General features: G+C 73.9%; 45 protein-coding genes and 4 pseudogenes (1 of these 49 running past the window's edge). 18 read left to right on the top strand and 31 right to left on the bottom strand.

All coding sequences use genetic code 11. The features are described from left to right. Window positions 1–544: 544 nt before the first annotated feature. A pseudogene (locus tag ACF061_RS13275) lies at window positions 545–1,087 on the top strand (DUF4157 domain-containing protein); the annotation flags it as partial. Between the two features lie 253 nt (window positions 1,088–1,340). Here the strand turns inward: ACF061_RS13275 and ACF061_RS13270 are convergent. After that, window positions 1,341–1,727 (bottom strand): DUF4440 domain-containing protein, encoded by a 387-nt coding sequence (locus tag ACF061_RS13270; protein WP_392266953.1) that lies wholly within the window; start codon window positions 1,725–1,727, stop codon window positions 1,341–1,343. 549 nt (window positions 1,728–2,276) lie between these two features. On the opposite strand from ACF061_RS13270, the gene ACF061_RS13265 reads away from it, so the two are divergent. After that, window positions 2,277–3,869 carry a cellulose binding domain-containing protein gene (locus ACF061_RS13265; RefSeq protein ID WP_392266952.1) on the top strand — a complete coding sequence of 531 codons (1,593 nt, stop codon included), beginning with the start codon at window positions 2,277–2,279 and terminating at the stop codon, window positions 3,867–3,869. Between the two features lie 171 nt (window positions 3,870–4,040). Here ACF061_RS13265 and paaE read toward each other — a convergent pair whose 3' ends face one another. From paaE to paaA, 5 genes are read right to left on the bottom strand one after another with little or no spacing between them, the layout of a single operon-like run. Then, on the bottom strand, window positions 4,041–5,162 hold the full coding sequence (paaE, locus tag ACF061_RS13260) for a 1,2-phenylacetyl-CoA epoxidase subunit PaaE (RefSeq protein ID WP_392266951.1): 1,122 nt from the start codon (window positions 5,160–5,162) through the stop codon (window positions 4,041–4,043). After that, the gene (gene paaD / locus ACF061_RS13255; protein ID WP_392266950.1) at window positions 5,162–5,674 is read right to left on the bottom strand and encodes a 1,2-phenylacetyl-CoA epoxidase subunit PaaD; all 513 of its coding nucleotides are present in this window, start codon (window positions 5,672–5,674) and stop codon (window positions 5,162–5,164) included. Before paaD ends, paaE begins: the two co-directional genes overlap by 1 nt. After that, window positions 5,668–6,534, bottom strand: coding sequence for a 1,2-phenylacetyl-CoA epoxidase subunit PaaC (paaC, locus tag ACF061_RS13250; protein ID WP_392266949.1), 867 nt, complete (start codon window positions 6,532–6,534; stop codon window positions 5,668–5,670). Before paaC ends, paaD begins: the two co-directional genes overlap by 7 nt. A 12-nt stretch (window positions 6,535–6,546) precedes the next feature. Continuing rightward, the gene (gene paaB / locus ACF061_RS13245; protein WP_392266948.1) at window positions 6,547–6,849 is read right to left on the bottom strand and encodes a 1,2-phenylacetyl-CoA epoxidase subunit PaaB; all 303 of its coding nucleotides are present in this window, start codon (window positions 6,847–6,849) and stop codon (window positions 6,547–6,549) included. Further along, window positions 6,846–7,844 (bottom strand): 1,2-phenylacetyl-CoA epoxidase subunit PaaA, encoded by a 999-nt coding sequence (gene paaA / locus ACF061_RS13240; protein WP_392266947.1) that lies wholly within the window; start codon window positions 7,842–7,844, stop codon window positions 6,846–6,848. The genes paaB and paaA overlap by 4 nt, the downstream gene beginning before the upstream one ends. Before the next feature lie 186 nt (window positions 7,845–8,030). Here paaA and paaI point away from each other — a divergent pair, with 186 nt between their 5' ends. Further along, complete coding sequence (gene paaI / locus ACF061_RS13235; RefSeq protein WP_392266946.1) at window positions 8,031–8,516, top strand: hydroxyphenylacetyl-CoA thioesterase PaaI; 486 nt, start codon at window positions 8,031–8,033, stop codon at window positions 8,514–8,516. Beyond that, window positions 8,513–9,859: a phenylacetate--CoA ligase PaaK gene (gene paaK, locus ACF061_RS13230; protein WP_392266945.1), complete on the top strand. Its 1,347-nt coding sequence runs from the start codon at window positions 8,513–8,515 to the stop codon at window positions 9,857–9,859. Before paaI ends, paaK begins: the two co-directional genes overlap by 4 nt. Before the next feature lie 404 nt (window positions 9,860–10,263). Here paaK and ACF061_RS13225 read toward each other — a convergent pair whose 3' ends face one another. From ACF061_RS13225 to ACF061_RS13215, 3 genes are all read right to left on the bottom strand, one after another. Next, window positions 10,264–11,346, bottom strand: a complete 1,083-nt coding sequence (locus ACF061_RS13225) for a YeiH family protein (protein ID WP_392267046.1) — start codon at window positions 11,344–11,346, stop codon at window positions 10,264–10,266. 272 nt (window positions 11,347–11,618) lie between these two features. After that, window positions 11,619–12,182, bottom strand: coding sequence for a cysteine dioxygenase (locus ACF061_RS13220; RefSeq protein WP_392266944.1), 564 nt, complete (start codon window positions 12,180–12,182; stop codon window positions 11,619–11,621). Between the two features lie 112 nt (window positions 12,183–12,294). Further along, window positions 12,295–13,200, bottom strand: coding sequence for a LysR family transcriptional regulator (locus ACF061_RS13215; protein WP_392266943.1), 906 nt, complete (start codon window positions 13,198–13,200; stop codon window positions 12,295–12,297). Window positions 13,201–13,607: 407 nt separating this feature from the next. Between ACF061_RS13215 and ACF061_RS13210 the strand changes: the two genes are divergently transcribed. After that, window positions 13,608–16,370 (top strand): tetratricopeptide repeat protein, encoded by a 2,763-nt coding sequence (locus ACF061_RS13210; RefSeq protein WP_392266942.1) that lies wholly within the window; start codon window positions 13,608–13,610, stop codon window positions 16,368–16,370. A 94-nt stretch (window positions 16,371–16,464) separates the two neighbouring features. Here ACF061_RS13210 and ACF061_RS13205 read toward each other — a convergent pair whose 3' ends face one another. Both ACF061_RS13205 and ACF061_RS13200 read right to left on the bottom strand, forming a co-directional pair. Further along, a complete protein-coding gene (locus ACF061_RS13205; protein WP_392266941.1) occupies window positions 16,465–16,842 on the bottom strand; it encodes a toxin Doc in 378 nt (125 codons plus the stop codon). Next, entirely contained in the window at window positions 16,842–17,081 is a 240-nt protein-coding gene (locus ACF061_RS13200; protein ID WP_392266940.1) for a hypothetical protein, read from the bottom strand. Before ACF061_RS13200 ends, ACF061_RS13205 begins: the two co-directional genes overlap by 1 nt. Before the next feature lie 223 nt (window positions 17,082–17,304). On the opposite strand from ACF061_RS13200, the gene ACF061_RS13195 reads away from it, so the two are divergent. Further along, entirely contained in the window at window positions 17,305–17,823 is a 519-nt protein-coding gene (locus ACF061_RS13195; protein WP_392266939.1) for a GNAT family N-acetyltransferase, read from the top strand. Window positions 17,824–17,944: 121 nt separating this feature from the next. Here ACF061_RS13195 and ACF061_RS13190 read toward each other — a convergent pair whose 3' ends face one another. Both ACF061_RS13190 and ACF061_RS13185 read right to left on the bottom strand, forming a co-directional pair. Then, a complete protein-coding gene (locus tag ACF061_RS13190; protein WP_392266938.1) occupies window positions 17,945–18,544 on the bottom strand; it encodes a cysteine hydrolase in 600 nt (199 codons plus the stop codon). 97 nt (window positions 18,545–18,641) lie between these two features. Continuing rightward, on the bottom strand, window positions 18,642–19,886 hold the full coding sequence (locus ACF061_RS13185) for an MFS transporter (RefSeq protein WP_392266937.1): 1,245 nt from the start codon (window positions 19,884–19,886) through the stop codon (window positions 18,642–18,644). Window positions 19,887–20,025: 139 nt separating this feature from the next. On the opposite strand from ACF061_RS13185, the gene ACF061_RS13180 reads away from it, so the two are divergent. Beyond that, window positions 20,026–20,961 (top strand): LysR family transcriptional regulator, encoded by a 936-nt coding sequence (locus tag ACF061_RS13180; protein WP_392266936.1) that lies wholly within the window; start codon window positions 20,026–20,028, stop codon window positions 20,959–20,961. 322 nt (window positions 20,962–21,283) lie between these two features. Here the strand turns inward: ACF061_RS13180 and ACF061_RS13175 are convergent, their stop codons facing one another. After that, window positions 21,284–22,489, bottom strand: a complete 1,206-nt coding sequence (locus ACF061_RS13175) for a cytochrome P450 (RefSeq protein ID WP_392266935.1) — start codon at window positions 22,487–22,489, stop codon at window positions 21,284–21,286. Beyond that, entirely contained in the window at window positions 22,489–23,487 is a 999-nt protein-coding gene (locus ACF061_RS13170) for a DUF1259 domain-containing protein (RefSeq protein WP_392266934.1), read from the bottom strand. Before ACF061_RS13170 ends, ACF061_RS13175 begins: the two co-directional genes overlap by 1 nt. A 281-nt stretch (window positions 23,488–23,768) precedes the next feature. Between ACF061_RS13170 and ACF061_RS13165 the strand changes: the two are divergent. After that, window positions 23,769–24,275: pseudogene (locus ACF061_RS13165) on the top strand (DUF1152 domain-containing protein); the annotation flags it as partial. A 45-nt stretch (window positions 24,276–24,320) separates the two neighbouring features. Here the strand turns inward: ACF061_RS13165 and ACF061_RS13160 are convergent. From ACF061_RS13160 to ACF061_RS13125, 8 genes and pseudogenes are all read right to left on the bottom strand, one after another. Continuing rightward, window positions 24,321–24,440, bottom strand: a pseudogene (locus ACF061_RS13160) (cellulose-binding protein); the annotation flags it as partial. Between the two features lie 22 nt (window positions 24,441–24,462). After that, the gene (locus ACF061_RS13155) at window positions 24,463–24,675 is read right to left on the bottom strand and encodes a hypothetical protein (protein WP_392267045.1); all 213 of its coding nucleotides are present in this window, start codon (window positions 24,673–24,675) and stop codon (window positions 24,463–24,465) included. 672 nt (window positions 24,676–25,347) lie between these two features. Beyond that, window positions 25,348–25,662, bottom strand: a pseudogene (locus ACF061_RS13150) (nuclear transport factor 2 family protein); the annotation flags it as partial. A gap of 77 nt (window positions 25,663–25,739) precedes the next feature. Continuing rightward, the gene (locus tag ACF061_RS13145) at window positions 25,740–26,582 is read right to left on the bottom strand and encodes a hypothetical protein (RefSeq protein ID WP_392266933.1); all 843 of its coding nucleotides are present in this window, start codon (window positions 26,580–26,582) and stop codon (window positions 25,740–25,742) included. Beyond that, window positions 26,579–28,231 carry a polyprenyl synthetase family protein gene (locus tag ACF061_RS13140; RefSeq protein WP_392266932.1) on the bottom strand — a complete coding sequence of 551 codons (1,653 nt, stop codon included), beginning with the start codon at window positions 28,229–28,231 and terminating at the stop codon, window positions 26,579–26,581. Before ACF061_RS13140 ends, ACF061_RS13145 begins: the two co-directional genes overlap by 4 nt. Next, entirely contained in the window at window positions 28,224–29,309 is a 1,086-nt protein-coding gene (locus ACF061_RS13135; RefSeq protein ID WP_392266931.1) for a hypothetical protein, read from the bottom strand. Before ACF061_RS13135 ends, ACF061_RS13140 begins: the two co-directional genes overlap by 8 nt. A gap of 265 nt (window positions 29,310–29,574) precedes the next feature. Further along, window positions 29,575–30,330, bottom strand: coding sequence for an SDR family NAD(P)-dependent oxidoreductase (locus ACF061_RS13130; protein WP_392266930.1), 756 nt, complete (start codon window positions 30,328–30,330; stop codon window positions 29,575–29,577). 404 nt (window positions 30,331–30,734) lie between these two features. Beyond that, on the bottom strand, window positions 30,735–31,352 hold the full coding sequence (locus ACF061_RS13125) for a TetR family transcriptional regulator (RefSeq protein WP_392266929.1): 618 nt from the start codon (window positions 31,350–31,352) through the stop codon (window positions 30,735–30,737). Between the two features lie 283 nt (window positions 31,353–31,635). Here ACF061_RS13125 and ACF061_RS13120 point away from each other — a divergent pair, with 283 nt between their 5' ends. Further along, complete coding sequence (locus ACF061_RS13120; RefSeq protein WP_392266928.1) at window positions 31,636–32,640, top strand: hypothetical protein; 1,005 nt, start codon at window positions 31,636–31,638, stop codon at window positions 32,638–32,640. Window positions 32,641–32,716: 76 nt separating this feature from the next. Continuing rightward, the gene (locus ACF061_RS13115; protein ID WP_392266927.1) at window positions 32,717–33,292 is read left to right on the top strand and encodes a hypothetical protein; all 576 of its coding nucleotides are present in this window, start codon (window positions 32,717–32,719) and stop codon (window positions 33,290–33,292) included. Between the two features lie 129 nt (window positions 33,293–33,421). On the opposite strand, the gene ACF061_RS13110 is transcribed toward ACF061_RS13115, so the two are convergent. After that, on the bottom strand, window positions 33,422–34,597 hold the full coding sequence (locus tag ACF061_RS13110; RefSeq protein WP_392266926.1) for a hypothetical protein: 1,176 nt from the start codon (window positions 34,595–34,597) through the stop codon (window positions 33,422–33,424). 427 nt (window positions 34,598–35,024) lie between these two features. On the opposite strand from ACF061_RS13110, the gene ACF061_RS13105 reads away from it, so the two are divergent. Beyond that, the gene (locus ACF061_RS13105) at window positions 35,025–36,173 is read left to right on the top strand and encodes a CapA family protein (protein WP_392266925.1); all 1,149 of its coding nucleotides are present in this window, start codon (window positions 35,025–35,027) and stop codon (window positions 36,171–36,173) included. Between the two features lie 265 nt (window positions 36,174–36,438). On the opposite strand, the gene ACF061_RS13100 is transcribed toward ACF061_RS13105, so the two are convergent. Then, window positions 36,439–38,895 carry an ABC transporter permease gene (locus tag ACF061_RS13100; protein ID WP_392266924.1) on the bottom strand — a complete coding sequence of 819 codons (2,457 nt, stop codon included), beginning with the start codon at window positions 38,893–38,895 and terminating at the stop codon, window positions 36,439–36,441. Beyond that, window positions 38,889–39,626: an ABC transporter ATP-binding protein gene (locus tag ACF061_RS13095; RefSeq protein WP_392266923.1), complete on the bottom strand. Its 738-nt coding sequence runs from the start codon at window positions 39,624–39,626 to the stop codon at window positions 38,889–38,891. The genes ACF061_RS13100 and ACF061_RS13095 overlap by 7 nt, the downstream gene beginning before the upstream one ends. A gap of 285 nt (window positions 39,627–39,911) precedes the next feature. Between ACF061_RS13095 and ACF061_RS13090 the strand changes: the two genes are divergently transcribed. The 6 genes from ACF061_RS13090 (at window position 39,912) to ACF061_RS13065 (ending at window position 49,882) form a co-directional block, all read left to right on the top strand. Beyond that, entirely contained in the window at window positions 39,912–41,210 is a 1,299-nt protein-coding gene (locus ACF061_RS13090) for a sensor histidine kinase (protein ID WP_392266922.1), read from the top strand. Next, window positions 41,210–41,842, top strand: a complete 633-nt coding sequence (locus ACF061_RS13085; protein WP_392267044.1) for a response regulator — start codon at window positions 41,210–41,212, stop codon at window positions 41,840–41,842. Before ACF061_RS13090 ends, ACF061_RS13085 begins: the two co-directional genes overlap by 1 nt. 373 nt (window positions 41,843–42,215) lie before the next feature. Next, window positions 42,216–43,571, top strand: a complete 1,356-nt coding sequence (locus ACF061_RS13080; protein WP_392266921.1) for a beta-1,3-glucanase family protein — start codon at window positions 42,216–42,218, stop codon at window positions 43,569–43,571. Window positions 43,572–43,787: 216 nt separating this feature from the next. Then, window positions 43,788–44,840 carry a DUF2804 domain-containing protein gene (locus ACF061_RS13075; RefSeq protein WP_392266920.1) on the top strand — a complete coding sequence of 351 codons (1,053 nt, stop codon included), beginning with the start codon at window positions 43,788–43,790 and terminating at the stop codon, window positions 44,838–44,840. Window positions 44,841–45,576: 736 nt separating this feature from the next. Next, window positions 45,577–48,285, top strand: a complete 2,709-nt coding sequence (locus ACF061_RS13070) for a M4 family metallopeptidase (RefSeq protein ID WP_392266919.1) — start codon at window positions 45,577–45,579, stop codon at window positions 48,283–48,285. A gap of 367 nt (window positions 48,286–48,652) precedes the next feature. Then, entirely contained in the window at window positions 48,653–49,882 is a 1,230-nt protein-coding gene (locus tag ACF061_RS13065; RefSeq protein ID WP_392266918.1) for an SUKH-4 family immunity protein, read from the top strand. Window positions 49,883–50,078: 196 nt separating this feature from the next. Here the strand turns inward: ACF061_RS13065 and ACF061_RS13060 are convergent, their stop codons facing one another. Both ACF061_RS13060 and ACF061_RS13055 read right to left on the bottom strand, forming a co-directional pair. Further along, on the bottom strand, window positions 50,079–50,723 hold the full coding sequence (locus ACF061_RS13060; protein ID WP_392266917.1) for a dihydrofolate reductase family protein: 645 nt from the start codon (window positions 50,721–50,723) through the stop codon (window positions 50,079–50,081). 137 nt (window positions 50,724–50,860) lie between these two features. Beyond that, window positions 50,861–51,745 (bottom strand): class I SAM-dependent methyltransferase, encoded by an 885-nt coding sequence (locus tag ACF061_RS13055; RefSeq protein WP_392266916.1) that lies wholly within the window; start codon window positions 51,743–51,745, stop codon window positions 50,861–50,863. Window positions 51,746–52,005: 260 nt separating this feature from the next. Between ACF061_RS13055 and htpG the strand changes: the two genes are divergently transcribed. Beyond that, window positions 52,006–53,904, top strand: coding sequence for a molecular chaperone HtpG (gene htpG, locus ACF061_RS13050; protein ID WP_392266915.1), 1,899 nt, complete (start codon window positions 52,006–52,008; stop codon window positions 53,902–53,904). A gap of 343 nt (window positions 53,905–54,247) precedes the next feature. Here the strand turns inward: htpG and ACF061_RS13045 are convergent, their stop codons facing one another. From ACF061_RS13045 to ACF061_RS13035, 3 genes are all read right to left on the bottom strand, one after another. Further along, window positions 54,248–55,183: a serine hydrolase gene (locus ACF061_RS13045; protein ID WP_392266914.1), complete on the bottom strand. Its 936-nt coding sequence runs from the start codon at window positions 55,181–55,183 to the stop codon at window positions 54,248–54,250. Next, a complete protein-coding gene (locus ACF061_RS13040) occupies window positions 55,180–56,229 on the bottom strand; it encodes a LysR family transcriptional regulator (protein ID WP_392266913.1) in 1,050 nt (349 codons plus the stop codon). Before ACF061_RS13040 ends, ACF061_RS13045 begins: the two co-directional genes overlap by 4 nt. 262 nt (window positions 56,230–56,491) lie before the next feature. Next, window positions 56,492–57,671, bottom strand: the 3' portion of a protein-coding gene (locus ACF061_RS13035) for a serine/threonine-protein kinase (RefSeq protein ID WP_392266912.1). The gene runs 515 nt beyond the window's last position; 1,180 of the gene's 1,695 nt are visible here — the last part of the coding sequence; its start codon lies off the right edge, out of view — the gene reads right to left on this strand; the stop codon is at window positions 56,492–56,494.

The following is a 57,671-nucleotide window of genomic DNA, read 5'->3' as shown; positions in this document are numbered from 1 at the left end:
GCGATGCTCTGTGGGTCGTCATTTTTAGGGGGCCTTCACATGAAGTGCAAAGCACCTTGTCACTACCTCGCCTAGTAGGTCGGCCCGCCCCTTGCGGAGTCGGCCGGGAACGTGCTGACCGGGTTTTCGCGGAGGATGCGCGCCGCTGTCCCTCCGTCAGGAGCACGCTCGCCGGGGGCGGGAGGGGCCGGGCGTCGAGAGCGCGGAAGGGGAGCCGTTCCGCCGTGTGATGTGCTCGCCTCAAGCCGGACATGTCTCCTATTTCATGGAGGCGACTTCTACTATCCGCGGGGCGTGTCAGCGGGTTTCGCTGTGAGTGATGTCACCGCCGTGTCCACGCGATGGGTGGCCATGGCGCCGCTCCTGGTCGCGCCCTGAGCGGTGTGCCCGTTCGGACAGGGCGTTCTGCCCCGGGACACCTGGCGTCGGCGCGGACCCGACCGGTATCCAGGAAGGACTCACATCCCCTGAGCCGGAAGAGCCTTCCTTGCGCGAGCACGAGAAATCCGGAAGCGACGGCGGCCGCGGTCGGGCACACACTCCCGTGCCCAAAGCGCGGACCCGGCCCCACGGCCTCTCCGCCCTGCAAGGTGCCGCCGGGAACGCCGCCGTGGTGCAACTGCTCCGCCAGGCCGGGCACACCTGGGCGCAGGACCGCCATGAGCACGGCCCGGGCTGCGGCCACCAGGCGGCCCCGCCCGAGGTGCAGCGTTCCGCCGTCCACGACGTCCTGCGTACCGGCGGCCGGCCCCTCGACGACGCCACCCGCAGTGACATGGAGGCCCGGCTCGGCGCGGACTTCTCCGACGTCCGCGTCCACACCGACTCCGCGGCCCGGGCCTCCGCCGCCGAGGTGGGCGCCCGTGCCTACACCTCCGGCAACCACGTCGTCATCGGCATAGGAGGCGGCGACAAGCACACCCTCGCCCATGAGCTCACCCACGTCATCCAGCAACGCCAAGGGCCCGTCGACGGCACCGACAACGGCTCCGGACTCAAGCTCTCCGACCCCTCCGACCGCTTCGAACGCGAAGCGGAGGCCAACGCGAGACGAGTGATGACCGGAGCGGCGCCGCAGGCGCAGCGGAGCGAGACCGAGCGCACCCCTTAGAGGTCCGTCTCCGTCGGTGAGGCGGCGGTGGCGGACCAGGGTGCCGGCCATGCCGACGGTGATCGCCGCGGGTACCGCCCGGTCGTCAGTTCTCCGCCGGCCGCTGCCCTGTGGGCGCGCTGGAGGCGTGCGCGCGGCCTGCTGGAAGATCTCCCCCGGTCATCGGGTACGGGACCCTCCGTCGACCCCGTGCGAGTGGCAACGGACCATCACCGTCCGGGACCCGCGGTCACACGCTGTCGGGCGGGACGGGTGTGGCCTGGTGGTAGTACATCCGCCACGTCGTGGACGCACCCTGCTTGCGCCAGAGCGAACTCCGCCGTGCCCGGTTCCCCTCCAGCGTGGTCTCGTAGGTGAGGTGCACCAGCCCGGGTGCCAGCAGGACACCGGTGAACCTCGAGGGCTCATAGCGCGGACCGCTGTCCGTCGCACCGTCCATCTCGGGCATCGCGGCGAGCATCTCGTCATACGTCCACCGCCGCCCCGAGGCACCGACCTCCACGAACTCCGGGTCCAGTAGCCGCCGGGCGAGCGAGCGTGACGCACGCACGCCGGGGTCCATCAGACGCAGCTCGCCCGCGATCGCTTCACGTACCTCATCCGTCTCTGTGCTCATGCAGGCATCATCGCCGAGGCGACCAAGCCCCTCGCAACCTGTTTGCCACCCGCGGAGCACGGCTTGGCCTTCGGGCCGGACGGCTCGCCGCCCGTCGCGACGACCTCCCGGGGCGCGGCGCTCCACCAGGGGGCGGCCCCCCGCGTCCGGCGCACCCTGGGCGGAGGCCACGCCCAGGGTGAACGCATGCCGCCGTGCGGTGGGCGGAGCGGACCCGGCGGAAGACGGGGGACATCTCCGACCCGGGCGGGACCGACTTTCCCTGGCCGACACCGGCACCTACCGGGCACCCGACCAGCAGGCCGTACACCCCGCCTCGCGGGCCGGCCGCCTCGGGCGGCACCTGCCGCAGCGAACAGGGCCCTCCTCGGGCGATCGGCGCGGCCGGGCCGGCGGTGGGGCGCGTCGGGGCCGCGGCCGGTTCGCGCCGCCGGGCACTTGACGGCCGGTCGGCTGCTCGGTACGTACGTACTGACAGAGCATTGGTATGGACCAACTCGGGCAGCCCCGCGCGCCGCGCCCGGCGCGCCCACCCCGCTGGAGGCAGCGATGCGAAGACCGCCCGCCCTGCTCGCCGTGTTCGTCGGAGCGCTGCTCCTGCTCCTCGCGCCACCCGCGGCCGTCGCTTCCCCGGCCGCGGTCACGGCGGCGGCCCCGACCGCGGCCTTCTCGCGGACCGCTACCTGGGAGGGCGGCTACCAGGGCGCGTACACCGTCTCCAACACGGGCAGCTCCACACTGTCCGGCTGGACCGTCGAGTTCGACCTGCCCTCCGGCACCTCCGTCGGGTCGTACTGGGACGCGCTGCTCACCCGGAGCGGCAGCCACTACACCTTCAAGAACCGTGAGTACAACGGGTCGTTGGCGCCCGGCGCGACCGCGACCTTCGGATGGGTGTCCAACGGCGCCGCGGAGCCGGCGAACTGCGTGCTCGACGGCGCGCCCTGCGCGGGCGGAAGCGGCGGCGGCGACACCACGCCACCAGGTGTGCCGTCCGGCGTCACCGTCGGCTCCGCGACCGGCTCGTCCCTGACCGTGCGCTGGAGCGCCGCCACCGACGACTCCGGTACGGTCGCCGGCTACGAGGTCTCCCGTGACGGCGGCGACCCGGCCGCCGTCGCCGGGACCTCGTACACCGCCACCGGACTGCAGCCGAAGACGAGCTACTCGTTCCGGGTCAGGGCCAGGGACGCCGCGGGCAACACCTCCGACTGGAGCGCGGCGGTCGCCGGCACCACCTCCTCCTCCGGCGACCCGCGGCCGAGCGGCGGCCTGTACACCGCGCCGTACGTCGACATGGGCGCGTGGCCCACGCCGAGCATGCCCGCGATGTCCTCGGCGAGCGGGGTCCGGAACTACACGATGGCGTTCATCACCGCGTCGGGCTGCAAGGCGATGTGGTTCAACGCCTACGACCCGAGGAGCGGCTGGGCCAAGGACCAGATCGACGCGATCCGCGCCGGCGGGGGAGACGTCAAGGTGTCCTTCGGCGGCGCCACCGGGATCGAACTGGCCCAGGCCTGCGGTTCGGTGGACGCGCTGTTCACGGAGTACGACGCGGTCGTCACCGCCTACGACCTGAAGTACGCCGACTTCGACATCGAGGGCTCGGCGACCGCCGACCCGGCATCCGTCGGCCGCCGCTCCCAGGCCCTGGCGCGCCTCCAGCAGGCCCACCCGGGACTGCGGGTCTCGCTCACCCTCCCGGTGCTCCCGGAGGGACTGACCACCGACGGGCTGAACGTGGTCAGGTCCGCCCGGGACGCGGGGGTGGACCTCGACGTCGTGAACGTCATGGCGATGGACTACTACCGCACCGTCGACTACGGCGACGCGGCGGTGCAGGCCGCGCAGAGCACCTTCGCCCAGCTGAAGTCGCTCTACCCGGGCAGGACGGACGCCCAGCTGTGGGCCATGGTGGGAGTGACGCCGATGCTGGGCCAGAACGACGACGGCCACGTCTACGACCAGGCCGACGCCCGTCAGTTGGTCGCCTTCGCACAGGGCAAGCACCTCGGGGAGCTCTCCTTCTGGGAGGCCACCCGGGACCGCAACGCCTGCACGGGCGCCCTGTACTCGTGCACCAACGTCCCGCAGTCCCCCTACGAGTTCGCGAAGGTCTTCGCGCCGTACACCGGCTGACGCACGGCCGGTAGGCGTCCGCGGGCGGGTCCGAGGGCCCGTCCGCGGACGCCGGCCCGTGCGGAGCGCCGAAACCTGCCTCGGCGATGCCGCCCCCGGCCGTCGACCCGTCGGTGGCCGGCGCGCGCGGCCGGGCCGCGACGGCCGCGTGGGACGCCGGTCGTGGGCGTCTCAGCTGTCGAAGTCCACGGTCAGGGCGTCCGACACCGGGAAGGACTGACAGGTGAGCACATAGCCGGCGTCGACCTCGGAGGGCTCGAGCGCGTAGTTGCGGCGCATGTCGGCCTCGCCGTCGGTGACCAGGGCACGGCAGGTGCCGCACACCCCGCCCTTGCAGGCGAAGGGCATGTCGGGCCGCACCCGTGCCGCCCCGTCCAGGATCGTCGTCCCCCTGGGCAGGGGGGAGGTGGTGGAGCGGCCGTCGAGTGTGATGGTGACCTGGCTGACCGGGCCGTCGGCCGGGGCCTCCTCGTGCCGGACCGTGCGGATCGGCTCGTCGTCGGCGAAGAACAGCTCCTGGTGCACGCGGTCGGCCGGGACGCCGAGGTCCCCGAGGAGCCGCCGGGCGTCCCGGACCATGTCGTGCGGGCCGCACAGCCACCAGTGGTCCGTGCCCGGCACGTCCACGAGCCCGTCGATGAGCGCGGCGAGGCGCTCGGCGTCCAGGCGCCCCGACAGGAGTTCGGCCTCGCGCGGCTCGCGGGACAGCACGTGCCCGAGCTGGAAACGGGTGGGGTGGAGGTCCTTCAGGTCCGCGAGTTCGTCGGCGAACATCACCGTGTCGGTGCGGCGGTTGCCGTAGAAGAGCGTGACCCGGGACCTGGGGTCCGCGGCCAGGACGGATTCGGCGATGGACAGCATCGGGGTGATGCCGGAGCCGGCGGCGATCAGCACGTGGTGGCCCGGTTCGCTCAGGTCGGGTGTGAAGGCGCCGGTGGGGGCCATCACCTCGATCGTGTCGCCGGGGCGTACGTCGTCCACCAGCCAGGAGGAGAAGACCCCGCCCGGCACCACCCGCACCCCGATGCGGGGCCGGTCGCCCGCGGGAGAGCAGATGGAGTACGAGCGGCGCTCGTCACGCCCGTCGATCTCACGGCGCAGGGTGAGCGACTGGCCAGGCCGGTGGGCGAACTCCTCCGCCAGCTCGTCGGGGATGTCGAAGCTGACGGCTGCCGCGTCCGCGCACAGCCGCTGCACGGCGGCGACCCGCAGCGGATGGAAGACCGGACGGCGTCGCCGGGGTGCGGGGGCGGCGGGCACCGGGGTGTTCGCCGACGTGGTGGTCGGGGCCATCAGATCTCCTTGACGTACTCGAACGGCTCCAGGCAGGCGCGGCAGCGCCACAGGGCCTTGCAGGAGGTGGCGGAGAACCGGGACGTCTCCTGGGTGTCCGACGACCCGCAGCGCGGGCACGCCACCGCGCGCCGGGTGACCGACAGCTCCAGCGGCACGGGTCCGGCGGTGCGCCGGGGAGCGCTGCCGGGGGGCGCGATCCCGGCCTCGGCGAGTTTGCGCCGGCCCTCGGCGGTGATCCAGTCCGTCGTCCACGGCGGGTCGAGCACGGTGCGGATCTCCACCCGCGCGAATCCGGCCGCCCGCAGCCGCGCGGCGACGTCGGCGCGCATCTCCGCCATCGCGGGGCAACCCGAGTAGGTGGGGGTCAGACCGGCGACGACCGTGCCGTCCGGCGTCAGCTCGACCTCGCGCAGCACGCCGAGGTCGGCCAGGGTGAGCATGGGCAGCTCCGGGTCCGGGACCTGCTCGGCCACGTGCCGGGCCCGCCGCTCGTCCAGGACGGTCACCATGTCGCCTCCGGGTGGGCGCGGGCCACGCTCTGCAACTCGGCCAGCAGGGGGGCCAGGTGCTCGGTGTGGGCGCCCTCGCGGCCCTGTCCCGGCAGGGCCGGGGCCTCGGGCAGCCGCAGACCGGCGGTGTCGAGAACGCGCCGGAGCACCGTCAGCACCTCCTCCCGTACGTCCGCCGGGTCGATGCCGAAGCCGGGCGGGGCGGTGAGGAGTTCGGACGTGTACGGGGCGACGGCGTCCAGCGCGGCCCGCATCCGCCGGTGCGACTCCGCGGTGCCGTCGCCCAGGCGCACCGTCCAGTCCGCCGCGAACTGGCGGTGGTAGGCGAGTTCGTTGACGCCCTTGGCCGCGATCGCCCGCAGCACCGGGTCGGGTGCGGCGGTCGCCAGCCGTTCGAAGACGGCCAGGCGCCAGCAGGACAGGAACAGCAGCCGGGTGACGGAGAACGCGAAGTCCCCGTTGGGCAGTTCGGCGAGCCGGACGCTGCGGAACTCCTCCGGGTCCCGGAAGTACGCGTAGGCGTCCTCGCCCCGGCCGGTGCCGTCCACCTGTCCGGCGCGTGAGTACAGCAGCCGGGCCTGGCCGAGCAGATCGAGCCCGATGTTGGCCAGGGCCACCTCCTCCTCCAGCTCGGGCGCCCGGGTGCACCACTGGGCCAGGCGCTGCGCGCCGACCAGGGCGTCGTCGCCGAGGGCCAGGCAGTGCGCGGCCAGTTCGCCGGAGTCGACGCCGGCCGGCACGCTGGTGTCCACGCCGTGCAGCGGGTCCTCGAAGCCGGTGCCGAAGGCCCAGCGGGCGGCCGCGTCCCCGTGCTCCTCGGCCAGGGACAGGTAGACGTGGTCGTCGCTGACGTCACTCATGTCGTCCTGCTCCTAGATGTGGGGGACGTCGTCGGGGATGTCGTAGAACGTCGGGTGGCGGTAGACCTTGTCGGCGCTGGGCGCGAAGAAGGGGTCCTTCTCGTCGCGGGTGGTGGCCGCGATGTGCTCGGAGCGCACCACCCAGATGCTCACGCCCTCGTTGCGCCGGGTGTACAGGTCGCGGGCGTGGCTGAGTGCCATGGCGTCGTCCGCCGCGTGCAGCGAGCCGACGTGGACGTGGTTCAGGCCGCGCTTGCCGCGGACGAACACCTCGTACAGCGGCCAGTCGCCCTTCGTGCCCTCGGTCTCGCTCATGCCGCCGTTCCTTCCTCGGTGTTCCTGGCGTCCCGGGCGGCCTGCCTGGCCGCGTGGGCGGTCGCCGCCTCGCGCACCCAGGCGCCGTCCTCGTGCGCGGCCCGCCGCCGTGCGACGCGCTGCTCGTTGCAGGGCCCGTCGCCGCCGATCACGCGCTTGAGCTCGGACCAGTCGGGTGTGCCGAAGTCGTGCCGGCCGAGCTCCTCGTTCCAGCGCAGCTCGGGGTCGGGCAGGGTGACGCCCAGCCTGTCGGCCTGCGGGACGGTCATGTCGACGAAGCGCCGGCGCAGTTCGTCGTTGCTGTGCCGCTTGATCTTCCAGGCCATCGAGGCCGCGGAGTTGGGGGAGTCGCCGTCGGGCGGGCCGAACATCATCAGCGACGGCCACCACCAGCGGTTCACCGCGTCCTGCACCATCGCGCGCTGGGCGTCGGTGCCGCGCATCATGGTCATCAGCAGCTCGTAGCCCTGCCGCTGGTGGAACGACTCCTCCTTGCAGATGCGCACCATGGAGCGGGCGTAGGGGCCGTAGGAGCTGCGGCACAGCGGCACCTGGTTGCAGATCGCCGCCCCGTCGACGAACCAGCCGATCACACCGACGTCGGCGAAGGTCGGCGTCGGGTAGTTGAAGATCGACGAGTACTTCTGCCGGCCCTCGATGAGGCGCTCGGTGAGCTCGGAGCGGTCGGCGCCCAGGGTCTCCGCCGCCGAGTACAGGTACAGGCCGTGCCCGGCCTCGTCCTGGACCTTGGCGAAGAGGATGGCCTTGCGGCGCAGCGAGGGGGCCCTGGTGATCCACTCCCCCTCGGGCTGCATGCCGATGATCTCCGAGTGGGCGTGCTGCGCGATCTGCCGGATCAGCGTCTTGCGGTAGCCCTCGGGCATCCAGTCCCGGGGCTCGATCCGCTGGTCCTTCGCGATCGTCGTGTCGAACTGCTCCTGGAGCCGCCGCTGGGCGTTCTCGCCGCTCGACTCTGCGCCGTCTGACGTGGTCATCGATACCAGCTTCCCCTACCGACCATTCGTTCGGGTATCAGTCTGTCGAAGTTCCGGGGTTCCGGCAAGCCCTTCGCCGGGCCCCGCTCGCGCCGTCCGCCTCTTGACAGCCGGTGGTGTTGCTTGATTTCTTGGCCGTGCCGACGCTAACCGAATGGTCGGTCGGTACACGAGGCGGTGGAGAACGTGACGCAGGCCACTGGAACGGACCCCGGTCCGGTCGAGACGATGTTCGCCGCGGACCAGGCTTCCCGGAGTCTGGGCATCGAGCTGGTGCGGCACGGCGAGGGGACCGCCGTGGCGCGGATGACCGTCGCGCCGACGATGGTCAACGGACACGGGACGGCCCACGGCGGCTATCTGTTCCTGCTCGCCGACACCGCCTTCGCGTGCGCCTGCAACAGCCATGGCCCGGTGACCGTGGCGGCCGCGGCCGACATCGTCTTCGTCGCCCCCGCCCACGAGGGCGACGTCCTGGAGGCGACGGCCTGCGAGCGCACCCGGTACGGCCGCAGCGGCATCTACGACGTGAGCGTCCGGCGCGTCGGGCCCGGCCCGGGCGGCGGACGGCCGGTCGCGCAGGACGGCGGGCGACGGGCGGGCGAGGTGATCGCGGAGTTCCGCGGCCGCAGCCGCAGCGTGCGGGGCGCGAACACGGAGGAGTCGCGATGAGCGGTGCGGGACCGGCCCCGGCGCACCGGGGACCCCGGCTGGGGCGGCCGCTCCCGGAGGAGCTGCTGGACGACGGCGAGCGCATCACCCGCGAGCAGCTGCGCGAGCTCCAGCTCGGCCGGCTCCGGGCGACGCTGCGGCACGCCTACGACAACGTCGAGCTGTACCGGAGGAAGTTCGACGAGGCCGGGGTCCGGCCCGAGGACTGCCGCCGGCTGGAGGACCTGGCACGCTTCCCCTTCACCACCAAGGCCGACCTGCGCGACTCCTACCCCTTCGGCATGTTCGCCGTCCCGATGTCGCGGGTGCGGCGCCTGCACGCCTCCAGCGGCACCACCGGCCGGCCCACCGTGGTCGGCTACACCGAGAACGACCTGTCGACATGGGCCGACCTCGTCGCCCGGTCGATCCGCGCCGCGGGCGGCCGTCCGGGCCACAAGGTCCACGTCTCCTACGGCTACGGCCTGTTCACCGGCGGCCTCGGCGCGCACTACGGCGCCGAACGGGCCGGGTGCACCGTGATCCCCGCCTCCGGCGGCATGACCGCCCGCCAGGTGCAGATCATCCGCGACTTCCAGCCCGAGATCATCATGGTCACGCCCTCCTACATGCTCACCCTGCTCGACGAGTTCGAGCGCCAGGGCGTGGACCCGCGGACCACCTCCCTGAAGGTCGGCATCTTCGGCGCGGAGCCCTGGACGGAGGCGATGCGCCGCGAGATCGAGGAGCGCATGGACATCCACGCCGTCGACATCTACGGCCTGTCCGAGGTCATGGGACCCGGGGTGGCGCAGGAGTGTGTGGAGACCAAGGACGGGCTGCACCTCTGGGAGGACCACTTCTACCCCGAGGTCGTCGACCCGCTCGCCGACGCCGTGCTGCCCGACGGGGACAGCGGCGAGCTGGTCCTCACCACGCTGACCAAGGAAGCCCTGCCGGTCGTCCGCTACCGGACGCGCGACCTCACCCGGCTGCTGCCCGGCACCGCGCGGCCCGCCTTCCGCCGCATCGAGAAGATCACGGGCCGCAGCGACGACATGATCATCCTGCGGGGGGTGAACGTCTTCCCGAGTCAGATCGAGGAAGTGGTGCTGCGGGTACCCGGAGTCGCCCCGCACTTCCAGATCCTGCTGACCCGGCGCGGTCGCCTGGACCACATGTCGGTGAGCATCGAGGCGCGCCCCGGCGCCGGACCGGACCAGCGCGAGGCCGCCGCCAGGGCCGTCGTCAAGGGTGTGAAGGACTCCGTGGGCGTCACCGTCGAGGTGTGCGTGGTCGAACCGGACACCCTGGAACGCTCGGTGGGCAAGATCCGCCGGGTCAGGGACCTGCGCCGGGCGTGACCGCGGCCCCTCGCCACCACGGCCGGTGAGCGGAGCACCGGCGCGCGACACCGCGGCCCCCGGCGCGTGCTGGCGGCCTCCTCGGCCTCCCGCTGCCGGCCGAGCGGGAGATCAGCCCCGACGTGGAGAACGTCCTGCGCCGGCCGGCCAGGCCCTTCGGCGACTGGGTCGCGCGCAATCCGCCGGCCTTCCGGTAGCGGCCTGCCGGGCCTTCGGGTGGAACGACCCCGCTCCGGGGCGGGCACGCCGAGGGCGCGAAGCGCCCCCGGAGCGGCCCGGTGACGGACCGGACCGGGCTCCGGCAGGTGTGCCGGGCCGGCGGCTCCGGTCCCCGGCCCGGCCGCGTCCGCCTGACGGCGGCCCGGGCCCGGCGCGCACGGGTACGCGCCGGGCCCGGGCCCGCCTCATGTCGTCAGCAGCACACCGCCGTACGAGACGCCGGCGATGACGACCCAGGAGCACAGGCCGAGGAGCAGGACCCGGCCTCCGTCGCGTACCAGGGACGGCAGATGGACGGCGCTGCCGAGACCCACCAGGGCGGCGGCGAGCAGCAGTTCCTGTCCTCGGTGAGCGGTGGTGAGGACGGACGGCGGGAGCAGGCCGGTGGAGCGCAGCGCGGACATGGCGAGGAAGCCCGCGACGAAGAGCGGGAGGACCGGGGCCCGCCCGCCGCCGCGCGTCCCGTCCGGCGGGGTGCGGTCGGCGCCCGGGGGGTGTGCGGCGTTCCCGGTCCGGTTCCGGCGGCGCAGGGACAGTCCGACCGCCGCGACGAGCGGCGCGAGCATCGCCACCCGCATCAGCTTGACGAGGACCGCCTCCCGCAGGGCGGTGGGCCCGGCGGTCTGGGCGGTCGCCACCACCTGCCCGACATCGTGCACGCCGGCTCCGACCCAGCGGCCGAACTGGACGGCGTCCAGACCCAGCGGCTCCCGCAGCAGCGGCAGTACGACGATCGCGAGGGTGCCGCACAGCGTCACCATCGCCACGGCCGTCGCCACGTCCTCCTCCTCGCTGTCCGAGACGTCGCTCATGGCGCCGATGGCGGAGGCGCCGCAGATCGAGTAGCCGGTCGCGATGAGCAGCGGCTGGTCGCCGGGCAGGCCCATACGGCGCCCGAGCCAGACCGTGCCGCCGAACGTCGCGGCGACGGTGCACAGCACCATGGCGACGGTCTCCCAGCCCAGGCCGGCCACGTCGTCGAGGCCGACAGCCAGTCCGAGGAGTACGACACCGGCACGCATGAAGCGCTTGCCGGCGAGGGTGAGTCCGGGACGTGCCACGCCCCGCACGACGGCGCGCGGACCGGGAAGGTGCGCGGCGGCGACACCGATCACGATGGCGGCGGTGAGCATCGGCACGGCGGGAAGCACCCGGTGCACCGCCCACGCCGACGCGACCCCGGCGGCGGCCACCGCCAGACCGGGGACCGCGGCGCGGACGCCGCCCGGACGCCGCCCCGGTCCGCGGGGGGCCGCCGCGGCGCCCACCGCCCGGTCCGGGCGGTCCACCTGGGCCGGGCGGTCCGGCCGGACCCGGGGGTTCTGGCGGACCTGGGGGCCCGGGCGGTCCTCCTGGTCCCAGTGGCCCGACCGGTCTGGGCGGTTCAGGCGGTCCTGGTGGTCCGGGTGGTCCGACCGGCCCTGGGGGTCCGGCCGGCCCGGGTGGTCGCGGTGGTCCTCGCGCCGGGCGTCCGGCGGGTTTTGGGGCGCCGTGTCGCGGCCGATCACCGCACCGCGGTCGGTCGCGGCGCCGCGGCCGGTCACCGTTCGCCGGCCGGCGGCTGGTAGGTGCGGCGGACACTGCTGCCCAGGCGGGTGATGTCGGCTCCGTAGACGTGCAGCGAGATCGCCTTCTCCGCGCCCGCGTTCCAGACCCGGTGGATGTCCCCGGGCGGGGCGAAACCGCAGACGTCGCCCCGCTCGTTGACGACGTCCCGGGTGGCGACGAGACGGCAGCCGGCGCCGTCGGGGACCAGTTCGTACCGTCGCTCGTGCTCGCGTCCCTCGTGGACGCCCGTGACGCACCAGGAGACGTGGTCGTGGATGGTGGTGCGCTGGCCCGGCAGCCACACCAGGGCGACGATCGAGAAGCCGCCGTCCTCCTCGGCGTGCAGGACGTGCTGGCGGTAGTGGTCGGCGTCGCCCTCGCGCTGACGGTCGGTCAGCAGGTCGTCGGCGCCGAGGTGCGGTGCGAGGCGCTCACCGACCAGGCGGGCGGTGCGGTCGTGCGGCAGGCCGTGCCCGACGGCTTCCCTCACCTCGTGGACGAGACGGTCGAGGCGGGTCGTCGCCGCAGTACGCGTCAGGGCCTTGGAAGTGGTCATGACGGCAGCGTCCGGCGCGCGGGCCCGCGCGTCCAACGACGGTTTCTTCGGTCCTGCCCAAGCGGCGCTTATGCGTACGTGTGACGGCCGTGCCGCGCCGGCCGGCGGCGGATCAGCAGCCCACGCGCCGCTCGGCGACCGTCCTGATCGTGTCCACCACCAGGGAGGTCGCCGGGACACGCAGGTGCTCGCGCAGCACGTACGCCGAGATCCGGCGGCGTACGGCCGGTTGAAGGGCCCGCCCGGCGACCCGGTCGAGCCTCAGGAAGGACAGCACCAGGCCGGGCATCATGGCGACGCCCAGCCCCTCGGCGACCAGCGACTGCACCACCAGGCCGTCGTCGGTCGTGTAGGCGATGTCGGGGGCGAAGCCCAGTTCGGCGCACTCGTGCAGGAAGTTGGTGCGGCAGCGGGCGCAACCGGCGATCCAGCGCTCCTCGGCGAAGTCGGCGAGCCGCACCGCCCGCCGCCGGGCCTGCGGATGACCGATCGGCATCAGCACCGTGAGCTGGTCCTCCAGCAGCGGGATCTCCACCACCTCGCCCGGCACCGTCTCCCGCAGCCCCGGGTAGGTGAAGGCCAGCGTGATGTCGCACTCGCCGCGCGCCAGGCGCCCCAGGGAGTCCGGGGGCTCGTCCTCGAGCAGGTCGACCCGTATCCCGGGGTGGTCGGCGGCGAGCCGGGCCAGGGCCTCGGGCACGAGGGTGGCGTTGGCGCTGGGGAAGGCGCACACCCGCACACGGCCGCTGCGCAGCCGGGTGATCGCGGTGACCTGTTCCTCGGCCACGGCCAGGCTGCCGAGGATGGCCTCCGCGTGCCGGGCCAGCGTCTCGCCGGCCTCGGTCAGCCGCATCCGGCGCCCCACCCGGACGAAGAGGGGACTGCCCACGGAGCGCTCCAGCGCCTTCATCTGCTGGGTCACCGCCGGCTGCGTATAGCCGAGGGCCGAGGCGGCCCCGGAGTAGGTCCCGGAGTTCACCACCGCGTGGAAGGTCCTGATGTGCCGTGAATCGAACACGCGTCGAATCATAAGCAGAACTTGGACTACGGGCCGCGGGGGTGCGCCGCCACCTCGAACACGCGGGGAACGTCCTCCACGCCCGGCCGGGCGTCGGCGGAAACGCCCGCCGTGGCCGCCCGACCGGGCTTCCCACCTGCGGTGTTTCCCGGTTTTCTCTTTACCCGGAACCTGTTCTTGCTTCAACTGTTGCGTGATATACACATCTGTCACGACACCTTCACCTTCCTCACTCCTGGGAGATGCCTCATGTCCGGACCCGGGCAGCCCGTGCGGACCGGCGTGCGCGCCACCGTCCCGCGCGGCATCACCTGAACGGCCGGCCCGCCGACGTCCGCCGCCACCTCGGCCGCGGCGGCGGCTCGGTTCTCGGGACGGCTTGTGGAGAGAAGGGGTTGGAAACAAACATGTCACTGGCGATCGGTCACCTCGTCACCCAGTACCGAACGTGTCTCACGCTCGGCGGCGAGCCGTTCAGCGAGGCGGTGGCCGCCGCGCTGGAGGAACTGTGCGCACGGCTGGGGGAGGTGGCCCACGACACCGAACAACTCGTCTTCGACGACCCGGCCCTCGTCCTCGACGAACTCGGCCGCGCCCTCGCCCGCATCGCCGACGTGTTCGCCGGGGGCGAGCGCCACGAGGACGAACTGCTCGCCCGCCGGATCGCCCTCGCACTCCACCCCGCCGCCCACACCCCGTCGTACGCCCGCGACCTGAGCGCCCTCGCCGGGCCGCTCTCCGCTCTCGGCCGCACCGCAGAAGCCCTCGACGCCCGCCGGGAGGCCTGCTCGATCCTCTGCGAACTGGCCGTCGCGGGCCGCGGCCGCCCGGCGGCCGCCCTGGCCGAGGCCGAGGCGTACGCGGGCCTGCTGGCCGAGGCCGGAGATCCGGCCGCCGCCGTCGAGGCGTACCGACGGGCCGTCGACGCGCTCGCGCCGTACGCCGGTCCGGGACCCGAGTGGGCGGCGAGGACCTGCGCCGCGGCCGTAGGCCGGCTGGCCCAGGCCAGCGCCGACGCCGACGACCCGGACACCGCCCTGGCGCTGGCCCAGGAGGCCGTCGCCCTGCTGGAGCGGCGCGGCGACCCCGCCGAACTGGCGGACGCCGTACGCATGGTGGGCCTGCTGCACGAGAAGCGGCAGCACTGGGACGAGGCGCGCGCCCGCCTGGCCGAGGCCGTCGGTCACCTCGCCGACGCCACCGAGGACACCGACATCCTCGTGCGGCGCGCCGAAGTGCTCGCGGACCTCTCCCGCGTACAGGCCCGACTGGACGACGGCGACGCGCCGGACACCGCCGCGCAGTGCGTCGAGCTCTGCCGGGGCCTCGCCCGCGACGACGCCGGGCGACTGCCGCTCCTCGCCCGCGCCCTGGTGGAACTGCACCACCGGCTCGCCGAGAGCGGACGCCACATCAAAGCGGTGTACGCGGCGCAGGAGGCGGCCGAACTCTACGGCCGGCTCCTCGCCGAGGAGGAGGACGAGGAGTGGGCCGCCGAACTTGCCCGGACCCGCCTCCACCTGGGCCGCCGGCTGGCCGACGCCGGCCGCCTCGAACCCGCCCTGGAGGAGACCCGGACAGCGGTCCGGCTGCTGCGCGATCACGTCGACGACCCCTTCGAGCTGGGCGTCGCCCTGAAGGACCTCGGCACCCGGCTGCACGAACTGAGGCGCTTGGAGGAGTCCCTGGACGCGACCGGGGAAGCGGCCCGGACCTTCCGCGCCGCGAACGAGCTCCCCGCCCTCGCCGCGACGCTGTACAACCTGGCGGTGACCCACAACGTCGCCGACCACGCCGAGGAGACCGTACGGGCGGCCGCGGAGACCGTGGAGACCTACCAGCGCCTGTACGACGAGGACAGCGGCTGGGCCCCCGGTCTCGCCCAGGCCCTCGGACTGCTCGGCACGGCCTGCGAGCGCGTCGACCGCTTCGACCAGGCGATCACCGCCATGGAACGCGCGGTCAGTCTCCTGGAGCGCCTGCACTCCCCGGACGAGCCGCAGTTCGCGTTCGAGCTGGCACGGATCCTGCACGATCTGAGCCGGTACCACGAGGAACAGGGGCGCCTGGAGCGCGCGCTGGAGCACATGCGCCGTTCGGTCTCCCTGTACGGGGAGCTGACGCAGCACGAACCCGAGCGGTTCCGGGACCGGCTCGCCGGCGCGTGGCTCTCCCTCGGCATCTACCTCAGCCGGCTCGGCCGGGCCGAGGAGGCACGGTCCGCCACCGGACTCGCGGCCGACCTGTACCGGCGGACCGACGACCGGCAGAGCCTCGCCCTCGCACTGTCCCAGCTAGCCTCCCGGGAGAGCGCCCTGGACCACGACGAGGCCGGCGCCGCCGCCCTGACCGAGGCGATCGAACTGTACGAGGAACTGGCCCTGGAACAGCCCGGGTTCCACGGCCCGCACCTCGCCAAGGCGCTGGAGGACCTCGCCGCCCACCACTGCGGCGAGGAGGAGTACCGGGCGGCCCTGCCGCTGCTGGAACGCTCCACGGCCCTGTGGGAACGCCTCGGCGACCCCGCTTCCCTCGCCGACGGCCTGCGCAGCCGTCTGCTCGTCCACTGCTGCCTCGGCCAGGACACCGAGGACGTCCTCGACCGGCTCGCCGAGGCCCAGCGGGATCCGGAGGAGACCGTCCGGACCCTGGACGGCGTCGTGGCGGAGCTCATCGGCCTGAACCGTCTCGAACCCGCCGAGCACCTGCTCACCAGGGCGTTCGGCCTGTGGGAGATCCATCTGCTGGAGCATCCGGACGGCAACCCGGTGCTGCGGCCGGTTCTGCTGGATTCCCGCGCCATGCTGCTCGCCCGCGACGGACGGCACGCCGAGGCCGCGGCCGTCCAGGAGGAGACGGTACGCCTGCTGGAACCGCCGGCCGACGACGATCCCGCCGGGTTCCTCAGCAGCCTGGCCGCCGCCCGGTCCCGGCTCTGCGACTACCTGCGCGCCGCCGGCCGGCCCGCCGAGGCCCTCGACCACCAGGACCGGGTCGTCTCCGCCTATGAGCGGCTCGCCGCCGGCGACCCCGGCCGGTACCGCCCGGCCCTGGTCTCCTCCCTGCACGAACTGGGCCTGCTACTCAGGGAGATGGGACACGCCGACGCCGACGCCGTCCTCGCCCGCGCGGCCACCCTGCGCCTGACCCTCGAGGGCGAACAGGACTGAGGGACCGGGCCGCTCCGCCGCGACGGACCGGAGCCGGGCGGCCGCTCCGGGGTCCCCGCGGTCCACCGGGGACACGGCCCGTGGCGGACCGGCCTCAGATCCTCCAGGAGCGCAGCGTCTCGGCGACGGCGTACACGCTCAGGCGGGTGTCGCGCACCTTGCGGATGAGGTCGGACAGGGCGCCGTAGGGCGGGTCGATGCCCTCACCGGACTGGTCCATGTACTGGGCGGCGACGAAGGCGGCGAAGAGGCTGTTGCGGTGCGGCAGGGGTTCGAGGCGCACGATCGTGTGCAGGAGCGCGGCCGCCCGCCAGGCGGTGTCGGGGTCGGAGGCCTCGAGCGTGGGCATCCTGGTCCGGTGCCGGGCGACCGTTGCCACCAGCGCGGAGTAGTCGGTGACCGTCACGTCTTCGTGTTCGAGGGCGGCCTCCTGGACGTCGAGCAGCCAGGAGACGTCGACATGCAGGACCATCAGGCGGCCGCGGCCCCGTCACCGCGCCGGGAGGGCGGGACCTCCTCGGGGAACGCCTCGTCGAACTCGCCGCGCAGTCTGTCGGCCCAGGCGGCGGCGCCGGCGACGAACCGCTTGCGGTGCATCTCGCGCACACCGAGGTCGTGCAGGTACTGCTTGAGGCTCTTGCCCTCCGCCGCGGCGGCCACGCGCACGCCTTCCATTTCCTCGTCGGAGAAGGACACGTTCAGTGATGGCATCTCTCGATGGTACCTAGTTGGTGCCTTGCTCGCCAGGCCGGCTCCGGAGCCGACCCCGGAGACATCCGGCACAGGGCAGACCGTGTGCGGGGCGGCGTGTGCGGGGCGGCGTGTGCGGGGCGGACCAAGGCACAGGGACGACCGCGGCACAGGGCGGACCGGGTGCGGGACCGAGCGTGTGCGGGGCTGACCGCGGGGCACGCCCGGAGGTACAACTGTTCGCATGAAGATCCGTACCGGGGGCCCCGAAGACGCGGCCGACATCCTCGTCCTGCTCGACTCCGCCGTCGCCTGGCTCGCCGCGCGGGGCCGCACCGGACAGTGGGGCGACCAGCCCTGGTCCACCCGGCCGGCGGCGGCCGACCGCATCCGCGGCTACACCCGCGACCACCTGGTCCGGATCGCGCACGACGAGGACGGCCGTACGATCGGCGCCACGATCCTCGCCGAGGAGCCGCCCGCCTACGTCGCCGCGGTGGACGAGCGCGAGCTCTACGTCCGCAGTCTGGTGACCGACCGGGCCCGCTCCGGATCCGGAATCGGCGCCGCGCTGATCGCGGACGCCCTCGACGAGACCCGCCGCCGGGGCATCGGCCTGCTGCGCGTCGACTGCTACGCGGGTGACGACCGCCGCCTGGTCGAGCAGTACCGGCGCCTCGGTTTCACCCCGACCGGGACCTTCGAGGTGGAGCGCCCGGGCCAGGCCGCCTGGCCGGGACAGATCCTCCAGATCCGCCTCTGACGCCTCGTCGGGGAGTCCATCGGGGAGGCCGGCCGTTGCCAGGGGTCCTGCCCGGCGCGCGGGCGGGCCGCCGCACCGGGCGGGTGCGGCGGCCGTGGGCGGGACCGGCCGGTGGTTCGCGTCAGCCGGCCCGGAGCAGGGCGCGCAGCTCGGCGGTGTCGATGACGTGGGCCCGTGACGGGAAGACCCTGTGCAGCAGGACGCGGTGGACCTCGGTGTCCGGGTCGGCGACCGCGTCGGACAGGACGTAGAGCTGGTAGTCGCGGTCGGCCGCGTCGACGACGGTGGACAGGACGACGCCGCCGGTGCTGACGCCGGAGACGACCAGGGCGGTGATGCCGCGCTCACGCAGCCGCTGGTCGAGGTCGGTGGTGGACATGCCGCCGTAGCGGGTCTTGCGCACGATGATGTCGCCGTCGTGGGGGGCCAGGCGCTCGTGGACGGCGGTGGCGGGATCCTCGTGGTGCATGACGCGGTGCCGGGCCAGTGGGGCGAAGGACTTGTTGACGGCCGGGACCGCTTCCCAGTCGGTCTCGGTGAAGCCGACGCGTACGTAGGCGACGGCGCCGCCGTGCGCGCGGACGTCGGCGACGGCCTCCGCCACGCGACCGAGCAGGGCTTCGCGGTCGCCGTCTTCCGGCAGCACGGCCAGGACCGCGGGCTGGCAGTCCATGACGAGAAGGGCGGTGTGCGCGGGGTCGAGCGCGGGGGCGGTGCTCATGTGGGTGTTCTCCTCGCTGGTGGGGTGCGCGTGGTCGACGCGGACAGGTGGCGGCGGACCGGCCGCGGCCCGCGGTTCCGGCGGCGGTCGCGGTGTGTCACGAGCGGCTGCGGGCCGGCTCCGGCTCGTGCCGCGGGGTCCGGTCCTGGCGGGGGAGCAGGAGGGGGGTGGTCAGGGCGAGCAGTCCCGCGACCGCGAGGGCGGTGCGCGGGCCGGTGACGTCGGCGAGCAGTCCGGCGAGCGCGGTGAGGACGGCGATGGACGCCTGCTGGCCGATCGACCAGGCCGTCAGGGTGCGGGCGACGAGATGCTTGGGGGTCTGTTCGAGCCGGTAGGTGGCGAGCACCGGGGTGAACAGGCTCATGTTGATGATGATCGCCAGTTCGACGGCCATCACGGTGACGAGGCCGACGACGCCGGGGCGGACGAAGGCCAGGCCGATCAGCCAGACGGCGCGCAGGGTGCCGACGGTCCGGAAGACCGCGGGCCGGCCGTAGCGGGCCACGACACGCCGGGCCAGCCGGGAGCCGATGAGCCCGCCGACACAGGGGGCGGCGAAGGCGAGGCCGTACTGCCAGGGCGCGAACCCGAGCCGGCGAAGGAGGAGCACGGCCAGCAGCGGCTCGGTGGCCATGATCAGACCGGCGACGAGCATCTGGTTGAGGTAGAGCGCCCGCAGGCCGGGATGGCCCAGGATGTGTCGCCAGCCGTCGAGCAGCGCGCCCGCCCGGACCGGGCCCTCGCCGGTTGTCCGAGGCGCCTCCTCCCGGCCGCCGATCGCGGTGAGGCTCAGTGCGGAGAGCAGGTAGCTGAGCGCGTCGGCCACCACGGTGGTGACCGGCCCGAACAGGCCGATCGCCGCTCCGCCCAGTGGTGGGCCGACCGCGATGGAACTCCAGTTCGTGGACTCGAACCGCGCGTTGGCCACGAGCAGGTCGTCCGGGGGGACGAGGGCCTTGAGGTAGGCGCCGCCGGCCGCGTTGAAGGCGATCTTGGCCGCGGCGACCAGGGCCGAGACCACGAGGAGCTGGACGAAACCGAGCCATCCGAAGGCGTAGGCGACCGGGATCGTCGCCATGGCCGCGAACCGGGTCAGATCCATCGCGATCATGACCGGGCGCTTGCGCCGGAACTCCACCCACGGCGCGAGCGGCACCGCGATCAGCGCGCCCACCGCGGGCCCCACCGCGGACAGCGCGGACACCTCGGCGGGGCCGGCGCGCAACGCCAGCACGGCGATCAGCGGGAACGCCCCGAACCCCAGCCCGGATCCGTACGCGCTGACCGCGTACGCCGCCCACAACCAGCCGAACCGCCGGCCCAACGGTCTCCTGCCCAGCATGCTCAGCGCGCTCCCCTGATCTCTCACCCGAACGGGCCGATGTCGGCCGGTGAGAGCTAAGCGAGCGGCCGGGCGGCAGGTCAAACAACCGCCCTGCCGACGATTCACAACCTTCCGTTGTTCACTAAGGTGGATCGGCGTGGATCTCGAAGCCGTACGCACCTTCGTCGCCGTCACGGAGGCGGGCCAGTTCCAGGAGGCCGCCGTCGGCCTGTCGATCACCCAGCAGGCCGTCTCCAAGCGCGTCGCCGGGCTGGAGCGCGGCCTCGGCGTGCGGCTGTTCACCCGCACGCCGCGCGGGGCCGAGCTCACCATCGACGGTCAGGCGTTCCTGCCCCACGCGCGTGAGCTGCTGCGCGTCGCCGAGCGGGCGGTCGCGTCCGTGCGCACCGTCCGCCGTCCGCTGCGCGTCGACGTGGTCGCCTCGCGGGTGGCCGGGTCGGGACTGATGCGCGGCTTCCACCGCGCGCACCCCGAGATCGACCTCGACGTGGTGATGCTGTTCGACATCGAGGCGGCCGTCGCCGCCATCCGGTCCGGAACGCTCGACGCGTCCTTCCGTGCCGTCGCCGTGCCCGGCCGGCCCCTTCCCGAGGACATCCAGTCCGTCCGGGTGCTCGACGAGCCGCTCCAGCTCCTCACCGGCCCCGCCCACGCGCTGGCCGATGCCCGGTCGGTCACCGTCGCCGAGCTCGCCGACCACCGGCTCTGGATACCCGGCCTCGTCCCCGGCACCGAGTGGGCCGCCTACTACGACGACCTCGTCGCCGAGTTCGGCGTCACCATCGAGGCGACCGGCCCCAACTTCGGCTCCGACGCGCTCCTCGACACCATCGCCGACACCCCGGCCCTGGCCACCTTCATGGGCGAGCACACCCGTCTGATCTGGCCCACCGGCCACGGCCTGCGCCGCATCCCGGTGACCGACCCGACGCCCGTCTACCCGCACTCGCTCCTGTGGCACCGCGACAATCCCCACCCGGCGCTGGCCACCCTCCGCGACCACCTCGCGGCCACGGCGGCCGGCCACGACGCCGCCGGCACCTGGCGGCCGGACTGGGTGAGCCCCAGCTGACCACCGCCGCGTCCACCGTCGTCGCGGCCCAGGTGGACCGACGGTGACCAGGGGGGATGGAAGGCGACCAGGGGGGACGGAGGGCGAGCAGGGGGACGGACATGGCCACCGGCACACTCGCGCTGCCCCCGCCGCGCGCCCCGGCGAGAGAGTCCCCGGCGCGTTCACGCCCGCCGGGTTCGCGTACACGCCGTGGCCGGCGGACCCGCTGGACCGCGGGATGCGGGTGTCGTCCGTGGGACGGTCGTGGACGGCTCCGGCCGCCGGTGCTCCGTCAGCCGTCCACCGGATCCTCCGCGCCGGCTCTGGTCCCGGTGTTCCCCTACCAGCGCACCGGCAGCTCCAACGGGAACCGTCTGATCGTCTTGGTGTCCCACCGCAGTTCCTCGGGCGGCACCGCGAGCCGCAGCCCGGGGAAGCGCCGCAGGAGCCGGCCGATGGCCACTTCGAGCTCCGCCATGGCCAGCGGCACCGCGATGCACCGGTGGTTTCCCCAGCCGAACGTCATGTGCGGACCGGTCGGCCGGCCGAGGTCGATGGCGTGCGGGTCCGGGTAGTGCGCCGGGTCGCGGTTGGCCGTCAGGTAGGACACGTGGACGAAGTCGCCCGCGCGGATCCGCACCCCGTCCAGTTCCACGTCCTCCAGAGCCACCCGGGGGATGCCCACCCCCTTGCGGAAGGGGATGTGGCGCAGCAGCTCGTGCAGGACCTGCGGCAGGGTCTCGGGCCGGCGTTCGAGGTGCGCCATCAGCTCGGGGCGAGTCAGCAGCAGATAGGTGATGTCGCTGATCTGGCAGGTGGCGGTGTCCTGTCCGCTGAGCGCCAGCACCAGCGCCATGACCGCGAGTTCCTTGTCGTCGAGCTGTTCCTCGCCGTCCCGGGCCGCGGCCATCGCGCTGATGAGGTCCGGGCCGGGCGCGCCGCGGCGCTGTTCGACCAGTTTGGCGAAGTAGGCCGTGAGATCGGCCTTGGCGGTGGCGGCGGCCTCCTTGCTGTCCGGGCCGACGACGAGCAGCTGGCGGACGGACTCCTGGATCCGGGGCCACTCCGGAGGCTCGATGCCGAGGAGGTCCAGGATGGTGTGCTGGGGCAGTGGGTCGGACAGGTGCCGGACCAGGTCCGCCGGCGGGCCCGCCGACTCCATCTCGTCCAGGAGGGCGTCCGCGACCCGTACGATCCGCTGCCGCATGCCGTCGACCCGGCTCTGGGTGAAGGCCTGCGAGGCGAGGTGGCGGACGCGGGTGCTGTACGGGGGGTCCATCACGTTGATCGACTCGGTCGAGACGATGGGCTCGGGCGTCATCCGGGGGTAGTCGCGGCCGATGATGCCGGCCCGGCTGAGCCGTTGGTCGGTGGTCACCTGTTTGACGGAGTCGAAGCCGGTGACCAGCCAGGCGTCGGCGTCCCCGTAGGGCAGCCGGATCCGGGCGGGGCCGTTTCGGTCCATCAGGTCGGCGAACGCGGGATCGAACTCCAACGCTTCGCTGTAGTCGAACGGGCAGACGATCGTCTCTTTGTCCCCGGTCATCAGCCGACTCCTCCCGGCATCGGTACGACATTGGTGGCGTCCACGGCCCGGCGCAGGCCCTCGGCGAGCCGCACGGCGTCGCCGACGGCCCAGTAGTGGACGAAGAACAGCCGCGGCTCGTCGGTCAGGTTGTGGTGGTGGACCTCGACGAGTTCGAATCCGCCGTGCCGCAGGGCCATGAGCGCGGGCCCGACCTCCCCGGCGGTCATCACCAGGTCACCGCTGAGCGCGGCCCTCGCGCCGCCGAGCGGCTGGAAGTTGACGGAGGTGGTGGAGCCCAGGCCCGGCGGCAGGATCAGCGGGCCGTCGGTGACGGTCTCGCGGCGGACGTAGGTGCACTTGTAGATCCCGTCCTCGGCGGAGCCCCTGACGCCCAGCGCGGCGTCGATCGCGGCGGTGTCCAGGTCCACGGGCGGCGACGGGGCGGCGGGCGCGGCGGGCGGGGTGCCGGTGCGGTCGAACGCGGCGCGCAGGCCGCGGGCGACGGCGACCGGGTCGTCGCCGTGGGCGTGCACATGCACCCACCACACGTCGGGTTCATGGGCGAGCAGGTGCTTGTGGATGGCGGTCTGCATGATCCCGTGCGCCTGCAGCACGTCGACGAAGCGTTGGAGTTCGCGCTCGGTGACCACGGTGTCGCCCATCAGGAGCGTGCTGTGGTCGGCGTACCGGACGAAGGAGACGTGGGTGCCCAGAGCGAGCGCGGGGGCGATGCGGATGCCGTGGGAGAAGACCGTGAGGTCAAGGCGGGGCAGGGCCGTGTGGTACATGAAACGCTTCATGTCACCGGGGCGGCCGAGTGCCGCGCCCACCTCCGCCCAGTCCGCCGCCGCCGTCATGACCGGCTCGACCGGCGTCCGGCCTTCCGGGCCGGCGGACAGGGCACGGGCGCGGGCCGGCACACCGGTGAGCACGGGTGCCAGCGCCGCCACGGTCAGCACACGGCGCCGTGAGGTGGGGGGCGGGGAAGGGGAGTCCTGCTGTCGCGCGTCAGCCATGTCGTATGCCTCCTGGCACGAGGGAAGCACGGCGGACGGCACGGCCCGGTGATGCACGCCGTGACCGTGGGCCAGGTGGCTCAACACCGCTGACGCGCCGGGCGCAGGTTCCCGCTGCCGGCCTCCCGCGAGAGAGCGGCCGGTGTCACCCCCCGGTCGGCCTCACCACCAAAAGGGGAGCGGAAGCGCGGCGAGTCCGGTGCTGGAGAACGGGGGCGTGTCCGCGTCGGTTCCCCCCGGCGCCGTCGACTCCCCCGGCTCCGTCGACTGTAAAGATCGCCATGGCGTCCCTCCACACCAATCCGGTCTTCGCCCGGCTCGCCGACGCGCGGCACGCGCTCGTCGCGGGCGCGGGCGGTGGTTTCGACATCTACGCCGGCCTGCCGTTGGCCCTCACCCTCCTGCACCAGGGGAAGGAGGTGCACCTCGCGAACCTCTCCTTCAGCGCCCTCGCCGGTCTCCCCGCCGACGACTGGGCCGCCCCCGACCTGGCCGTCGTCACAGCCGACTCCGCGCCGCACCAGGGCTACTTCCCGGAGCGCACCCTCGCCCAGTGGCTGCGCGGGCAGGGCTACCCCGCCACCGTGCACGCCTTCCCCCGGGTCGGGGTGGTCCCGCTGCGCGCCGCCTACCGGGCGCTGATCGAGCCGCACGCCGTCGACGCCGTGGTCCTGGTCGACGGCGGGACGGACATCCTGCTCCGCGGTGACGAGGCCGGACTCGGCACTCCGGAGGAGGACATGACGAGCGTGGCGACGCTCGCCGCGCTGGACGGCGTACCGGGGCGCGCGGGTGCGCGGGGTGGACTCACCCGGCGTGCGTTCGGCAGCGCCTCAGCAGGTGAGAGGCGTCGAGCCGAGGGCCACGTCGTCGTACCGGAGTGTGTCGTCGCCCGTTCCGTAGCTCTCCCGGCCCAGCCGGAAGGTGGTGGGACGGGGAGCCGTGGTGCGGCTTGGGATCGCCCGGTCCTGAGCCCTATGTCCGGTCCTCCATGACACGGCGGGCCGCTTCGGCCTCCGCCGCCGACGGGGACAGCTCGTCGAGGGTGTCGAGCTCGTCGTCCGACTCCAGCTCCCGCTCCCAGGCGGCAGCGAGCCGTTCCTGCTCCTCCTGCGGCTTGGCGCCGACGACCTTCCGGTGGTCCGGGTCCAGGGCCGCCAGGAATCGTCCGACCGGGTCCGTCGGCATGCCGTGCTCCTTGTCGCCGGGAAGAGAGTGCCGCTCCCGGTTCAGGATGGCCAACCGGTCCTGTTCCGGCCGCCCGACACGGCCCGGAACCACCCTGATGGACCCCGATGGCCTCCGAGGGGACCCCGACGGACTCCCCCGGCCCCGCTGCCGCCGGTCCGCCCGGTACTCGGGTGAGGAGCGGGCGGCGCACCCGGAGCGGGCGGACCGGCGTGCCGCCCCTCTCGCGTTCCGCACGGTCCACGCTCCGGCGAGGACGCACTCCTCGATAAGTTCGCCGATCCCCGCGCACGGCTCCCGTGGCTCGGCCCCCGCCAGGCACCAGGAGCTCCCAGGAAAGTCCGACGGCTGGGAAGCGAGCAGCCGCGCGGGCCGGACTCCCCGCCCCAGGGCCAGGTGGTACCCGATCTCCAGCTCGTACCGGAACGGTGAGGAGGAGGAACGGACCCAGCCGTAGTCGGCCGCGCTGACCGAGGACATGCCGGGCATCCTGCCGGGTACCGCTCTCCGCCCCGACCACCCTGCCGCCGGCCCCGGGGCCATCGAACAGTCGGCGCCAACCCCGCAGATGGCGGCTGACGTCGCCGACCAGGTGGACGCGGACCCGGCGTTCCACGAACCGCCAGCGCCCGTCGCGGCGAAACGGTCGTTGTACCGTCCCGCGGCCACGGGTTGCAGCGGAAAGCCGGGCAGGGCCTGGAACACGGTGACGTAGCAACGCGAGGTGGCGGTTCCCGCCTCCTCGTCGACCTCGACGGTGAGGTTGGACGTGGCGTGGTGGGTGCGCGGCGTGCCGTCCTCGTGGCGGATCAAGGTGTCGGTGAGCATCCTCTCGACGCCCTCCCGGCCGTGGACCGGCGCACCGCTGCCGATGAACACCGCGTCGGCGAACAGCCCACCGACGCCGGCGAAGTCTCCGTCGTCCACCAACTCGGCGTAACGGGCGACGAGATGGGCTATGGCGGTGGTGTCCGTGACTGCGCTCATGGGCCGAGGGCAGGCGGCAGGGGGTACGGGTTCGCGGGCGGTGTGCCGGCGGAAGCCCGGGTTCGGGGTGGGCCGGCTCAGGGGCCCTCGGGCCCGGACACGGGCTCGTCGGGCCCGGACACGGGCTCGTCGGGCTCGGCGGCGGACGCGGTGGGGGCGTGCTCGGCGAGCAGCGGGCCGAGCACGGCCAGGGCACCGAGGGCGATGTCCTCGTAGAGGTAGAACCCCGCTTCCAGGGGCGGCAGTTCGTCGCCGACGTCCCCGGCCCCGGCGGTGTCGGCGCCGGGGCCGTCCGCGGTGGCGCTTCCGGCGGGGCCGGCCTCGCTGTCGTCGCCGTGACCGGGTCCCGCGCCGGTGCCGGAACCGGGTCCCGTGCCGGTGCCGGTGCCGGTGCCGTTCTTCGGGCCGGGTGTGCCGAGCAGATCGGTGAGGTCCTGTGCGGCTCCCTGCAACGCGGCGCGCGCGGCGCCTGCCAGCAGACGCAGGGGCAGGTCCAGGGCGGCGGCGGTGCGCCGGCCGGGGATCAGTCTCGTCGCGGCGGGGGCGCCGGCGGTGGTGGCGGCCAGCCATTGAACGGGCAGGGAGCACAGGGCGGCGATCCGCTCGGCGGGCAGCAGGGGCGGCGGGTCGCCGTCGACCATGAGGTCCTCCCACTCCATGAGGTCGAAGAGGAACTGGCCGCCCTTGTAGAGGGGCCAGGGCCGGACCGTGTCGAGCAGGAGGCGGGCGCGCTCGGGCTCGCGCCCGCGCACGGCCACGCCGTGCCGGGCCAGGGTGCACAGGCACTGGCGCAGACGGCTGTTGGCCTGGCCGAGGAAGGCGAAGGCGCGGTGGTCGGTGGGGCTGAGCGGGCCGCTGGTGCCGGGATCGGCCGGCGCGGTGGCGGTCGGGTCGGGCGCGGTCGGGTCGGTGGTGGTCACAGCGGCCTTGAGGTGACGTAGTGGGCGATCTGGCGCAGGACGGCTTTGCCTTCGTTCTCGGGGACGACGCGCAGGTCGTCCTCGAAACGTGCGATGCCTTCGGCGGCGAGCCGGTCGGCGAGGTCGGTGGCGTACTCGATGGAGCCGTGCCGCCGCATGGCGGCGAGGAGTTCCTCGGCGTGCTGCTGGGTCTTGTCGGTGCGGCGCCGGCGCAGGATGTCGAGGAGACGGAGCCGCTCATGGGCGTACGCGGTGCGCATCAGGTGGATCAGCATCACCGTGCGCTTGCCTTCCAGCAGGTCGCCGAGGGGCTCCTTGCCGTAGAGGGCCTCCTCGCCGACCAGGTTCAGGATGTCGTCCTGGATCTGGAAGGCGATGCCGATCAGCCGGAACGCCTCGTCGAACCGGCCCAGGACGGCCGGGTCGGTCACGCCGGCGCAGACGGCGCCGATGCGGCACGGGCTGATGCAGGTGTACCAGCCGGTCTTCTTGGTGCTCATCGTGAAGTAGGCGTCGTCGGTGCCGGGCACGACCTCGTGGCGGATCCAGCCCAGTTCCAGGGCCTGGCCCTCGATCGACTCCCGGCACATGTGGAGCGCCTCGTGGATGAGGCCGAGTGTGCGGGCCAGACCGAGTGTTTCGAGGTTGGACAGGACGGCGTCGATGGCGAGCAGGTTGAGCCCGTCGCCGACGTTGACGGCCGGGCCCAGGCCGTGTTCCTCGTGCATGGTCGGCAGGCCGCGCCGGTGCGTGGACTCGTCGGCGATGTCGTCGTGGACGAGGAAGCCGTTATGGAAGAGCTCCAGCGCGGCGGCGGCGCGCACCGCGTCGTCGGGGCGTCCGCCGAACGCGGCACAGGCCGCGATGGTCAGGGTGGGCCGCAGGCCCTTGCCCTGCCGGGCGGGATAGGAGCGCATGAGGTCGTACAGCTCGGCGCGCGGTTCGCGGTCCGGCAGCAGCCGTTCGATCTCCTGGTTGGTGCGGGCCCGGCACCGCAGCATGGTCTCCATCAGGTCCGCGTCGCGGACGGTGTCCTCCAGCGCCCAGCTGGTGCTGGTGCGGCCGTCCCACAGCAGGCGCGGGGCCCGGACCGTGGTGTCGCCGATCAGCGCGGGCGGTGCGGGCGCGTCCTCGGGGGAGCGCCGGGCGAGGAAGTCCAGCGCCGTCCAGTCGACCGGTTCGGCGGCCGGTTCCCGGTCGGCGGGCGCCGCACCGCCCCACAGCCGGGGGGCCTGCTCCCGGTAGTCGCCCCAGAGCTCCTGCATGCTGCGCAGGCCCGCCGCGCGCTGGGACAGCAGGGCGAAGGCCCGCCACACGGCGAGGGTGTCCTCCTGGGAGCCGCGGACGTCGAGGCTGTCGGACAGGACCTCGCCGACGGGCGGGTGCTGGAGGTCGAAGAGCAGGTTCATCGCACGGTCGTCGAAGCAGACCTCGACGTCCGGGTCCGGGCAGCGTTCGGGGCGTACGGCGATACGGCTGTGCCGCGCGGTGAGCGTGGCGTGGCTGCCGTCGTTGAAGTGCAGGCCGAGCCGGATGCCGCGCAGTTGCTCGGCGGCGGCGGCGAGGACGGCCGGCGCCCGGTCGGACAGGGCGGCGACGGTCTCCTCCAGCAGCCGGGCGCCCGTGAACGCGGGCACGGTCTCAGTCATGGGCGCCGCCGGCGAACTCCACGACGCCCCCGGCGCGGAAGCCGATGTCGCGCCCGCCGACCCGGCCCCGCACCGTGCACGGACCGAGGGTCTCGTGCACGCTGAACGGGCGCAGGCTCGTCTCGGACGGGTTGGCGATCCGGCCCGCCGTGTGCGAGCGGAAGTCGAGGACGAGACGGTCGTCGCCGAGCCTGGCGGTGATCAGCAGCCGGCCGGGCACCGCGGCCGTCGGCGGTGTGCCCAGCACGTCCGCGAGCGGCGGCACCATCGCCACCCGGTCGCGGTCCAGGCTGCCGCTGACCGCGACCCGCAGGTTGCGGCGCGGGAAGTGACGCACCATGCGCCCGTCGCGCCACAGCATCACCGACCCGTTCGCCGCGTCCGCCGGAAACGTGGGCTGGATCAGGGTGAAGACCACCGCCGAGGGCGGGGCGGCGTCGCCGGGCCCGGACGGGTCGTTGACGAACCCGAACACCCAGCCCCCCAGCGTGGGCCAGGACCACCGGCCGCGTACCCGCTCGTGGTAGCCCAGCAGGTCCGTGGAGGTGAGGGCGCCGTCGCCGTGCCGCAGGGCGCCCCGGCCCAGGACACCGGGTTCCGACTGCCAGCGCAGGTGCTCGTCCTCGCCGAAGGACGCGCACTGCGAGGTGCACGGCCGGCTGGTCCGCCGCAGCCGCACGTCGGCCGCCGGCGTGCCCGACCGGGCGGCCACCCGGAACGCGCCGGACTCGCCGTGCGGATGCGGTGACCGGAACGCGGACCACGGCAGCGCGGGCTGTTCGGCGTTGAACTGCGTCGAACTCCAGCCGCGCCCCTCCTCGTGGACGAGGAGGATCGCCATGTGCTGTCCCTCGGCCGCCGTGCCGGTGCCGCCGCGCCGCCCGGCCGGCGCGGCGCCGGGATCCGCGAGGACCGCGCCGGTGGAGGGACCCAGCACGGACAGGTTGGCGATCAGGGCCTGCCGGCCGCACCGGGACAGGAACGCGTAGTGCAGCCACTTGCGGTCGAGCGGATGCGTGAGCGGGGCGTGCGGGAAGGGGCCCGGGGGCCCGAGCCTCGCGAGGGTCGGGTGGGACACCTTCCGTAAGCTAACGCAGAGTTGAGGTTCTGTCACTTGACGTAACGTTCCGGCGGGTGGGCCGGGTGCACGGAAACGTTCGGTTCCGCATCGGGGGTTCGGTATCGCGAAGGTCCGTCCGCGGCGGAGCGTGTTCAGTCATCAGCGCTGATCCGCGAGGCATCCGGTGCGCGGCCCGGCCGGCCCGTGGTCCGGTGACCCGGCCGTCCGGCCCGTCGCTTCGCGACTTGTGCCCGTGGATCGCACCGCCGCCGGGCGGCGCCGCTCAGCGGAGCTTGATCGCACCGCCGTCGGCCATCACCGTCTGGCCGGTCATGTACTGGGCGTCGTCGCTCGCCAGGAAGGCGACGATGGGCGCGACATCCCGGTCGGGGTCGCCGAACCGGCCCAGCGGCACCTTGGCCGCGGACTGCGCGTACTGCTCGGGACGAGCCTCGGCCCACTTGGCCACGCCGGCCGTCAGGGCCATCGGGCAGACCACGTTGACGCGGATGTTGAGCGGGGCCCACTCGTTGGCGACGACCCGGCTCAGACCGCGGATGGCCTCCTTCGTCGCCGCGTAGGAGGCCTGGTTGGGCTGACCGTCGAGCCCGGCGCCGGAACCGAAGTTGACGACCGACGCGTTACCGGTCCTCTTCAGCTCGGGCAGGGCCGCGAGCATGAAGTTGCGTGTCGCGTACAGGCTGGTGTCCATGGCGAGGTTCCAGTCGTCGTCCGTCTGCTCCTCGAACGGCTTCTGCCGCGACACGCTCGCGTTGTTCACCAGGACGTCGAGCTTCCCGAACCGCTCGGCGGCCGTCGCGACCGCCGAGTCGGCGACGGCCCGGTCGGAGACGTCGCCGTGCAGGAAGACCACCGCGTCCCCCAGTTCACGGGCCAGCGCCTCCCCGGCCTCCCGCTGAAGGTCGACGACGACCACCCGGGCTCCGCGGGCGACGAACAGCTTGGTGATGGCCCCGCCGATGCCGGAGGCGCCTCCGGTGACGATGGCCGACTTGCCCTGCAGGCTGAGAGAACCCATGGAGTGCTTCCCTTGCGTGATCGCCCGCGACGCGGGCTGCCCTGTCGTCTAACTAGAATGAATTCTAGTCCGGTGCCGGCAGCGGCGCACCGCCGGGCCGGGGCTTCTGCTCGGCCCCTGCCCGCAGGGCTTCTGCCCAGCCCCGCGGGCAGGGGCCTCCGAGGTGAGTCGCGGGACGAAGGGGGGAGGAGCCGCGTCGGCGGCCGGCGAGCCGCACGTGTCGTCGGTCAGGCGCACGTGCGACGCGGGCCGATGCCACGCCGGGGCCGGGCGGCGGGCGCGACCGGCCCCAGCGACCGGGCGAACCCGGTGGGTCCCGGCGGCCGGACGGACCCGGTGGACCCCGGTACTCGGCCGCACTCGGTTACCTGGCCGCACCCGGTTCCGGCCGCGCCCGGCGGGTGTCAGCCGGTGGGAGCGTTCGAGCGGCCGGCGAGCAGGACCTCGCAGGCGAGCCGGATCTCGGTCTCGGCGTCGGCAGGGGTCGTGTGGCCGTAGATCGCGGAGACCAGGACGCCGTGCCAGCTCTTCATCAGCAACCGGATCAAACGGTTGTCGCGGTCGGTGGGGTGTTCGAGACCGAGCAGTTTCAGGACGGTCCGGTGCACCTTGGCCTCGATGGCGGCGGCCTCGCTGACGGTGGCGGTGTGCGCCGCGTAGTTGCTCTGCATGATGGCGCTCGCCAGCAGGGGGGTGCGCAGCAGGTGCCAGGTCGAGCGCAGGAGTGTCTCGGCGACGGCGTCCACGGGCTCCTCGGCCGCGTCGATCCGCGGTGAGGCGTCGTCCATGTGATCGACCTGGTCGGCCATGATCGCAGTGAACAGATGCGTCTTGGAGGGGAAGTAGCGGTACAGCGTGGCGATGGCGACGCCGGCCTCCTTGGCCACGTCGTGCATCTGCACGTGCTCCAGGCCCCGTTCGGCGCCGAGCCGGGCCGCGGCGGCGAGGATGCGTTCGTACCGGGCCTTCTGGCCGGGTGACTGCGGTTCCGCTGCCGGCCGGTCCTCGGCGACTCTGGGCACGGGGCTCCTCTCCCGGCTCGTGCTCGCGTCTTCCAGCCGACCATGCTAACGGTCCGGCCTCCGGGGTGGGCGGGGAAGCGACCGTCGGAGCGGGGCCGGCCGGCCCGGAGGCGGCTCCCGACGGCGTGACCGGGCGGGTGCGCGGCGCCGCCGTCGCGGGGGTTCCCGGCGACATTCACGCCCGCACCGCTTGATCCCCGTGGTCCGCGCCGGTTCAATGGCGTGGGTCGTCGGCCGGCGGTCGGGCCCGCGGCTGGTTGCGGTGCGGGGGAGGCGGCGGGGCGTGCAGTGGTTACTCAGCGCGGTGGGCGCCGCCCTGCTCGGCATGCTGACCAACGCGCTCTATGACGTGATGAAGTACGGCACCGTTCGTTTCCCCGGCGTCCTGCGCCGCCGTCACCTGCCCGCCCCGGCCCGTTCCCACGATGTCGCGGGCGACGGGCTCGACGTGCTGGTCACCTGGTCCCGGGCCCGCCGTCTGACCCCCACCCTGATCGACACCGTCTACGAGGGACGGGTGGCGCGCGACCACGTCTTCGACACCCCCGTCTGGCACGAGCAGGTCGCCGCCAACCGGGCCCGTGGGGACGCGGGGCGCACCGCCTACCTCACCTCCCTCTCGGTGGACCACGGCGAGCACGAGGCGGCGCGCAGGTTCACCGTCGGCATCGCCGAGAGCGAGTACGCCGAGGCCATGGCCACGACCCACCTCTACCGCACCGACACGGAGCTCAGGGCCCGGATGGACCAGGCGCTGACCGGCACCACCGACGCGTTCATGGCGGCCGTCCCGCCCACCTCCCTCACCGCCTGCGTCGCCGTGCTCAGCCGTGAGGGCACCTTCCTGCTGCTCCGCCGATCCCGCAGCGTCCGCACCTTTCCGCTGCAGTGGACGGTGGGCATCAACGAGACGATGAAGTACGACGACGAACCGGGCGCGCGGGAGGACCTCCACTCCCTCCCCCTGCGGGGTCTCAAGGAAGAGCTCGGCCTCGAGGCGGAGGACGTGTCGTCGCTCCTGATCGGCTGGCTGGGCTGGAGCAGGCCCGCCGCGAGCTTCGTCACGGTGAACATCGCGCGGTCACGACTGACGGCGGCGGAGATCGACGAGCGGCGCGGTCGCTGCCACAGCAGCTACGAGCACGACGCGGCGGCGTGGTGGCCGCTGAGGCCCCGGACGATCGCATCGGTGATCACCGGCGGCCCCACTCCGGACGACTCCACCTCGTGGAGCTATCTCGCGCCGCTCCTGGCGGGCGAGCTCTGGCGCTGCCGAGGGGATGCCTGACAGCGGACGTGGTCGCACAACTAGCGTCAATATCAGAAGAGTTGACACTCGGGCGTGGGCTCGTACGCTGCTTGGCGTGACGATACGGGTACCTGGGGGAGCGCGAGTCGCCGGCGTGAGCATGGTGGTGCTGGGAGCACTCACCGGCTGCGGCGGGGACGACGGGCCGAGCGCGCTGGAGAAGGAACTGGGCAGGAAGTGCGCGGGGCGGGTCGCGGCGGACAGCGTGGACCTGCGGCTGAGCGAGGAGACCGAGACCAAGGTCAACGCCTCCTGGCACCCGGAGGGCGACGGGCAGTGCTGGGTGGTCGCGCACAAGAAGACCGACTGGTTCGAGCCGTTCGCCCTGGAGGTCAAGGTCGCCGGTGACGGCGGCGCCGCCCAGAAGACCCGGCGCACCCTGTGCACCACCCTGCGCGGGGACTCCGATCACTACACGGCCTACGCCACCGGGCCGGACTACTGCTCGGCCTACTCGCTCGGTGGCCGCGACTCCTCCGGATACGTGGCACACGGCGTCGTCGGCCGCTACAACGTCGCGATCCGCATAGCCGGATTCCGCCCGGTCGAGGGAGTCGACGCCCCGTTGAAGAAGACGCGCGAGCAGTTCGAACGGGTGATGGGGGACCTGCGGGAGCACTACGGGCGCTGACCACGCCCGGGCGGTGACGCGCAGGCGGTCCGGCCGGCGGCCCGCCCGGCCGGCCCCGTCCCGGCGGCCGGGGCGGGGACGACCGTGCCGCCCGCCCGCGGCCGGCCGCGGGCGGGCGGGTCGGGCCGGTCAGGCGCTGGTGGCGGGCTTGCTGTACAGGTCGAACTCCCGCAGGCCGCTCGAAGTGCGGTTGGTGAGGGCGAACAGCAGCAGCGGGCCTGCGGCGCCCGTCCAGACGGCCATGCCCTCCGGCTCGCGCGGCATGGCGCCGGCGTCGGCCTCGGAGTGCGTGCGGACCAGGGTGGCCGCCGGGTCGGCCGCGTTGAGGTCGAAGGACGAGGTGTGGACGGTCCACTTCGAGTAGCCGCTGAGCGGCTTGGCGGGGTCGTCGGTGTCGGGGCGCGCGTCCCCGTCGAGCATGTAGACGTACTGGCCGTAGGAGGCGAAGCCCTGGAAGGTCGCGGGCACGAAAGGGTCGAGGGCGGCGCCGGTGGCGTCCACCTTCGGCAGCGGCGGCTGGGGCACCCCGGTGTCCGCGAGGAGGGGGGAGGGCAGCCGGCGGTCCCCGCCGGACAGCGCGGCCGCCGCTTCGGAGAGACGGTAGGCCTGGAAGTAGTGGTTGCCGTCGGGCTTGGCGTAGCGCAGCAGCAGGACGTCGTGGTCGACGTCGACCGAGGGCGTGATCGAACCGGCGTCCCGAGGCTTGTCGGCGAACCGCTGAACGGCGGGATGGCTGGTCCACAGCACGGTTCCCGACTGGAAGGGGAAGCGGACCACCTCCTGCCCGTAGCCGCCCGGCGAGGCGCCCGCTTCGGTCCACACCTGCGCGGGCGTGGAGCCGGAGGCCGGCTCCACGCCCAGCGAGACGCCGTGGCCGAAGCCCAGCAGGTACATGAAACCGAGGACGTCGCCCTTCAGGTCGTACTCGGTCAGGCAGAGGTCGCCCGCGGCACTGTGCTGTGGCGCGCCCAGGTTCGCGGTGACGGCGACCTGTGAGCCGGAGCGCAGGTACGCGACCTGGGCGGCGCCCGCGCCCTGCAGGGTGTAGACGCGGCCGTTGACGGAGTCCACGGCGAAGCTCTGCAGGGTGGTGGAGGTGTCGTGGTTGACGACGGAGGAGGAGCCCGCCGGCCAGCGGCCCGAGCCGGCGGCCACGCTGATGAGCGGGGCACCGGTCGGCATGCCGGGCGGCGCGGTCGCCGGGGCCGCGGTCGCGGCGGCGGCCGGTCCCGTCTGGCCGGCCGCCACCACGGTGGCCGCGGCTCCGGCCAGCATGATCTGGCGTCTGGACATCCTCGCGGACATGTACCCCTCCCAGGGCGGTGCCGGCCGGCCCGTCGGACCGGCCGGTCGGAATCTCGGTCTGCGGAGCAGCAGACAAAAGATCATCCTTTACCGGCGGCGGCCGCCGGGGTCAACCCGTCGAACCGGGGCGTGCGGGTGCCCGGCGCCCACGCCAGGCCGCCGCGGCCCTCGGCGGCGGTCGCCTTCACCTTGCGCCGCCGCCTGTGACCGCTCCCCTCGGGCGGACGGACACCTCGGGAAGCCGTGCCGCCCCCACCCGGCGAGTCGGTCGCGAGCCGTGACGTCCTCCGCACGGCCGGACTGGTCGCGAGCCGTGACGTCCTCCGCACGGCCGGTCGAGAGCGCCGCCGCCCTGCGCACGGCCGGGACGGCGGTCCGCGGGCGCCCGTCCTTCGCGCCCCGCACGCCACGGACTTAGTTTGGGAGGGTGCACGAGGGCGTGGTCACCCTGTTCCTCGGCGGGGACGTGATGCTCGGCCGGGGCGTCGACCAGATCCTCCCGCACCCCGGTGACCCGGCGCTGCGGGAGACGTACATCCGGGACGCCCGGGCCTACGTCGGTCTGGCCGAGGCGGCGAACGGGCCGATCCCCCGGCCGGTCGACTTCGGCTGGCCGTGGGGCGAGGCGCTGCCGGTCCTGGACGAGGCCGCGCCCGACGCGCGGGTGGTCAATCTGGAGACCGCCGTCACCGGAGACGGGGACTTCGCGCCCGGCAAGGCCGTCCACTACCGGATGAGCCCGGCCAACCTGCCGTGCCTGGCCGCGGTCCGCCCGGACGTCTGCGTGCTGGCCAACAACCACGTGCTGGACTTCGGACCGCGCGGCCTGCACGAGACGCTGGACGCCCTGGCCGGGGCGGGGCTGCGGACGGCGGGGGCGGGCCGGGACGCGGCGCGGGCGCGGCGGCCGGCGGTCGTGCCGCTGGACACCGGCGGACGGGTGCTGGTGTTCTCCTTCGGCATGCCGTCCAGCGGGATCCCCGAGGACTGGGCCGCGACCGGGCGGCGGGCCGGTGTGGACGTCGTCGCGGAGCCCTCGACCGCGGCCGTGTCCGCGTTGGCCGGCCGACTGCGCCAGATCCGGCGACCCGGTGACATCGCGCTCGCCTCGATCCACTGGGGGCCCAACTGGGGCTACCACGTCCCGCGCTCCGAGGTCCGCTTCGCACACGCCCTGGTCGACGCCGGCATGGACGTGGTGCACGGCCACTCCTCGCACCACCCGCGCCCGCTGGAGGTGTACGCGGGCAGGCTCGTCCTGTACGGCTGCGGCGACCTCGTCGACGACTACGAGGGCATCGGCGGCTACGAGAGCTACCGGGACGACCTGCGGACGCTGTACCTGGTGACGGTGGAGGCGGACACCGGCCGGCTGGTCGGTGCGCGGATGGTGCCCCTGCGGGCGCGCAGGATGCGGCTGGAACGCGCCCCGGCCGAGGACGCCGAGTGGTTGCGCGCCGTCCTCGACCGGCACAGCCGGGACTTCGGCGTCCACGTCGACGGCGGGCCCGACGGCACACTCGCGCTGCGGCCGCTGCGGCCGCTGCGGCCACCGGGTGCGGACCGGGGCGGATGACCCTGACGCCGGCGCGGGGAGGCGGCGACGGAGTACCGGGCGGCACGGCGACGGCCCGCCCCGGCCGGACGAGCCCGCCCCGGCCGGACGAGCCCGCCCCAGCCGGATGAGCCGGACCCGCCCCGCCCGACGCCCGCCCCGCCCGAGGTCCGACCGGTCCGCCCCGGCCCGGCCCTGACGGCAGGTCGGGTGACGGTCCCGGCGTCGCCCGAGTCCGAGGGGGAACGGGGCCGAAGCGGTCCGGCACGGCGAACGGGCCGGCGGGTCACTGCCGTATGCCCGCCGATTCCACGGCCGGGCGGCGCAGCGCGAGCCCGGCGGGGACGACGGAGGAGACCACGGCGAGCACCGCGCAGGCGGTGACCACCGCCCCGATCGTGGCCCAGGGCAGCTCGATCGTGGTGTGCACCGACAGCAGCTCCAGCGCGGTCCACATGCCCGCCAGGTTGAGCCCGGCGACCACCAGCCCGAGCAGCGCCCCCACCGCCACCACCGTCAGCGCCTCGGCGCCCACCAGGCGCAGTACCTGCCACCGGGTGGCTCCGGCCAGGCGCAGCACGGCCAGGTCGCGGACCCGGTCGGAGGTCGCCATGACCATGGTGTTGGCCAGGGAGATGCCCGTGTAGAGGAGGGCGATGCCGAGGACCAGCACGAAGCCGAGCCGGGTCGTGCGGTCGGTCCGCGGGGAAACGGCCCCGACCCACTGGTCCCCGGTGCGCACCTCCCCGCCGGAGTCCCGCACCGCCGCGCGCAGTCCGGCGGCCACCGAGCCCGCGTCCGCACCGCGGCCGACGGCGACGTCGACGCGGTCGACGCGCGCCCCGGGGGCGTTGCGCGGGGTGACGTAGACGCCGTTGTCGCCGGTGCCGGTGGTCATCACCGCGGCGATCCGCAGCGTCTTCCGCGTGCCGTCGCCGAGCCACACCGGCACGCGCTGACCGACGGTGTGCCGCGGCCACTCCTCGTTGACGACGATCGAGCCGTCGTCGAGGTCGCTCAGCCGCCCGGCGGCGAGCGGCGGACGGACGGTGGCCGCCAGCGGGCCGGGCTCGGCGGCACGGGCCTCGGACCTGAGCAGCGCCACGCCGTCCGCCAGGACGTAGACGGTGCCCGCGGCGGTCGCCGACACCTCGGCCCCGGGCACCCGGCGCAGTGCCGTCAGGGTCGCCGCGTCGAAACCCGCCCCGCCCGCCGGGGTGACGACGAAGGCCGCCGCGGTCCGCTCGCGCGTCTCGGCGGCCTTCGCCCCGCTCAGGGTGGCGGTGGCGCCCAGCAGGGAACCGGCGAGGGCGACCGTGACCAGGACGGGCGCCGCGACCGCCGCGGTGCGCCGCACTCCGGCGGCCGCGTTCTCGCGCACCAGCATGCCCCCGGCGCCGGGCAGCCGGGCCGGCAGCCAGGCCAGCAGCCGGGTCAGCGGGCGCACGACGACCGGTGCGAGCAGCGCCACTCCGCAGATCAGCGGCATCGGGCGGCTGGTGTACGCCTTGCGGTGCAGCAGTTCGCCCGGGTCGCCGGCCAGCGCCAGGCCCAGGGTGAGCGCGCCGGTCAGCAGCAGCGCCGCACCGGACAGCCTGCGGCCCCACGTCAGCGTCCCGCTGTCCACGGACGCCTCGCCCAGCGCCTGGGCGGGGCTGGTCCGGCCGGCCCGCCAGGAGGCGGCGACCACGCCGCACAGGGCGACGAACAGACCGGTCCAGAAGGCCATGTGGTACGGCCACGTGGAGTCGCCGATGGTGAACCAGCGCGGTGCGAGACCGGCGGCGACCACCCGGTCGGCCAGCAGCGGCGCGCCGCGCAGACCGAGCAGACAGCCGGTGGCGGAGGCGAGCGCGCCCACCGCGAGGGCCTCGGCGCACACCATGCGGCGGATCTGCCCGGGGGTCGCCCCGGCGGTGCGCAGCAGCCCGAACTCCCGGCGCCGCTGGGCGACCGCGAACGCGAAGGTGGACGCCACCACGAACACCGAGACGAAGGCGGCGACGCCGCCGGCCGTGCCGAACATGGCGTTCATCGCGGTCACGGCCCTGCTGTCCCGGTCGGGATCGGCGTCGGCGCGGCGGCGCGCGTCACCGGTGAGGACCTGTACGCCCGCGCTGCCGCGCACCACCTCCCGGACCGCCGTCGCATCGGCGTCGACGGCCAACTGGACACTGGCCGGGGAGAGCCGGGCGGCCTGTGCGTCGGTGTAGAAGACGGCGTCCTCGAAACCGCGGTCGGTGACGGTGCCGACGACGCGCACGGCGCCGCGGTCGGTCCGCAGGGTCCGGCCCGGTCTCGCCCAGTCGCCGCTGACGACGACCTCGCCGGCGGCCCTCGGCGCCCGCCCCGCCGAGAGCTCGTACGGGGCGAAGGCGGCGGTGGACCAGGGGTGCCCCACCAGGCCGCCGGGGCCGTGCGCTGCGCGTACGGCGAACGCCCGGTCCTCGACGACGGTGCCGAGCTTCCTGAGCCGGGCGACGGTCCCGGCCGGAACGGGCCGCGGGTTTGCGAGCCGCTGGGTGCGGACCCCGCTCGGGGTGGGGACCCGCAGGGTGTCCGGTCCCTTGACGACGACCGGCGCGGCGGCGAACCGCTCGGGCCGCCGGACGGGCGCGTCCAGTGAGGAGGCCAGGGCCGACCCCATCACGGCGAGCAGCGCGACGCCGAGCGAGAGCGCGACGAAACTGCCGGCGAAGGTGACCCAGCGGACCCGCAGGGTGCGCAGGGCGATGCTCAGCACGCCACGGCCTCCAGTTCGGTCATGCGGGTCGCGATGCCCTCGGCGCCCGCCCCGGCCAGCTCGCCGTGGACGCGCCCGTCGACGAGGAAGACCACCCGGTCGGCGTGGGCGGCGGCCACCGGATCGTGGGTGACCATGATGATCGTCTGGCCCTCGCGGTCGACCATGCCGCGCAGCAGGGTCAGCACCTCGCGGCTGGTGCGCGAGTCCAGGGCGCCGGTCGGTTCGTCGCCGAAGAGCACCCGGGGGCGGGTGATCAGGGCCCGGGCCAGGGCGACGCGCTGCTGCTGGCCGCCGGACAGCTCGGCCGGCCGGTGCCGAGCCCGCCCGCCGAGACCGACCTGCCCGAGCGCCTCGCGCACCCGGGCCCTGGAGGGACGGCGGCCGGCGAGCCGCAGCGGCAGTGCCACGTTCTGCTCGGCGGTCAGAGACGGCAGCAGATTGAACGCCTGGAAGACGAAGCCGATGTGCTCCCGGCGCAGCAGCGTCAGCCTTCTCTCACTCAGCCCCGTCAGTTCGGTCCCGCCCACGGCGACCGAGCCGGACGTGGGCCGGTCGAGCCCCGCCGCGCACTGCAGCAGCGTCGACTTGCCCGAGCCGGAAGGGCCCATGACGGCGGTGAACGTCCCCTTGGGGAAGGAGAGCGAGACCCGGTCGAGCGCGGTCACGGCGTCCTCGCCCGAGCCGTACCGTCTGCTGAGGGAGTCCAACCGGACCGCGTCGTCGTTCATCCGTCCCACCTCGTTCGATGTCGGTCGCCCCGCACGGCGGGCGGGGCGGAGGTCCCGGGGAGACGGCGCCGGAAGGCCGTGGCCGCGACGACCGGGGCCGGGGCACGCGGCGGCGCCCCCATCGGGATGCGCCCCCGTCGTCGCCCCGGTGCCTCCACCAAACCGTGCGGACGCGCCTCGACGCAGTGCGGCAGGACCGAGACCTGGGGGTAGGGCCAGGCATACCCCCTGCCCGCTCCCTGGGCCCATGGTCCCGGCCCCCGCGGGCCCCCTACGGTGAGCCGCATGCACTCCCGCAATGTGTGGCAGGCCATGTCCCGCCCCGGCTTCCTGCTGTCCGCGTGGCCGTGGCGTTCGGCCGCCTACCTGCTCACCGGCGTGGCGGCCGGCGTCGTCGTCCTGGTGACGATGGCCGCCGCCGCGGTGGCCGGCAGCGCGCTCGCCGTCGTCCTGGTCGGGATCCCGCTGCTCCTCCTCACCGTCCTCGCCGGGGTCCCGGTGGCCTGGGTGGAACGCCGCCGGCTGCGTCTGGTCGACCGGGACCCGGCTCCCGACCGGCACGCCGTGCCCACCGCCGGGGGACTGCGGGCCTGGCTGACGACCCGGCTGCGCGAGCAGGCGACCTGGCGGGAGCTGGGCCACGCCCTGCTGCTCGCGGTCCTGTTGTGGCCGGTCGACGCCCTGGCGATCACCGTCGCGCTGCTCCTGCCGCTGTCCATGGCCGTCACTCCGCTGCTGCTGGCCACGGCCGGCGGGGGCCACGAGACGAAGGTGCTCAAGCAGTGGACGGTCACCTCCTGGCCGGCCGCCTGGGGTGTCGCGGTGCTCGGGCTCCTCCTGATGGCCCTGTGCGCCTACGTGCTCGGGATCGCGGCCGGCGCCCGGGCCGCGCTGACCCGGCTGCTGATCGCCCCGCGCGACGGCGACCTGGGCGCCAGACTGGTCGAACTCACCCGCTCCCGCGTCCGGTTGGTGGACGCCTTCGAGGCGGAGCGGCGCCGCATCGAGCGCGACCTGCACGACGGCGCCCAGCAGCGCCTGGTGGCCCTGACGATGACGCTCGGACTGGCCCGCCTGGACGCACCGCCCGGCCCGCTGGCCGACCAGCTCGCCACGGCGCACGAGGAGGCGGGCCGGGCACTGGCGGAGCTGCGCGAGCTCATCCACGGCATCCACCCCAAGGTGCTCGCCGACTACGGCCTGGAAGCCGCCGTCGCCGACGCCGCGGACCGCTCCCCGGTCCCCGTGGACGTCGACCTCGCACTGTCCGGACGCCTGCCCCAGTCCGTGGAGGCGGCCGCGTACTTCGTGGTCTGCGAGGCCCTCGCCAACATCGCCCGGCACAGCGGGGCGAGCCGCGCCGAGGTGAGCGGCGGGCACCGCGACGGACGGTTGAGCCTGCGGGTGCGCGACGACGGCCGCGGCGGCGCGGACGCCGCGGCCGGCACGGGGCTCACCGGCCTGGCGGACCGGGTGTCGGTCCTCGATGGCAGACTCTCCCTGTCCAGTCCGCCCGGCGGACCGACCCTGCTGAGTGTGGAGTTCCCTTGCGATCCCTGCGAGCCGACCGGTCGCTCCGCGTAGTGCTGGCCGAGGACGGCGTACTGCTGCGGGAAGGACTGATCCACCTGCTCGGCCGCTGCGGCCACGAGGTCGTCGCGGCCGTCGGCGACGCCGAGGCCCTGATCGCCGCCGTCGGCGAACACACCCCCGACGTCGTCGTGACGGACGTCCGCATGCCTCCCGGGTTCCAGGACGAGGGCCTGCGGGCGGCGGTGCGCCTGCGCGGGCGGACACCCGCGCTGCCCGTCCTGGTCCTCAGCCAGTACGTGCAGCGGACGTACGCCTCGGAACTGCTGGACTCCGGGGACGGGTCGGGCGTGGGCTATCTGCTCAAGGACCGGGTCGGGCAGGTCGAGCGGTTCGTGGAGGCCCTGTGCGAGGTCGCCGACGGCGGCACGGTCGTCGATCCGGAGGTCGTACGGCAACTGCTGCGCCGCCGCCGCGACCCTCTTCAGCGGCTCACGCCGCGCGAGCGCGAGGTCCTCGCCCTGATGGCGCAGGGCAGGTCGAACGGCGCGATCGCGCGCGAACTCGTGGTGTCCGAAGCGGCCGTGGGCAAGCACATCGGCAGCATCCTCGCCAAGCTGGACCTGCCGCCGGCGGACGAGACGCACCGCAGGGTGCTGGCGGTGCTGGCCTATCTGAGGGCCTGAGCCGCCGTGGGCCGCCGAGCGGGCGCCGCACGGCTGCCGGCGGTACGGCACACACCGGGTCGCCGTGTTCACCTTGTCAACGACGAGTGCGGGGAAACGGCGTCGCCGGCCCGAGAAGACGAAGGCACGACGGAACGCAGTCCTTCGCCTCAAGTGGTGAAGTAAGGCCTGAGGGAAGGTGAGTGCGGCGCGGCGGCCGATGTGCGCGGCCGGTTCCCCCGCGGGGCGGTGCGTGGAGCAGCCCTCAACTCACCTGATTCGGCGTTCAGTTGTTGACGACCGGGGGGTGGAGGAGTACAAACCCCGGTGAGAGCGCTCTCAGTGTGACTGTTCCTCCCGCCCCCACACACCGTCACGGTGAACGGAGACCTTCATGCTCACTTCCCTCAGCGCCCTCCTGCGCAGACCGCCGGGCGGCGCCGCACGGACCCGGGCCACCGTCCTGGCCGTCGCCCTGCTCGCCTCCTGCCTCGTCGCCCTGGCACCCTCGCCGGCCCGCGCCGACGACTCGCTGCTCTCCCGGGGCCGGCCCGCGACCGCCTCCTCGGTGGAGAGCGCGGCGTTCCCGGCGAGCGCGGCGGTGGACGGCGACCAGGGAACCCGCTGGTCCTCGGCCTTCGCCGATCCCCAGTGGCTCCAGGTCGACCTCGGCTCCGTCCGGCAGCTCAGCCGCGTCACCCTGCGCTGGGAAGCCGCCTACGCCACGGCCTACCGGATCGAGACCTCCGCCGACGCGCAGAACTGGACGACGGTCCGCTCCACCACCTCCGCCACCGGCGGCACCCAGGACCTGGCCGTCAGCGGCAGCGGCCGATACGTCCGCCTGTACGCGACGGCGCGGGCCACCGTCTACGGCTACTCCCTGTGGGAGTTCGAGGTCTACGGCTCCGGCGGCGGCACCCAGCCGCCGGACGACTTCTGGGGCGGCACCGGCGACATCCCCGCCGCGCACAACGTCGTCGAGGTGAAGGTCCTCAACCGGACCAACGGGAAGTACCCCGACAGCCAGGTGTACTGGAGCTTCAACGGCCAGGTGCACTCCATCGCCGAACAGCCCTACCTCGACATGCCGGCCAACTCGGCGGGCAGGATGTACTTCCACCTCGGCTCGCCCGACAGCCCCTACTACGACTTCATCGAGTTCACCGTCGGCGACAACGTGTTCAACGGCAACACCACACGGGTCGACGCCTTCGGCCTCAAGCTCGCCATGCGGCTGCACAGCAGGGACGGCTACGACGTGGAGGTCGGCGAGAACCGCCAGACCTTCGCCGAGGACCGCGCCGCCACCTTCCAGCGCTTCACCGACGCGGTGCCCTCCGAGTTCAAGGTGCTCGCCCGGACCCAGGCCCCGTACCGCGTCATCGCACCCGGCAGCGACCCCAGCTTCCGCCCGGGCGGCGCGAACGCCGGCTACCTCACCTCCTACGCGCAGTCCGTCGGCGTCAACGCGGCCACCTCGGACATCTTCGGCTGCGCCGCCTCCCTCGCGGGCAACCCCGGCATGTGCGCCGCCCTCAACCGGCACGTGGCCACGCTGCCCGCCTCCCAGCAGGCCGACCCGGCGCAGTACTACAAGGCCGCGCCGGCCAACTACTACGCCAGGTTCTGGCACGACAACGCCATCAACCACCTCGCCTACGGCTTCCCCTACGACGACGTGGCCGGACAGTCCTCCTTCGTCTCGCACGGCGACCCGCAGTGGCTGCTCGTCGCGGTCGGCTGGTAGGAGGGACGGTCGCGTCCCGGCAGGCCGGTGTCCCGCAGCGGACGCCGGCTCGCCGGGAGACCGGCCCGGTGGTCGTCCCGGCTGCCGGGCGGCGTATCCACCCGGCCGGTGCGGCACTTGGCGCCCGCGGCGACGGGGGCGACCGGCGCGGCGGTCCCGCACCGGTACGGCGCCGGTGAACGACGGCCGGGCGCCCGCCCGCTGTAGGCTCCGCCCATGGCGACGCACGAGCGCGAGATCACCGAGCCCGTCGACCTCTGCCGCCCCGACGGCAGCCTTGACCCGGCGGCGGTCGGCTGGTCCAGGACGCCCCTGCACCGCGCCAACCTGCGCGGCTGGGGCCGGACCAAACGGTGGGAGTACTGGTGCGTGACGACGCCCACCCACCTGGTGGCGCTGACCGTCAGCGACCTCGACTTCCTGGCCCTGAACACGGTCTACCTGCTGGAGTTCGGGCCGGGCGGCCGGGAGTTCGAGTGCAGCTCGATCGTCCCGCTCGGCCGTGGCGTACGCCTGCCGGAGACCGTCGCCGGGGCCCCGGGCTCGCCGGAGGTGGTGGTGGGCCCGGCCCGGCCGACCCGAGGCAAGGTGCGCGTCGAGATCCGCGACGAGGGCGCCGGCACCCGGCTGCGGGCCCGCTGCCTCACGCCCGACCGGCTGCCGTGCGAGGTCGACCTGCTGATCACGCGGCCCGCGGCGCACGAGTCCCTCTCCGTCGTCGTGCCCTGGAGCGACCGACGCTTCCAGTACACCTCCAAGCAGACCGCGCTGCCCGCCGCCGGCCGGGTCAGGATCGGCTCCGACATCCTGAAGTTCGGCGAGGACGACGAGAGTTGGGCAGTGCTGGACCACGGTCGCGGACGCTGGCCGCGTACCGTCGACTGGAACTGGGGCGCCGCATCCGGGCGCACCGACGGGCACACGGTGGGCCTCCAGTTCGGCGGCCGCTGGACGGCGGGCACCGGCGCGACCGAGAACGGACTCTGCGTGGACGGCCGGCTCACCAAGATCGGCGAGGAGCTGGACTGGCACTGGTCCACCACCGACCCGCTGGCCCCCTGGACCGTCCGCACGCCCGTCTCCGACCAGGTGGACCTGACCTTCACCCCGTTCCACAACCGGTCCACGCGCACCGACGCGGGCCTGATCGCCAACCGCACCGACCAGTGCTTCGGCCACTACGACGGCCGCGTCCGCACCGACGACGGCACCGAGATCGCCGTACGGCGCCTGCTGGGCTGGGCCGAGGACGTCCACATGCGCTGGTGACCCCCTCGTCCAGGTGAGCCAGCCGTGCCCGCGCCCGCCTGCTGCGCCCGCGCCCGTCCGCCGCGCCCGCCTGCGTACGACGTCCGCTGGCGTGGCGCGCCCGCCGGCCGGCCGGCGGCCGGCACTCGCCGGAGGGAGGCGCCGTCCCGGGACGACAGCGGCGGCGGCACGGTCGGTGGGTCCGGCGGCGGCACGCGGTCGGGGGTGCTGCGTTCGGTGGGCCCAGCGCGGGGTGCCGCGGTCGGTGGGCCCGGTGGAGGGCGCCGCACGACGCGGAGTCCTCCGCACGGCATTCGGACGAATGCCGGGACGGCCGGTCCGCCGTCCGCCCGCCCCGTCCCAGGGCCGCCGCCCCAGGGCCACCCCAGCTCACCGGCCGCCTCCCCGGTCCCCGCCGCCCCGGCCGTCCCCGGCGGACCCGGCCGGAAGTCGCCGTCGCCGGGTGGCCACCCGTTGATGAGCGGGGGCCCGGCCGCTTCGATGGCGCCGTGCCGGACGGCGCTCGGCCGTCGGCACCGCCGACGAGGGGAGTGGGGAGACCGTGCGTCACCCTGGAAGAAGCAGAACCGGTCGTGGAGCCGGAGCGAGGGCGCGGTTCGGCGGGTTATCGGGTGCGGCGGCGCTGCTGGGCGCCGCCGCACTCCTCGTCCCGGCGGTACCGGCCGGTGCGGCGACGGCGCCACCGCCCGGACCGGCGGACCTGACGGCCGGGCAGGACACGCGAACACCGGCCCTGGTGCGCGGCATCCACGAGCAGGCCCCGGCCGGGGGCACGGCGGCGGACGCGGCCCGCGCCTACCTGGACCAGCGCCGAGACAGGTACCGCATCCCGGACGCCCGGCACGACCTGGTGCCCGCCGGGACCACCACCGGGAACGGCGAGGAGACCGTCCGGCTCCAGCAACGGCTCCGGGGCGTGCCCGTCCTGGGCGGCCAGTACATCGTCCGCATGGAGAACCGGGACGGCCGGCGGACCGTCACCGGCACCTCCGGCAAGTACTTCACCGGGCTGCGCACCGGCACGACGGACGACATCGGCGCGGCGCTCGCCGTCGAGCGGGCCGTGGACGCCGTCCTCACCGACCTCGACGACCGCCACTGGGCCGGGCGCCCGGACGTCGCCGACACGCCGGAGCGGCAGCTCAAGGGCACCGACCACGGACTGGTCGTCCTGCCCCGCGGCTCCGGCGTCCTCACCCGGCACGTCACGGTGGAGGGCGCCGGGACGGCCGGCGGCGAACCCGTGCGGCGCGAGGTCTACATCGACGCCCACGCCGGCTATCCCGTCCTCCAGTACAGCGGCCTCCAGACGTTCGGCGCCCCCCGAACGGCGACCGCCCCCCGAACGGCGACCGGGCCGCGTACGGCGACCGGGCCGCGTACGGCGACCGGGCCGCGTACGGCGGCGGCACCGGCCCGCGAACCGGTCCCGGCCGTCGAGCGGGGCGCCGGTGTCCGGCTCGACGGAACGACCGTCCCGCTCGAGGTGGAGTACGACGGCAACAGCGCCCAGTACGTGCTGCGCGACCGCTCCCGGATCCCCGCACCGGAGTGGGACGACCGGGTCCTGGCCACCTGGGACGCCCGCGGCACACAGGTCGACGACGCGTCCGGACAGTGGCCCGACGGCATCCGGGAGTTCGGCTCGCCGACCCCCGCGTTCGGCGCCGACGCCACCGAGGCCGGCGCCGTCGACGCGCACTGGGCCGCCGCGCAGGTCTACGACTACTTCCGTGCCGAGCACGGCCGCGACAGCCTCGACGGCCACGGCATGAGCATCAACTCCCTGCTGGGCGTCACCCAGTACGGGCAGCCGTACCTCAACGCCTTCTGGGACGGCGCGAAGATGGTCTACGGCGGCGGCGACGCCGAGTACCTGCCGTTCTCCGCGAGCCTGGACGTCGTCGGGCACGAGATGACGCACGGTGTGATCCAGCACTCGGCGAACCTGGTCTACGCCGGTCAGTCCGGCGCCATGAACGAGGCCATCGCCGACTACTTCGGCAACACCATCGAGGCGGCCGTGAAGGGCACCGCGGCGGACGACCCGGACGCCGGGCTCCTGGGCGAGGGGCTGTGCCGGACGAAGGGCCCCCGTGAGTGCGCGGTGCGCGACCTCAACGACGGCCGCACCACGACGGGTTCGTTCCTCGGGATCGACTTCCTCAACGACAGCGGCGGCGTCCACCTCAACTCGACCATCTTCGGCGGCGCCCTGTGGGACACCCGCACGGAACTGGGCGCCGACCTCGCCGACCGCGTCGTCTACCGGGCGCTGACCCAGTACCTCACCCCGCTCGACGGCTTCACCGAGGGCCGTGACGCGATGCTCGCCGCCGCCAAGGACCTCGGCGTCGACACGGCCGGCCAGAAGAAGCTGAAGCGGGCCTTCACCGCCCACGGCATCGTCCCCGGCTGGGAACTCGCCCTGGGCAGCGACTCCGAACTCCTCTTCGACCGGATCAACACCACGACCACGAACCTCGGCGCGGGCGGCGGCTGGTGGGCGGCGTCCAAGTCGAACGAGGACGGCACGGAGCCGTACTCGGTTTGGGCGGGACGCGCCGACGGCAAGGGCCTGCCGAAGCTCATCAGCCCCAATGACGGCCGCTACCACGTCAGGCCGGCCACCGACGGCAAGACGGTGGTGTGGCAGGCGCAGGGGCCGGGCGGCGTCGACATCCTGGCCAGATCGCTCGCGGGCGGCCCCGTCCGCACGCTGTGGCACGGCCGCAGCGCGGGCAGTGCGACCGGCGTCGACGGGGACGTCGTGGCGTTCGACTACCTGAACGTCGGCGGACGCGGCGGTGTCGTGTACCTCAGCCTGAAGGACCCGGCGAACGTGGTGTCCATCGGCGGCGGCACCTACCACCGGTCGCACGGGTCCTCGGTGAGCCACGGCAAGGTCGCCTACCAGGACATGCGGAGGGTGGGTCTGACCGCGAAGTACGAGTGGAGCACCCGCGTCGTCGACGTCGCGACCGGCGAGGACCGGGAGGTCCAGCAGTCCGACGGCGCCACCTCCCTCGGGCCGACGGCCGTCAACGGCACGCACGTCTTCTGGCTCCTCGCCGGGGAGGCGGAGGACGGGAAGACCACGCTGCGCCGGGCCGCGCTCGACGGCTCCGAGGTGGTGGACCTCACCCCGCCGAGCGGACCGGAGTCCCTGTACGCGTACGACCTCACGGCCTCCGAGGACTCCGTGACGGTCGGCGCCTACGTCCCCGGCGCCGAGATCAGCAACGCGACGATCCCCAAGCTCTACCAGTACGCGGCGGGCGGCACACCGGGAGAGCCCGGCGCGCGCCGGGGGCGGGTCTCCTGCAACCGGGGCGGGCAGACCGGGGCCGCCGCGGTGGGCGGCAGCCAGGTGGTGTGGCTGGACTCGACGACCGGCAGGACCGACGTGGTGACCCGGGCCCGGCCCACGGGCCGCTGCGGCTGACGGACCGGTGCGGCGGCCCCGATCCCGGCCGTGCCCGCTCTCCGGGCGCCCGGGGACCAGGCACGGCGGCCGGTTCGCGTCGGCGTCGGGGCCGACTCCGGTCTCGGCTTCGGCGTCGGAGTCGGAGTCGGAGTCGGCGGCGACCGTAGGACCGTCGCCGCCCCTCCGAACGGGCCGTGACCGCCGCCGGCCGGGCGGCCCGGCGGGACCGGTCGCACCGCCGGTCGCACCGGCCGCACCAGTTGCTCCAGCCGCACCAGCAGGTCCGGCGGGCCGCTCGCGAGGTGGGGCCACCGGGCGCCGAGTGTCAGTGCCGGGTCCTATGGTGGGGAGCACGTTCGAACTCGGCACAGCACACGGGGGAACCATGTCCGCGACCAGCGTCGTCATGCCGGCGCACGCACCACATCCGTCGGTCGTCCACCAGCCGACCCGTCGCGCCCTCGCCGCGGGCGAGCGGCTGGACGGGCACGGCCTGGTGAGCTTCCGCCCGCTGACCCGGCCGTCGCCGCCGACGGTCCGGGAACATCTGGCCGCGCTGGGCGGCGACCCGGCGCAGCTCGATCCCGACCTCGCCGGACTGCTGTTGATCGGCCACCTGATCGTGGAGGGGGACGAGGAGGGCGAGGAGGTCGTCCTCGACGGCGTCACCGGCCGGGTGTTCAGCATGTGGCTCTACGCGAAGTCACCGGGCGGCGCCGAGCTGTTCCCGCTGGCCCCGTCGGTCGGGGCGCTGACCCGCCTCCTCACCGCGGTGGACGACTTCCGGGCCCTGCGCGGCACCTTCGCCGCGCTGGCCGGTCGGACGGGTCCCGAGGCGGTCCGGGAGGCGGAGCGACTGCTGACCGTGGTGTTCGCCGAGGAAGCGTGGGAGGAGGACGGCTGGGGACCGTGCGGTCCGCGCTCCGGCTGGACGCATCCGCTGCCGGCGTACTGGCGGATCGCGGCGGTGATACGCCCACTCGGCCTGATCGCCGGGCCCGGCCGGGGGCTGACCCTGGATCTGCCGGGAGGCCTGTTGGAGGGCGAGTTCGGGGCCGAGGAGATGGTGCGGCTCACGGACGACCAGCTGCCGCCGGCCCTCGGCCACGAGCCGACCCGCCGGTTCCTGACCGAAGTGGGCCTGCCCGGCGACGGGTTCATGTTCTACGGCCCGGTTCCGGAGCCGCTGTCCACCCTTGCGGACGACCGGGCCGGGTCGCGGAGCGACCCCCGGCAGGCCCATCCGTGGGACGGCGGCGAGCGACTGCCGCCGGACGCCGAGCACCTGGTCGTGCTCGGCGGCCTGGTCCACGACTTCGACGTCCTGATCGACGGCCGGACCGGTGCCCTGTTCTACACGCAGACCGGTGCCGACCACGTCGTCCCGGTCAACGCCGACCTGTCCACCCTCGCCTTCACGCTCTGGCTGCACCAGCGGGAACAGGTCCTCGACAAGGAGCACGGCTTCACCCGGGACTTCTACCACCAGCTCGCCGACACCATGATCGAGGTGCTGGCCTCGGTCGACCCGGTGGCCTGCCGCCCCGCCGTCGGCCCGGACGACTACCGGTACTGGCCGGAGGTCTTCCACGACGAGGCGGGCGGCGTGCTCTGACGTCTCTCCGTGGCCCTGGCCCCGGACCCGGACCCGGTCCTCGCCCCGGACCCGGACCCGGACCCGGTCCTCGCCCCGGACCCGGACCCGGACCCGGTCCTCGCCCCGGACCCGGACCCGGACCCGGACCCGGGGGCCTGGCCCCGGACCCGGTCCCGGCCGGCTCCGGGGCCGGGGAGACCGGCGGGCCCTGGTGTCACCTCCGCCAGAACAGGTGGTGGGTCACGCCGCTGGGGCTCGGCACGACCTCGAGGTGGAACCGGTCGAGCAGTTCGTCGGGCGACTCCCACAGCCGTACTCCGGACCCGAGCCTCACCGGCGCGACCGTCACGTGCAGGGTGTCGACGAGATCGGCGTCGAGGAACTGCCTGATGGTGGTGGCCCCGCCGCCGAGACGGACGTCCTTCCCCCGCGCCGCCTCCCGCGCCTGCCCGAGGACCGTGGCCGGGTCGCCGTCGACGAAGTGGAACGTGGTGTCGGAGAGCGTGAAGGAAGGACGCCAGTGGTGGGTCATGACGAACACCGGGGTGCGGAACGGGGGCTCGTCGTCCCACCAGCCCTGCCACTCGAGGTCCTGCCAGGGCCCGCGCTGGGGGCCGAACTTGTTGCGGCCCATGATCTCGGCGCCGATGTTGCGGGCGTAGTCCCGGGTGAAGTAGTCGTCCAGACCCCGGCTGCCTCCGGGGTCGGTGCGCCGGGGCCAGCTGGCCGTGGCGCCGGCCCAGGAGAACAGCTTCTCGGGATCGGCGTGGCCGAACGGCCGCTCCAGGCTCTGGCCCTCACCGGCCCCGAACCCGTCGCTCGAGACGTTGAAGTTCTGGACTTTCAGCAACTGGTCCATGTGTCTCCTCCTGCGCGATGATCGCTGACCATGATGAGACCGCCCGGGCCGGGAGAACTCATCGCCGGTTCCGACACCGGCCGGAGCGAGCCGGTGTCCGGCCCCCGTACCCGGCCCGGGTGGTCGGACCGGGCCGGTCAGGCTTCCGCCGCGGGGGAGGGGACGACGGCGCGGGCGAGGACGGACAGCGCGAACGGGCGGAGGGCGTCGGTGCGTTCCCACCCCGCCGGCTCGACGGTCTCGCGCTGCTTGACGTACTCGACCGGGTCCAGCCGGTGCGCACGCAGGAGGACGTCCATCTCCTCGACGCTCAGGAACGTCCGCCAGGGCTCGCCGCGCTCGGCCGCGGCCGCCATGACCGACTCGGCGTACGCCTGCCCCGCCTCGTCCCGCAGCTCGTCGGGGAGCAGGTGCTCCACGACGAGTTCGGTGCCGGGCGGGAAGCCGCCGATCACGGCGAGCGTCCGGCCGATCGCCTCCCGGGTGAGGTACATGGTCACCCCGAGCCAGCTGACCAGGGCGGGCCGGCCCGGATCGAAACCGGCCCGCACGAGGCGGCCGGTCAGCGAGCGGGGCGACTGATGCTCGAAGTCGAACGGGACGAAGACCGCGGACGGCGGCACCTCGGTCCGCGTCGCTGTCAGCAGCCCCCGCTTCCACTCCTGGGTCGCGGGCAGGTCGACCTCGAACACCCTGACACGGTCGGCCAGTGCGGACCGGTAGGCGAAGGAGTCCAGCCCGGCGCCGAGGATGACGTACTGGTCCACGCCCTCGTCGGCCAGCGCGGCCAGCCGGTCCTCGGTGTAGCGGCTGCGGGTGACGGCCGAGGTCCGCGCACCGGCCAGGACCGGGTGGGCGCCGTAGGACCGGTGGTACGAGAGGAGTTCCTCGGCACGCTGTCCCAGGAAGGTCCGCGCGAGGGGATCGGCGAAGATCGAAGGGCTGTCGTCGACGAGAAGATGCGCCGCGCGTGCCGCGGCCGCCATGAGAGCCGTCTGGCTCGGGTGTCCGTTGTTCTCCATGGACGCAGATGGTACGGGCTTTTTCTGACATCATATCATAAGATAATGAATAACGGAAGTATCAGCTGATAGTGATTCGGCAACGAATCCGTGCTTCCGCTCCCCGGCCCGGCGGCCGTTCGCCTGCTGTCCCGCCGGACCGTGCCGCCCCGCCCCGCTGAGCCGAGCTGGGCCGGGCGGCCCCGCCGAGCGCGTCCCCGCACTAAAGTGGTGGCCTCACCAGTCCAGGCGACAGTGCACCTGTGAGGTACTCGCGAACCATGCCGACCGAAACGTTTGAGTTCCAGGTTGAAGCACGTCAGCTCCTCCAGCTGATGATCCACTCGGTCTACTCGAACAAGGACGTCTTCCTGAGGGAACTCGTCTCCAACGCCTCCGACGCGCTGGACAAGCTACGTCTGGAGGCCCTGCGGGACGACACGCTCGACGCCGACACGTCCGACCTGCACATCGAGATCGAGGCGGACCCCGACGCCCGCACCCTCACCGTGCGGGACAACGGCATCGGAATGTCCTACGAGGAGGTCACCCGGCTCATCGGCACCATCGCCAACTCCGGCACGGCGACCTTCCTCAAGGAACTGCGCGAGGCGCAGGAGGGCGCCGGGGCCGACGGGCTGATCGGCCAGTTCGGCGTCGGTTTCTACTCGAGCTTCATGGTCGCCGACGAGGTCACCCTCATCACCCGGCGCGCCGGCGAGGCCCAGGGCACCCGCTGGACCTCGCGCGGTGAGGGAACGTACACCCTGGACAGCGCCGACGAGGCCCCGCAGGGCACCTCCGTCACCCTCCACCTCAAGCCCGCGGACTCCGAGAACCAGCTGCACGACTACACCTCCGCCTGGAAGATCAAGGAGATCGTCAAGCGGTACTCGGACTTCATCACCTGGCCGGTCCGCCTCGTCACCGGCGCGCCCGACGGCGAGGACACTCCCGAGCCCGAGACGCTGAACTCCATGAAGGCCCTGTGGGCGCGCCCGCGGGAGGAGGTGTCCGACGAGGACTACCACGAGCTGTACAAGCACATCAGCCACGACTGGCGCGATCCGCTGGAGACCGTCCGTCTCCAGGCCGAGGGCACCTTCGAGTACCAGGCGCTGCTCTTCGTGCCCTCCCACGCTCCGCACGACCTGTTCACCCAGGGTCACCGGCGCGGCCTCCAGCTCTTCGTCAAGCGCGTCTTCATCATGGACGACTGCGAGGAACTGCTCCCGCCCTACCTCCGCTTCGTCAAGGGCGTCGTCGACGCACAGGACCTCTCGCTCAACGTGTCCCGCGAGATCCTGCAACAGGACCGCCAGATCCGCCTGATGCAGCGCCGGCTGACGAAGAAGCTCCTCTCCACCGTCAAGGACATGCGCTCGGCGGCCCCGGACCGCTACCGCACGTTCTGGCGGGAGTTCGGCGCGGTGCTGAAGGAGGGCCTGGTCACCGACTTCGACAACCGTGACGCCCTCCTCGCCGCCGCGTCCTTCGCCACCACCCATGACGCCGAGGAGCCGACCACGCTCGAGGCGTACGCGGAGAGGATGAAGGACGGCCAGGAGGACATCTACTACATCACCGGCCAGTCCCGGCAGAGCATCGAGAACTCCCCGCACATGGAGGCGTTCCGGGCCAAGGGTGTCGAGGTCCTGCTGCTGACCGACCCGGTCGACGAGGTGTGGGTCGACACGGTGGGCGAGTACCAGGGCAAGCGGCTCCGGTCGGTCACCAAGGGCGAGATCGACCTCGACGGCGACCAGGACGCGGAGAAGGACGCCGAGAAGGAGAAGCACGGAGAGGAGTACGCCGGGCTGCTCGGCTGGATGACGGAGCACCTGGCCGAGGAGGTCAAGGAGGTCCGCCTCTCCTCCCGTCTCACCGTCTCGCCGGCCTGCGTCGTCTCCGACGCCGAGGACCTCACCCCGGCACTGGAGAACATGTACCGGGCGATGGGCCGGGAGGTGCCGCAGACCAAGCGCATCCTCGAACTCAATCCCGACCACCAGCTCGTCAAGGGCATCCGGCAGGCCCACGCGCGCCAGGGCGACCACACGGAACTCGCCGAGGCCGCCGAACTCCTGCACGGCCTCGCGCTGCTCGCCGAAGGCGGACAGCCCAAGGATCCCGGCCGGTTCGTGAAGCTGGCGGCCGACCGGCTGGAACGCACGCTCTAGCCGCGTAGATCACCGCCAGCACCGCCACCGCCAGCGCCACCGTCGCCGCCGTCACCCGGGTCCCCGCGCAACCAGGGGGATCCGGTGACGGCGGCGTACGCCCCCGGCGGGACGTACCGTCCGCCGAAGGTGCACCGGCCGCCGCCGTGCCTGATCCCGGCCACCCCGGCGCACCCGGGCCAGGGACGCCGCCGAAGGTGCACAGTCCGCCGCCGTGTCCGATCCCGGCCGTCCCGGCACACCCGGGCCGGGCACCCATGCCCCCACGCCCCCACGCGGCCAGGTGTGTGCGCCGAGTGCCGTGTGCCGTGCGTCCAGGAGGGGCCAGGGGGCGTCCCTCGCCTCAGCGGCGCAGGGCTTCGAACGCCTGACGTGCGGCGATCCCGATGGCGAGGTCGAGGTCGGGTGCCAGGCCGGCCCGGCGGTCGCCGCGGGTGAGCGCGGCCATCGCCACCCGGTCGCCGGAGTCGGCCTCCACCACGCCGATCTCGTGCCGCAGATGCAGGAACGTGCCGGTCTTGCCGCTCAGCCGGAGCGTGTCCGCCCGCAGTTCGCCGGCGAGCCGGTGCGTGAACACCTGCATGCCCATCAACCGGCGCAGCTCCGCCGTCGCCGCCGGCCGCGCGACCTCGTCCCGCCACACCCGTTGCAGCAGGTCGACCAGGGCCGTGGCGGTTCCGGCGTTGGCGTGCGCGGGATCGAGCGTCTCGATGGTGTGCCGCCCGGCCCGGTCGTCCCGGACGGCCAGTTCCAGAGCCAGGGAGAAGTCGTCGCCGACCGCTCCGGCGGCACATTCGTACATCCGGTTCATCCGGTGCCGTAGGCGCAGGTCCCCGCATTCCCACTCCCGCAGGCGGGCATCGACCTCCGCCACGGGGACCAGACCGAACAACGCGTCGGCGGCGGCGTTGTCGCTCACGGAGAGCATGAGGAGCAGCAGGTCGCCGACGGCCGCGGTCGCCGGGTGCCGGAACGCGGCGAGACCGGTGGGCCCGACGCTGCTCGTGGCAGGGTCAACCGTCACCGGCCGGGCGGCGTCGAGTTCGCCGGCCGCGATCCGGTCCAGCACGACGAGGGCCAGCGGGACCTTCGCCACGGAGGCGAGGGGCAGCGGCTCGTCGACGTCGAAGCCGAGTTGCTCGCCGGTGTCGATGTCGCGGGCGAGGAACGAACCGCGCAGCCCCACGTCCGCCCAGTCGGCGGCGATCGACTCGGCTACTTCGAGCAGGGCGCCGCTGCCGGCGACGCAGGCCGGGCGGTACGGCGGGCCGGCGCTCATCCGCGCGCCGCCAGTCGGGACACGGCGTCCTCGCCGGACCTGTACGACCGTGCCGTGGCCGGTGCGGTCGGCGCGGCGCCCACCCCGGCCACGAGCAGTGCGGCGAGCCAGCCCGGCACATCCGCCGAGCCGGACCGGCCAGGGCTCGCGCGCGGGACGTAACCCCGGTGCAGGGAAGCGTCGTTCAACGGCGCCCATCCGGCCCCGTGCATTCTCGCGAACGGCTCGGTGCACAGCAGTGTCACCCGTCCGGCCAGTGTCTCGGCGAGCGCGGTCGCCACCGGGCCGGCCGGCCGGAACAGGGCTTCGGGAAGTCCGGCGCGCGCGGCCGCGCGGCCGAGCCGGTCCCGCGCGTACGGCACCTGGTCCTCCGGCAGGACCAGTACGGGGAGCGCGGACGGCCGCGTACGGAGCGGGCCCTGCCGGCGTCGTGGCCGAAGTTCCTCCAGGTGGACCGCACGCGGACGGGACTTGGTCCGGGCGCCGTGCGAAGCCGGTGCCACCGCGGCAGCGGCCGCCCCGTCCGACGCCGCGGCCGTCCCCTCGGGTGCGCCGGCCGGCGGCGCTGAGGCCAGGCCGATCGGTACGCGCAGCGACGCGTCCTCCGGCTGCACCCGAACCAGCGCGTACGCCAGCGATCCGTCGGCCAGGCCGGACTCCCGCTCCCCGGGCGGCAGTTCGCGCACTTTGAGGGTGATGCCGCGCTCCGCGCCGGCGCGGATGACGCGCGCCAGCGCCGCGGGAGCGCAGTCCGCGGGCACGCCCACGGCACGCACCGCCGACCGCTGGGCCGACCGCGCGACGTGCCGCAGCCGCTCGGCCCGGTCCAGCACGTCCCGGGCGTACGGCAGGAGCAGCACACCGAGCTCGGTGACCTCGACCTGCCGCCTCGAACGGTCGAACAGGAGTCCGCCGAGGTGCGCCTCCAGCGTCTTGACGCGCCGGCTGAGCAGCGGCTGGGCGATTCCGAGCCGGTCGGCGGCGCGCGAGAAGCTCGCCTCGTCGACGGCGGCCGCGTATGCCTCCAGATGCGCGAGGAGATCCATCCGGCAGTCATATCAATAAGTTATGACCGCTTCAAAGTGCCCCTTCGGCTTCTCGAGCGGCTGACGCCCGTGACTGAGCACGATAGGCGGCCCTTGAGTACGCCGGTCGGCCCCTGAGCACGCCGGTCGGCCTCTGAGCACGGCAGCGACCGGCGGCACGCTGCCACAGCCTTCAAGGGGCGGCGGCCGGGGCCCGTCCGCCGGGGCGGTGCCGGCTTCGAGCGAGGAGCAGCCCGTCGTCGGTGGGGTCGGACCGAGGCGGTCAGGCGCCGCGCTCCCTGGCCGACCGCTCGTAGCGGCTTCGGAGGCGCCCGACCTCTTCCCAGAAGAGATCCGTGTAGCCGGACTCCACTGGACGGAATCCGGACAGTTCCGCGAGGAGGTCCAGGGCCCGTTCCGGACGGCCGCCCTCACCGGCCGCACGCACGTGCCGCAGCAGGGCCTCCCGGTACTTCGCCGTGGGAGGCGCGGACAGCGCACGCGGAGGCGGGAGCAGGTCGTCCCACAGCAGGGCGGCCCGCGCGTAGTCCTTCAACGCGTAGGAGTCCTCGGCGACGGCGGCGCACACCTCCTGCCGCCGTGGGTCGCCCGGGGGCAGACCCCGCATCAGATCGGGCAGCAGTGGCGCCAGGGCATCGCGGCGCGCCCGCTGCGCCGCCGTACCCTCGCGGTGGCGCTCGCGGCCGCGTCGGAACTCCCGGAGCCCGCCGTACGCCTGGTCGATGCGCGCGTACAGCACCGCGGGGTCCAGTGGCCCCAGGCCGGCCGGCGCGGCCCGCTGGAGAACGGCCGCCAGCCGTGGCAACACCGGTCCGGGATCCCCGTGGCCGCGGCGGACCACGTACCCCAGGTGCAGCAGCTCCGCCGCCACGGTCAACGGGTCCCGTGGCCCGAGCCGTCGGGCGGTGTCCGCGGCGAACGCCCGGAGCCGTCTCTCGGCATCCCGCGCGTAGGGTCGTTCCTGAACCAGCTCCGCGAACCGGGCCAGATGGTCGCGCGCCTGCGCCCTGTCGTCGGTGACAGCGCCGCTCTCGGCGCCCGGCCCGTGGCCGTGCCGCGGCCCGGTCTCCGTCGGGATGCGCGAGGCCGGGGCCGCGCTTGTGGAGCCGGGTCCCACGAGGCTGGTGGAGCCGGGTCCCACGAGTTCCGCCAGCCGCCGCTCGGCCTCCCTGGCATCCGCCGGCCGGTCGGCGGGGTCCTTGGCCAGCAGGTCGGCGACGAGTCGATCGGCCGCGGGCGGCAGTCCGGGCCGCAGCACGCTCGGCACAGGTGGTGCGGCGGACACGTGCCGGGTCAGCAGCTCGACCGGGTCCTCACCGCTGAAGGCGGGTCTGCCGGTCCACAGTTCGACCAGGACGCATCCGAGTGCGTAGAGGTCCGCCCGCCCGTCCACGCCCGTGCCCCGCCAGCGTTCGGGGGCCATGTACGGCAGCGAACCGACC

The sequence above is a fragment of the Streptomyces sp. NPDC015220 genome (genome assembly GCF_043079345.1).
GTDB lineage: Bacteria > Actinomycetota > Actinomycetes > Streptomycetales > Streptomycetaceae > Streptomyces.
Note: the sequence above shows the minus strand (reverse complement) of the source record. Positions and strands in the feature narration are given on the sequence as shown.

Excerpts from the sequence above, each read along its gene's own strand:
- ACF061_RS13270 (WP_392266953.1), bottom strand. The coding sequence starts at position 1,727 with ATGAGCACAGAGACGGATGAGGTACGTGAAGCGATCGCGGGCGAGCTG.
- ACF061_RS13265 (WP_392266952.1), top strand. The coding sequence starts at position 2,277 with ATGCGAAGACCGCCCGCCCTGCTCGCCGTGTTCGTCGGAGCGCTGCTC.
- paaE (WP_392266951.1), bottom strand. The coding sequence starts at position 5,162 with ATGGCCCCGACCACCACGTCGGCGAACACCCCGGTGCCCGCCGCCCCC.
- paaD (WP_392266950.1), bottom strand. The coding sequence starts at position 5,674 with ATGGTGACCGTCCTGGACGAGCGGCGGGCCCGGCACGTGGCCGAGCAG.
- paaC (WP_392266949.1), bottom strand. The coding sequence starts at position 6,534 with ATGAGTGACGTCAGCGACGACCACGTCTACCTGTCCCTGGCCGAGGAG.
- paaB (WP_392266948.1), bottom strand. The coding sequence starts at position 6,849 with ATGAGCGAGACCGAGGGCACGAAGGGCGACTGGCCGCTGTACGAGGTG.
- paaA (WP_392266947.1), bottom strand. The coding sequence starts at position 7,844 with ATGACCACGTCAGACGGCGCAGAGTCGAGCGGCGAGAACGCCCAGCGG.
- paaK (WP_392266945.1), top strand. The coding sequence starts at position 8,513 with ATGAGCGGTGCGGGACCGGCCCCGGCGCACCGGGGACCCCGGCTGGGG.
- ACF061_RS13220 (WP_392266944.1), bottom strand. The coding sequence starts at position 12,182 with ATGACCACTTCCAAGGCCCTGACGCGTACTGCGGCGACGACCCGCCTC.
- ACF061_RS13210 (WP_392266942.1), top strand. The coding sequence starts at position 13,608 with ATGTCACTGGCGATCGGTCACCTCGTCACCCAGTACCGAACGTGTCTC.
- ACF061_RS13205 (WP_392266941.1), bottom strand. The coding sequence starts at position 16,842 with ATGGTCCTGCATGTCGACGTCTCCTGGCTGCTCGACGTCCAGGAGGCC.
- ACF061_RS13200 (WP_392266940.1), bottom strand. The coding sequence starts at position 17,081 with ATGCCATCACTGAACGTGTCCTTCTCCGACGAGGAAATGGAAGGCGTG.
- ACF061_RS13195 (WP_392266939.1), top strand. The coding sequence starts at position 17,305 with ATGAAGATCCGTACCGGGGGCCCCGAAGACGCGGCCGACATCCTCGTC.
- ACF061_RS13190 (WP_392266938.1), bottom strand. The coding sequence starts at position 18,544 with ATGAGCACCGCCCCCGCGCTCGACCCCGCGCACACCGCCCTTCTCGTC.
- ACF061_RS13185 (WP_392266937.1), bottom strand. The coding sequence starts at position 19,886 with ATGCTGGGCAGGAGACCGTTGGGCCGGCGGTTCGGCTGGTTGTGGGCG.
- ACF061_RS13175 (WP_392266935.1), bottom strand. The coding sequence starts at position 22,489 with ATGACCGGGGACAAAGAGACGATCGTCTGCCCGTTCGACTACAGCGAA.
- ACF061_RS13170 (WP_392266934.1), bottom strand. The coding sequence starts at position 23,487 with ATGGCTGACGCGCGACAGCAGGACTCCCCTTCCCCGCCCCCCACCTCA.
- ACF061_RS13155 (WP_392267045.1), bottom strand. The coding sequence starts at position 24,675 with ATGCCGACGGACCCGGTCGGACGATTCCTGGCGGCCCTGGACCCGGAC.
- ACF061_RS13140 (WP_392266932.1), bottom strand. The coding sequence starts at position 28,231 with ATGACTGAGACCGTGCCCGCGTTCACGGGCGCCCGGCTGCTGGAGGAG.
- ACF061_RS13130 (WP_392266930.1), bottom strand. The coding sequence starts at position 30,330 with ATGGGTTCTCTCAGCCTGCAGGGCAAGTCGGCCATCGTCACCGGAGGC.
- ACF061_RS13110 (WP_392266926.1), bottom strand. The coding sequence starts at position 34,597 with ATGTCCGCGAGGATGTCCAGACGCCAGATCATGCTGGCCGGAGCCGCG.
- ACF061_RS13095 (WP_392266923.1), bottom strand. The coding sequence starts at position 39,626 with ATGAACGACGACGCGGTCCGGTTGGACTCCCTCAGCAGACGGTACGGC.
- ACF061_RS13090 (WP_392266922.1), top strand. The coding sequence starts at position 39,912 with ATGCACTCCCGCAATGTGTGGCAGGCCATGTCCCGCCCCGGCTTCCTG.
- ACF061_RS13080 (WP_392266921.1), top strand. The coding sequence starts at position 42,216 with ATGCTCACTTCCCTCAGCGCCCTCCTGCGCAGACCGCCGGGCGGCGCC.
- ACF061_RS13075 (WP_392266920.1), top strand. The coding sequence starts at position 43,788 with ATGGCGACGCACGAGCGCGAGATCACCGAGCCCGTCGACCTCTGCCGC.
- ACF061_RS13065 (WP_392266918.1), top strand. The coding sequence starts at position 48,653 with ATGTCCGCGACCAGCGTCGTCATGCCGGCGCACGCACCACATCCGTCG.
- ACF061_RS13060 (WP_392266917.1), bottom strand. The coding sequence starts at position 50,723 with ATGGACCAGTTGCTGAAAGTCCAGAACTTCAACGTCTCGAGCGACGGG.
- ACF061_RS13055 (WP_392266916.1), bottom strand. The coding sequence starts at position 51,745 with ATGGAGAACAACGGACACCCGAGCCAGACGGCTCTCATGGCGGCCGCG.
- htpG (WP_392266915.1), top strand. The coding sequence starts at position 52,006 with ATGCCGACCGAAACGTTTGAGTTCCAGGTTGAAGCACGTCAGCTCCTC.
- ACF061_RS13045 (WP_392266914.1), bottom strand. The coding sequence starts at position 55,183 with ATGAGCGCCGGCCCGCCGTACCGCCCGGCCTGCGTCGCCGGCAGCGGC.
- ACF061_RS13040 (WP_392266913.1), bottom strand. The coding sequence starts at position 56,229 with ATGGATCTCCTCGCGCATCTGGAGGCATACGCGGCCGCCGTCGACGAG.